Below are 43410 nucleotides of genomic sequence, written 5' to 3' on the forward strand. Positions count from 1 at the left end.
AGCGCAGGCCCTGGCGCGGGATGCTGGGTAAGCAGGGGGTGATTATAGGGCGCGGGCCAGCCGCTCAGGCAAGCCCGCCGGCGCTGCCCGGCGCCGCTGCGGCGGCGCGCCCGGTGAGCCAGACGCGCACGCTCTTCACGCGGTTTTCGCCGGACTGCAGGATTTCCAGGCGGTAGGGGCCGATGCGCAGGCACACCGGGCAGTCGGGAATCTGCTCCAGCGCCTCGGTGACCAGGCCGTTGAGGGTCTTCGGGCCTTCGCTGGGCAGTTGCCAGCCGAGGGCGCGGTTGAGCTCGCGGATGTTCGCCGAGCCGTCGATCACGTAGGTGCCGTCGGCCTGGGGGTGGATGTCCGGGTTGCGCAGGGCGTCGGCGTTGCTGAACTCGCCAACGATCTCCTCGAGGATGTCTTCCAGGGTGATGATGCCGATCACCTCGCCGTATTCGTCGACGACGATGCCGATGCGTCGCTTCTGCTTCTGGAAGTTGATCAGCTGGGTGGCCAGCGGCGTGCTCTCGGGGATGAAGTAGGGCTCCAGGCAGGCCGCGCGCAGGCTGTCCTTGGTCAGCTGGTTGTGCGTCAGCAGGCGGGCGATCTGGCGCATGTGGACGATGCCCTCGACCTGGTTGATGTCGTTGCGGAACACCGGCAGGCGCGTGTGGGTGGTGTTGCGCAGCTGGCCGATGATGCTCTCCACGTCGTCGTCCAGGTCGATGCCCTGCACCTCGTTGCGCGGCACCATGAGGTCGTTCACGGTGATCTTTTCCAGGTCGAGGATGCTCAGCAGCATGTCCTGGCGGTTGGCGCTGAGCTTCTCGCTGGATTCGCTGACCACGCTGCGCAGCTCGTCGTTGTTCAGCGGCCGGCTGCGGCGCTGCGCCGGGTCCAGGCCGCACAGCCGCAGGATGCCGTTGCTCACCCCGTTCATCAGCCACAGCAGCGGGCTGAACAGGCGCTGCAGCCACAGCAGCGGCAGGCTGGCGGGGAAGGCCACGCGCTCCGGGCGCAGGGTGGCGTAGGTCTTGGGGGTGATCTCGCCGAAGATCAGCAGCACCAGGGTCAGCGCCAGGGCGGTGGGCGCCACCGCGAAGTCGCCCCACAGGCGCAGGGCCAGCACGGTGGCCAGGGACGAGGCGATGACGTTGACCAGGTTGTTGCCGATGAGGATGGTGCCCAGCAGGCGGTCGGTGCGCAGCAGCAGCCAGCTGGTGCGCCGCGCCGCGCGGTTGCCCTGCTTGGCCTGGTGGCGCAGGCGGTAGCGGTCGAGGCTGAGCACCCCGGTCTCGACGCTGGAGAAGAATGCCGAGCACAGCAGCAGGACGACCAGCAGGCCGATCAGGTAGCCGGGATGGATGTCGCCCATGCGTCGGGTTCCCTCAGCGTTCCGGGGCGCCCAGGCGCCGCCGGGCTCAGATGTGCAGGATGAATTCCTTGACCAGCTTGCTGCCGAAGTAGGCCAGCATCAACAGGCAGAAGCCGGCCAGGGTCCAGCGGATCGCCTTGTGCCCGCGCCAGCCGAGCTGGTGGCGGCCCCACAGCAGCACGGCGAAGACCACCCAGGCGAAGCAGGAGAGGATGGTCTTGTGCGCCAGGTGCTGGGTGAACAGGTTGTCGAGGAACAGCCAGCCGGAGACCAGCGACAGCGAGAGCAGCACCCAGCCGCCCCAGAGGAAGCCGAACAGCAGGCTTTCCATGGTCTGCAGCGGCGGGAAGTTGCGGATCAGCCCGGCCGGGTGCTTGTGCTTGAGGCGATGGTCCTGCACCAGCAGCAGCAGGGCCTGGAACACCGCGATGGTGAGCAGGCCGTAGGCCAGCACCGAGAGCAGGATGTGCGCGAGGATGCCCGGCTGCTCGTTGATCGGCTCCAGGGTGCCGTGGGGCACCAGCACCGACAGCGCGGCGGTCAGCATGCCCAGGGGGAAGAGGAACAGCAGCAGGTTCTCCACCGGGATGCGCAGGCAGGCCAGCAGGGTCAGGGCGATCACCGCCGCGGCGATCAGGTTGGCGGCGTTGAAGAAGTCCAGCACCAGCCCGGCGTCGGTCAGCAGCTGCGGCGCCAGGCCCAGGCACTGGGCGATCAGCGCGGCCAGGCCGAGCGCCAGCAGCAGGGGTTTGTTCGGCGCGGCGCGGCGCGCCAGGCAGACACCGTGGTAGGCCGTGGCGCCCAGGTAGAGGAGGGCGGCGAGCAGGCTGGGTAGCAGAGGGTGCATAGCTTCTTGGGCGAATCCTTCGAAAGGTGCCGAGTTTGGCACAGAACGGCCGTGCCTAGAAAGCAGCCGGGAACGCTTCGCTTTCTCGCTGCAGCGGGATCATCGGCGGTGTCTGTGGCCTTCGCAGTTGGTTATAATCCCGCGCTTGCTGCCACGCCCACCCCGGCCGGCCACGGCCCGATAGGAACGCGCATGTTCGAAAACCTTACAGACCGCCTCTCGCAAACGCTGCGCCAGGTCACCGGCAAAGCCAAGCTGACCGAGGACAACATCAAGGATACGCTCCGCGAAGTGCGGATGGCCCTGCTCGAGGCCGACGTGGCCCTGCCGGTGGTCAAGGACTTCGTCAACCGCATCAAGGAGCGCGCGGTCGGCACCGAGGTGTCCAAGAGCCTGACCCCGGGCCAGGCCTTCGTGAAGATCGTCCAGGCCGAGCTGGTCGAGCTGATGGGCGCGGCCAACGAGGACCTGGCGCTCAACGCCGCGCCGCCGGCGGTCATCCTGATGGCCGGCCTGCAGGGCGCGGGCAAGACCACCACCGCCGGCAAGCTGGCGCGCTTCCTCAAGGAGCGCAAGAAGAAGTCCGTGCTGGTGGTCTCGGCGGACGTCTACCGCCCGGCGGCGATCAAGCAGCTGGAAACCCTGGCCAGCGACATCGGCGTGACCTTCTTCCCCTCGGATACCAGCCAGAAGCCGGTGGCCATCGCCGAGGCGGCGATCCGCGAGGCGAAGCTGAAGTTCATCGACGTGGTCATCGTCGATACCGCCGGTCGCCTGCATATCGACGCCGATATGATGGACGAGATCAAGCAGGTCCACGCGGCGATCCAGCCGGTGGAAACCCTGTTCGTGGTCGACGCCATGACCGGCCAGGACGCCGCCAACACCGCCAAGGCGTTCAACGACGCCCTGCCGCTGACCGGCGTGGTGCTGACCAAGGTCGACGGCGATGCCCGTGGCGGTGCCGCGCTGTCGGTGCGCGCCATCACCGGCAAGCCGATCAAGTTCCTCGGCATGGGCGAGAAGAGCGAAGCCCTCGACCCCTTCCACCCGGACCGCGTGGCCTCGCGCATCCTCGGCATGGGCGACGTGCTCAGCCTGATCGAGCAGGCCGAGCAGACCCTCGACCGCGAGAAGGCCGAGAAGCTCGCGAAGAAGATCAAGAAGGGCAAGGGCTTCGACCTCGAAGACTTCCGCGACCAGTTGCAGCAGATGAAGAACATGGGCGGCCTGGGCAGCCTGATGGACAAGCTGCCGATGCTCGGCGGCGTCAACCTGGCGCAGATGGGCAACGCCCAGGGCGCGGCCGAGAAGCAGTTCAAGCAGATGGAAGCCATCATCAATTCCATGACTCCGGCCGAGCGCCGCGACCCGGAAGTGATCAGCGGCTCGCGCAAGCGCCGCATCGCCCTGGGTTCGGGCACCCAGGTGCAGGACGTGGGCCGTCTGATCAAGCAGCACAAGCAGATGCAGAAGATGATGAAGAAGGTCACCGCCAAGGGCGGCATGGCCAAGATGATGCGCGGCATGGGGAGCATGTTCCCCGGCGGCATGCCGAAGATGTGAGCCGCAGGCCCGCCTGCCTGGCGGGCCGACGTGCTGCGGCTTGCGGCGCGGGGCTTTAGCTCATAGAATATGCGGCCTTTCGGGCTCCGTGCCCGGGGGCTGCATTTCTTTTTTGCAAGCAAACCATAGGAACAATGTACGCATGGTAACCATTCGTCTGGCTCGTGGCGGCTCCAAGAAGCGCCCGTTCTATCACCTGACCGTGACCAACAGCCGCAACGCTCGCGACGGCCGTTTCGTCGAGCGCGTCGGCTTCTTCAACCCGATCGCCACTGGCGCCGAAGTCAAGCTCTCGGTCAACCAGGAACGTCTGAACTACTGGCTGAGCCAGGGCGCCCAACCGTCCGAGCGCGTAGCCCAGCTGATCAAGGAAGCCGCCAAGGCTGCCTGAAGTCGATGAACACGATGCCTGCGGCCGAGGAAATGATCGTACTCGGCAAGATAGTTTCCGTGCATGGCATTCGTGGCGAGGTGAAGGTGTATTCCTTTACCGACCCGTTGGACAACCTGCTGGACTACCGGCGCTGGACGCTACGGCGTGGCACCGAGGTTCGACAGGCTGAACTGGTCAGTGGCCGCGTGCAGGGCAATGTCCTGGTGGCGAAGCTGAAGGGCCTGGATGATCGCGAAGTCGCCCGCACCTATGCGGATTTCGAGATCCTGGTGCCGCGCAGCGAGCTCCCGGAGCTGGATGACGGTGAGTTCTACTGGAGCCAGTTGGAAGGTCTCAAGGTGATCGATACGAACGGGCAACTGTTCGGGATACTCGACCACATGCTGGAGACCGGCGCCAACGACGTGATGGTGGTCAAGCCCTGTGCGGGCAGCCTGGACGACCGCGAGCGCCTGTTGCCCTATACGGAGCAATGCGTGCAATCGGTGGACCTGGCAGCCGGCGAGATCAGGGTGGACTGGGACGCGGATTTCTGACCCGCAGGGTAGGAGTTTCAACCCATGTGGATCGGGGTCATCAGCATCTTTCCGGAGATGTTCCGCGCCATCAGTGACTACGGCATCACCAGCCGTGCGGTGAAACAGGAGCTGATCCGGCTCGAGTGTTTCAACCCACGCAACAACACTGATGACCGTCACCAGACGGTGGACGACCGGCCCTTCGGCGGTGGTCCGGGCATGGTGATGAAGATCAGGCCGCTGGAAGGCGCACTGGGCGATGCCCGGCAAGCCGCAGGCGGACCGGCGAAGGTGATCTACCTGTCGCCGCAAGGTCGCAAGCTGACGCAGGCGGCCGTGAAGGAACTGGCGAACGAGGAACGACTGATCCTGATCGCCGGGCGTTACGAAGGCATCGACGAGCGCTTCATTGAAGAGCATGTCGATGAGGAATGGTCGATTGGCGATTATGTCCTGTCCGGGGGTGAGCTTCCGGCCATGGTGCTGATCGACGCGGTCACGCGGTTGTTGCCCGGTGCATTGGGCCACGTGGACTCCGCCGAGGAGGACTCCTTCACGGATGGCCTGCTCGACTGTCCGCACTACACCCGCCCCGAGGTGTACGCAGACAAACGTGTTCCCGAGGTGCTGCTCAGCGGCAACCACGAACACATCCGGCGCTGGCGTTTGCAGCAGTCCCTAGGCAGGACCTGGGAACGACGTGCCGATCTTCTGGATTGCCGCTCGCTTTCTGGAGAAGAGAAGAAGCTGCTGGAGGAATACATCCGCCAGCGGGACGATAGTTAACGTATCGATGGCGAGCGCCGAGCGCTTGTCTTAGGAGCACTGAGATGACCAACAAGATCATTCAGCAGATCGAAGCTGAACAGATGAACAAAGAGATTCCGGCGTTCGCCCCCGGCGACACCGTAATCGTCCAGGTGAAAGTGAAGGAAGGCGACCGTCAGCGTCTGCAGGCCTTCGAAGGCGTCGTGATCGGCAAGCGCAACCGCGGCCTGAACAGCGCGTTCACCGTTCGCAAGATCTCCAACGGCGTAGGCGTAGAGCGTACCTTCCAGACCTACAGCCCGCTGGTCGACAGCGTCAGCGTCAAGCGTCGCGGTGACGTGCGCAAGGCCAAGCTGTACTACCTCCGCGAACTGTCCGGCAAGGCAGCGCGCATCAAGGAAAAACTGGTCTGAGTCCACGACTCCCAGTCGATCCGGAAAAAAGCAGCCCTCGGGCTGCTTTTTTCATGCCTGGGATTTGGTGGGAAGGTGATGGCAACCTGTAGGAGCGGGCCCTGCCCGCGATTTCGCGCGCAGGGCGCGCTCCTACAACTGTGCCTCCGGAACCGTGGGGCGCGTGCGTAGGACTCCGTCCGCGATCAGGCCAACAGACGACTCCCGGTTTCCCGGCTTCCCGGCCGCCTCACGGCCGCATGCTGACGCGCAGCGAAGCCTGGGACAGGTCGATGTCCTGCAGGCTCAGGCTGCCCATGCTCTGGCTCTGCGGGGCGCCGGCGACGCGGATGTTGTCGAAGCGCATCTCGCCGATGGAGCTGGGCAGGCGCAGGCTGATGGAGCCGTCGGGGTTGACGTTGGAGGCCAGGTGCTCGGTGTCGTAGACCACGTCCTTCATCGAGGTCTCGGCCTGTAGGCTGTCCACCACCGGCAGCACCAGGCGCGCCAGCTGCTTCATGGTGCCCACGCCGTCGCCGGCCTCGGCGCTGACGAACAGACTCTGCAGCGTCTCGTCGAAGCCCTGGGCGTTGATGCCGCTCATCTCGCTGTCGCTCAGCGGCTTCAGCCCGCGCGGCTGGTGGCTCTGGCCGATCGCCGGGGGCTGGCGCTGGATGTCCGCGCTGGCCAGCTGGAAGGGCCCGAGCAGGGCCGCCACCAGGGTGGCGGCCAGGCGCAGGTTGTTCTGCTTCTTCAGCGCCCGCTTGACCTGGCGCTCGCTGATCCAGCCCTGGGCGATCAGGGTTTCCCCCAGGCGCAGGCCGTTGCGCAACTGCAACTGGATCGCCTGGTCCAGCTGGGCGGCGCTGATCAGGCCCTTGTTGACGAGAATCTGGCCGAGGCGGGAATTCTGGGTATTGGACATGGTGGTGGACCACGTAGGCAAAGAATGATGGCGTGGTGCAATCATTGCTTCCGGCACGCCGCCTGTCACCCATCTTAGGATAGGCTGACGAAGGATTCGCCAGCCGATCCCGGGGCATTCCGACTATCGGTCGCCCTCCTTGCCGGCGGCGTCGGCGCCTTCTTCGATCAGCGCTATCACCAGCCAGCCCTCCCCGGGGGTCAGGGGCCGGGTGCTGCTGGCCACGTGCATCCAGCCCGACGGGTCGCGGGCGAACAGCAGGGTGGCGGCGTTGCCGTACAGCGCCTGGTACCGCTCCCAGCCGAAGCTCTCGCTGAGCAGGGTGCTGCGCACCTCGGCGCCGCGGGACAGCAGGCCGGCGAACTGCGGGTAGCTCAGCTCGCGCGGGCTCAGGTTCTGCCCGCGGTGCTGGTCGCTGGCGCGGTGCTTGTCGCTGCGCCGGCTCTCCTGGCCGCTGGTCAGGCTGTAGAGGCGGGCGCCGAACTCGTGGCGGAAGCGCATGCAGGCCAGGGTGTTCAGCTCGCCCGAGGGCGACAGGGCCAGCAGGTGGCCGAGGCCGACCAGGTCCAGGTGCGCCTCGGCATGCTGCGAGGTGGGATTGCCGAAGTAGGTGGGCAGGTTGTCCATGCGCGCGGCGCGGATGTTCTCCCAGCTGGAGTCGGTGAGCAGCACGCGGCTGCCGGCGTTCTTCAGCGCCGTGCCGATGGCCCGCGCCACCGGGTTGGCGCCGACGATGAGGAAGCCGCTGGGCGCCGGCTCCGCCACCTTCAGCAGGCGCGCCAGGGGCCGCGCGGTGGCGCTCTGCAGGACCACGGTGCCGATGATCACCAGGAAGGTCAGCGGCACCAGCAGCTGGGCCTGTTCATGGCCGGCCTCCTGCAGGCGGATGGCGAAGATCGCCGAGACCGCCGCCGCGACTATCCCGCGCGGGGCTATCCAGGCCAGCAGCGCGCGTTCGCGCCAGTCCAGCGACGAGCCGGCGCTGCTCACCAGCACGTTCAGCGGCCGCGCCACGAACTGGATCAGCGCCAGCACCAGCAGCGCCGCCGGGCCCAGGCCGAGCAGGGCGGACAGGTCCAGGCGCGCGGCGAGGACGATGAACAGGCCGGAGATCAGCAGCACGCTGAGGTTCTCCTTGAAGTGCAGGATCTGCCGCACGTCCACGCCCTTCATGTTGGCCAGGCACATGCCCATCAGCGTCACCGCCAGCAGGCCGGACTCGTGCACCGTCAGGTTGGCGCCGATGAAGATGCCGAGCACCGCCGACAGCGCGGCCAGGTTGTGCAGGTAGTCCGGCAGCCACTGGCGGCGTAGCACCTGGCCGAGGGCCAGGCCGCCGAGGATGCCGAAGGCGCTGCCGCAGGCGATCACCGCGGCGAAGGTCAGCAGGCTGTCGCGCCAGCCGCTGCCGGCGTCGCTGGCGGCGATGAAGCTGTACACCACCACCGCCAGCAGCGCGCCCAGCGGGTCGATGACGATGCCTTCCCAGCGCAGGATGTTGGCGATGGTCGCCTTCGGCCGCACCACGCGCAGCATCGGCACTATCACCGTGGGGCCGGTGACCAGGGTGAGGGTGCCGAACAGCAGCGCCATCTCCCAGCTGAAGTCCAGCAGCCAGTGCGTCGCCAGGGCGATCACGCCCCAGGTCAGCAGCGCGCCCCAGGTGACCATGCGCTGCACCACCTTGCCGATCTCGCGCCATTCGCTGAAGTGCAGGGTGAGGCTGCCCTCGAAGAGGATCAGCGCCACCGACAGCGAGACCAGGGGGAACAGCAGCGGGCCGAACAGCGCCTGCGGGTCGAGCAGGCCGAGCAGGGGGCCGGCGAGGATGCCGGACAGCAGCAGGAAGAGGATCGCCGGCAGGCGCAGGCGCCAGGCCAGCCACTGGCAGAGCAGGGCGCCGGCGCCGATGCCGCCGAGGGAAAGCAGAACGCGGGTTTCATCCATGCATGGGGTTCCTTGACGAGGGTTTGGCTGGCCGCGGACGGCCCGCCTGTGGAAGACTAGCCGCGCCCCGACCGCTTTAGAAACCGCCAGCGCATGACACCCGTTCCCCATCCCCTGATCGACCGTTTTCTCGACGCCCTGTGGCTGGAGAAAGGCCTCTCCGACAACACCCGCCTGGCCTACGGCAGCGACCTGGCGCTGTTCAACGGCTGGCTGGGAGAACAGGGCGTGGGTCTGGAGCGCGCCGGCCGCGAGCTGATCCTCGACCACCTGGCCTGGCGCCTGGCCCAGGGCTACAAGGCCCGCTCCACCGCGCGCTTCCTCTCCGGGGTGCGCGGCTTCTACCGCTACTGCCTGCGCGAGAACCTCATCGCCGAGGACCCGACCCTGCAGGTGGAACTGCCGCAACTGGGCAAGCCGCTGCCCAAGTCGCTGTCCGAGGCCGACGTCGAGGCGCTGCTGGCCGCGCCCGAGACCGAGGACCCGCTGGGCCTGCGCGACCGCGCCATGCTGGAGGTGCTCTACGCCTGTGGCCTGCGCGTCAGCGAACTGGTCGGCCTGACCCTGGAACAGCTCAACCTGCGCCAGGGCGTGGTGCGGGTGTTCGGCAAGGGCAGCAAGGAACGCCTGGTGCCGTTGGGCGAGGAAGCCATCCTGTGGATCGAGCGCTATATGCGCAATGCCCGCGGCGACCTGCTCGGCGGCCGCCCCAGCGACGTGCTCTTCCCCAGCCTGCGCGGCGAGCAGATGACGCGCCAGACCTTCTGGCACCGCATCAAGCACCACGCCAGGGTGGCCGGCATCGGCAAGTCGCTGTCGCCGCACACCCTGCGCCACGCCTTCGCCACCCACCTGCTCAACCACGGCGCCGACCTGCGCGTGGTGCAGATGCTGCTGGGCCACAGCGACCTGTCGACCACCCAGATCTATACCCACATCGCCCGCGCGCGCCTGCAGGAGCTGCACGCCCAGCACCACCCGAGGGGCTAGAGGCGGCTGCAGGCTACAGGCGGCAGGCTGCAGGAAAGAGCCGGGCAAGGTGCAGCGGGACGCCCGCTCTTCGCCTGTAGCCTGCCGCCTGCGGCCTGTAGCCTCGTGCTACAAGCGTGCGGTTCGGTGGAGGGCCGCCCTGTGATAGTCTTCGGGGTTCATCCACAGGAGTTTTCCATGCGTCTGTCCCGATTCCTGGTTGCCGCGGCCCTGGGCCTGGCCAGCACCCTCGTCCTGGCCGCCGAGCCCGACCAGACCATCCGCAAGACCCTGCAGTCGCTGCAGCCCGACCTGCCCATCGAAGCCATCAGCGCCAGCCCGGTGCAGGGCCTGTACCAGGTCCAGCTCAAGGGTGGCCGCGTGCTCTACGCCAGCACCGACGGCAACTTCGTCGTGCAGGGCAGCATCTACCAGGTGAAGGATGGCGCGGCCACCAACATCACCGAGGTCGCCGAGGCGGCCGGCGTGGCCAAGACCATCAATGCCCTGCCCGCCAGCGACATGGTGGTGTTCCCCGCCCAGGGCAAGGCCAAGGCCCACATCACCGTGTTCACCGACACCACCTGCCCCTACTGCCAGAAGCTGCACGCCGAGGTGCCGGAGCTGAACAAGCGCGGCATCGAGGTGCGCTACCTGGCCTTCCCGCGCCAGGGGCCGAAGTCCCCGGGTGACCAGCAGCTGCAGGCGGTGTGGTGCTCCAAGGACCGCGCCGCGGCCATGACCGACATGTTCCACGGCAAGGAAATCAAGGCCGCGCAGTGCCCCAACCCGGTGGACAAGCAGTTCGAGCTGGGGCAGATGGTCGGCGTGCAGGGCACCCCCGCGATCATCCTCGAAAGCGGCCAGATGCTGCCGGGCTACCAGAGCGCCGGCGAAATCGCCAAGCTGGTGCTGGACACCAAGTGAATCGGGCCCTGCGCCTGATTTGACTAATGGGGAGCCGCTTCGTAATGTGCGGTTCCTTTAACCATGAGGCCGGGCGCTCGCCCGGCCTTCGTACGGTACGTCCCCGTCCTCGCCGCCTGCGCGCCGCGTGCCGGGGCGTACCCCGTTTGCCGCGATGATGGGGAGTTTCAGCGTGAAACCGGTGAAAGTGGGAATCTGTGGGTTGGGGACCGTCGGTGGCGGTACCTTCAATGTACTCAAACGCAACGCCGAGGAGATTGCCCGCCGTGCCGGGCGTGGTATCGAGGTTGCGCAGATTGCCGCCCGTCGCCCCAACCCGAAATGCGAAACCGGCAGCACCCCCATCACTGCCGACATTTTCGACGTGGCGAACAACCCGGAAATCGACGTGGTCATCGAACTGATCGGTGGCTACACCCTGGCCCATGAGCTGGTGCTCAAGGCCATCGAGAACGGCAAGCACGTGGTCACCGCGAACAAGGCGCTGATCGCCGTGCACGGCAACGAAATCTTCGCCAAGGCCCGCGAGAAGGGCGTGATCGTCGCCTTCGAGGCCGCGGTGGCCGGCGGCATCCCGGTGATCAAGGCGATTCGCGAAGGCCTGGCGGCCAACCGCATCAACTGGCTGGCCGGCATCATCAACGGCACCGGCAACTTCATCCTCACCGAGATGCGCGAGAAGGGCCGCGCCTTCGCCGACGTGCTCAAGGAAGCCCAGGCGCTGGGCTACGCCGAGGCCGACCCGACCTTCGACGTCGAGGGCATCGACGCCGCGCACAAGCTGACCATCCTGGCGTCCATCGCCTTCGGCATCCCGCTGCAGTTCGACAAGGCCTACACCGAGGGCATCACCAAGCTGACCACCGCCGACGTGAACTACGCCGAGGCCCTGGGCTACCGCATCAAGCACCTGGGCGTGGCGCGCCGCACCGACAAGGGCATCGAACTGCGCGTGCACCCGACGCTGATCCCGGCCGACCGCCTGATCGCCAATGTGAACGGCGTGATGAACGCCGTCATGGTCAACGGCGACGCCGCCGGCTCCACGCTGTTCTACGGCGCCGGCGCCGGCATGGAGCCCACCGCTTCCTCGGTGGTCGCCGACCTGGTCGACGTGGTCCGCGTGCTCACCACCGACCCGGAGAACCGCGTGCCGCACCTGGCGTTCCAGCCGGACGCGCTCTCCGACCACCCGATCCTGCCGATCGACGCCTGCGAAAGCGCCTACTACCTGCGCATCCAGGCCAAGGACCACCCGGGCGTACTGGCCCAGGTGGCGACCATCCTCTCCGAGCGCGGCATCAACATCGAATCGATCATGCAGATGGAAGTCGAAGAGCATGACGGTCTGGTGCCGATGATCCTGGTTACCCACCGCGTGCTCGAGTCCCGCATCATCGAAGCCATCGCCGCGCTGGAAGCGCTGGATGACGTGGTCGGCAATGTCGTACGCATTCGCGTCGAACAGCTCAACTAATCGGGCTGCAGGCTACAGGCTGCAGGCGCCAGGCGGAAAAGCCTGAAGCCTGCCGCCTGAGGCCTGAAGCCAAAACCGAAGGTTTTGAACAAATGCGCTACATCAGTACCCGCGGCCAGGCGCCCGCGCTGAACTTCGAAGACGTGCTGCTGGCGGGCCTGGCCAGCGACGGCGGCCTCTACGTGCCGGAAAACCTGCCGCGCTTCACCGTCGAGGAGATCGCCTCCTGGGCCGGCCTGCCGTACCACGAGCTGGCCTTCCGGGTGATGCGCCCGTTCGTCGCCGGCAGCATCAGCGATGCCGATTTCAAGAAGATCCTCGAAGAGACCTACGGCGTCTTCGCCCACAACGCCGTGGCGCCGCTGCGCCAGCTCAATGGCAACGAATGGGTGCTGGAGCTGTTCCACGGCCCGACCCTGGCCTTCAAGGACTTCGCCCTGCAACTGCTCGGCCGCCTGCTCGACCACGTGCTGACCAAGCGCGGCGAGCGCGTGGTGATCATGGGCGCCACCTCCGGTGATACCGGCTCGGCGGCCATCGAGGGCTGCAAGGCCTGCGAAAACGTCGACATCTTCATCATGCACCCGCACAACCGCGTGTCCGAGGTGCAGCGCCGGCAGATGACCACCATCCTCGGCGAGAACATCCACAACATCGCCATCGAAGGCAACTTCGACGACTGCCAGGAGATGGTCAAGGCCAGCTTCGCCGACCAGGGCTTCCTCAAGGGCACCCGCCTGGTGGCGGTCAACTCGATCAACTGGGCGCGGATCATGGCCCAGATCGTCTACTACTTCCACGCCGCCCTGCAGCTCGGCGCGCCGGCCCGCTCGGTGGCCTTCTCGGTGCCCACCGGCAACTTCGGCGACATCTTCGCCGGCTACCTGGCGCGCAACATGGGCCTGCCGGTCAGCCAGCTGATCGTGGCGACCAACCGAAACGACATCCTGCACCGCTTCATGTCCGGCAACCGCTACGACAAGGACACCCTGCACCCGTCGCTGTCGCCGTCCATGGACATCATGGTCTCGTCCAACTTCGAGCGCCTGCTGTTCGACCTGCACGGCCGCAACGGCAAGGCCATCGCCGAGCTGATGGACGCCTTCAAGGCCACCGGCAAGCTGTCCGTCGAGGACGACCGCTGGACCGAGGCGCGCCGCCTGTTCGATTCCCTGGCGGTGGACGACGAGCAGACCTGCCAGACCATCGCCGAGGTCTACGCCGAGTGCGGCGAACTGCTGGATCCGCACACCGCCATCGGCGTGCGCGCCGCCCGCGAATGCCGCCGCAGCCTGGCCATCCCCATGGTCACCCTGGGCACCGCGCACCCGGTGAAATTCCCGGAAGCGGTGGAGAAGGCCGGCATCGAGGCCGTCCCGGCGCTGCCGGCGCACCTGGCCGACCTGTTCCAGCGCGAAGAGCGCTGCACCGTGCTGCCCAACGAACTGGCCAAGGTCCAGGCCTTCGTCAGCGCCCACGGCAACCGCGGCAAACCGCTCTAAGCCGGTCGAAAGAAAAGCCCGCCAGCTTGGCGGGCTTTTTCGTTTCCGGGGCAAATATCTGAGGTTATTGAACTTTTTCCTGCAGAAAGGGGTCTTTTCCTGACGTATCCGTTGTATCCCAGGAGAACCCCATGGACCGACTCGAGCCCCTGCTCGCAGCCATCTTCAGCCAATACGCCCACGATCTCGGACCCGCGCGTCCGGACGGTGGCCGGGTGCTGAGCCTGAGCACCTCCGAAGGCGAGGTCGTCCTGCGTCGCGTCCTCAGTGGCGACCAACTGGCCGACGAGCGCAATTGCCAGGAAGCGCTGGAGGCCATCAGCCGCGACCTGGCGGTCCAGGAGGGGCGGATCTGCAACGACGTCATCCACGCCCTGCGCCAGCGCGCCGCCCAGGTGCTCAGCTACGACGCCTGAGCCCGCCAGCTCCATCGAGAATGCCGCCGCCCCGGCCCGGGGCGGCGGCATTCGCGTTTCTATAGCCGCCCGCACTGCACCAGGCGGGCGCGGATGGCCCCGGTGGTGCGGCCATGGGCGCGGGCGATGGCGGTGACAGGTTCGCCCTCGTCGAAGCGCTGCAACAGGGCCTGTTCCTCTTCCTCGTTCCAGGGCTTGCCGGCCTGCTCCGGGCTCGGGCGCACCTTGCCCTGGGCTTCGAGGGCCTGGATGGCCTGGAACAGCGCGCGGATCACCTCCGGCGCCTGGCAGGCATCGCCGCCGGGAAGGGCTTGCCCGGTGCGCGGATCGAGGCCGTGGGCCAGCTTGCGCAGCGTGTCCAGGCAATGCGGGTTCGTTTCCATGAAGCCGTCTCCTCTGCGGAGCGTCCGGAATGGACGCCGAAAGGATCAGGTAGTGGATTTCCTGGTGCGGATCAGTCGGCCCGATCGCTTTTCCCTGTAGGAGCGAGCTTGCTCGCGAACCCAAGCCCGGCCCGCACGCCAGCCTAGCCGGCGAGCGACGTGCTGTTCGGCCACTGCGGACAGCGCCCTCTCCCGCTTGCGGGAGAGGGCTGGGGAGAGGGCAACGGACTTCGACGACACACTGGTGCTGGGCTTGGATCCGCTCCCCCTCCCTAACCCTCCCCCGCAAGCGGGAGAGGGGACCGTTGGGTAGAACGAAAGGCCCTGGCGTCAGCCGGAGGCATCCGTGAGCGATTCCGAGCCAACCGGCGAGTGACGATCTGCCAGGCCGCTGCGGACAGCCCCCTCTCCCGCTTGCGGGAGAGGGGACCGTTGGGCAGAACGACAGGCCATGGAGTCAGCCGGTATAGCCCCGTTCGCGAGCAAGCTCGCTCCTACAAGAGCGGGCGGGTGTGCAGGATGACTGCTTGGTTTCGCTTGACGCCGAACGGCTCCCTCTCCCTTCAGGGAGAGGGCTGGGGAGAGGGTTGCGGACGTCGACGACACACCGATGCTGGGCTTGACTCCGCACCCCCTCCCTAACCCTCCCCCACAAGCGGGAGAGGGGGACCGTTGGGCAGAACGAGTGGCCACGCAGTCAGCCGGTAGCCCCGTTCGCGAGCAAGCTCGCTCCTACAGGGGCGCGGCTCAAACTGATCCATCACGCCGCAGCGCGGCGATCTGTTCGGCGTCGTAGCCCAGTTCCGCCAGGATCGCGTCGTTGTGCTCGCCCAGCTTCGGGCCTATCCACTCGGCCGAGCCGGGGGTTTCCGAGAGCTTGGGCACTATGCCGGGCATCTTGAAGGGCTTGCCGTCCGGCAGCTTCGCCGAGAGGAACATCTCGCGGGCGAGGAATTGCGGATCGCTGAACATGTCCTCGGCGGAGTAGATGCGGCTGGCCGGCACCTCGGCCGCGTTCAGCACCTTCAGCACCTCTTCCTGAGGCAGTGAGCGGGCCCAGCGGTCGATCACCCCGTACAGCTCGTCGCGCCGGGCGTCGCGGCCGTCGTTGCCGGCCAGCTGCGGGTCGTCGGCCAGGTCCTGGCGGCCGATGGCGAGCATGAAGCGGCGGAAGATGGCGTCGCCGTTGGCGGCGATCTGCACGTGCCTGCCATCGGCGGTGGTGTGCACCGAGGAGGGGGTGATGCCGGGCATGATGTTGCCGCTGCGCTCGCGGATGAAGCCGAACACGTCGAACTCCGGGACCATGGACTCCATCATGGCGAACACCGCCTCGTACAGCGCCACGTCCACCACCTGGCCCTGGCCGCCGTTGACCTCGCGGTGGCGCAGGGCCATGAGCGCGCCTATGACGCCCCACAGGGCGGCGATGGAGTCGCCGATGGAAATGCCGGTGCGCACCGGCGGGCGGTCCTCGAAGCCGGTGATGTAGCGCAGCCCGCCCATGGATTCGCCCACCGCGCCGAAGCCCGGCTGGTCCTTGCAGGGGCCGCTCTGGCCGAAGCCGGAAAGGCGCACCATCACCAGCCTGGGGTTAAGCGCGTGGAGCACGTCCCAGCCCAGGCCGAGCTTCTCCAGCACGCCGGGGCGGAAGTTCTCGATCAGGATGTCGGCCTCGGCCAGGAGCTTCTTCAGTACCTCGCGGCCGGCTTCCTGCTTGAGATTGAGTGTCAGCGAGCGCTTGTTGCGCGCCTGCACGAACCACCACAGCGAGGTGCCTTCGTAGAGCTTGCGCCACTTGCGCAGCGGGTCGCCGCCGTCGGGCGATTCGATCTTGGTGACTTGCGCGCCGAACTCGGCGCACAGGCGCGCGGCGAAGGGGCCGGCGATCAGGGTGCCGAGCTCCACGACCTTGAGGCCGGCGAGGGGTTTGGCGGTGGCGTTCATCGGGTGTTCCGTCGGTCGGGCAGTGTGGGGCGACTCTAGCGTGGCTCGCGGCCGACGGGTAGCCCGGCGGCGCGGGCAAAGCTGACCGATCGGTTGTGAAGGCGTTCCGCGATCGGCTCCGGGCGCGTAGAGTAGGGAGCATTCCCACACTTTTTTCAGGCCGGCCCGGGTATCCGCTCATGCGTGCCGTTGATCTTCCTCCTTCTGCCGACCCCATGCCGCCTGCGCCCCGGATGCCGAAGGAGGGCGCATGTCGCTGAGCCTGCCCACCCTGCTGCTGGTGGACCTCTACATCCTCGCCCTGGTCGGGGTGCTGATGTTCTTCGCCTGGTACGGCGGGCGCCGCGAGCCGACCCTCGGCTACATGGCCGGCATGCTCCTGCTCGGGGCGCTGTCCACCTTCCTCATCGCCCTGCGCAGCTTCGGCCTGGAGATGCTGGCCATCGTCGCCGGCAACGTGGTGGTGATGCTTTCCTGCGCGCTGCTGTGGACCAGCATGCGCGTGTTCGCCGGGCGCGCGCCCTACTGGCCCGGCGTGGCCGCGGGGGCCGTGCTCTGGTTGCTGCTGTGCCTGTGGCCGGCCTTCCTGCACTCGATGGTCGCGCGCATCCAGGTCCACTCGGCGCTGACCGTGGTCTACTGCCTGCTCGCCGCCGCCGAGCTGTGGCGCAGCCGCCGGCGCCTGGAAGTGCCGCTGCGGCCGACCCTGGCCCTGCTGCTGTTCCACGCGGGCTTCTATACCCTGCGCATCTTCGTCGACCGCGGCGCGGTGCCGGGCGAGCCCTCGGGCACCTACACCACCCTGTTCACCCTGCTGGTGTTCGAGACCATGCTGGTCGCCGTCGGCCTGGCCTTCACCACCCTGACCATGGTCAAGGACCGTGCCGAGCTGAAGTTCCGCTCGGCGGCCCTGAGCGACCCCCTGACCGGCATCGGCAACCGCCGCGCCTTCATGGATTCCGGCGAGCGCCTGCTGCGCCTGTGCGCCGAACGCGGCGAGCCGGTGGCGCTGCTGGTCTGCGACCTGGACAACTTCAAGCGCCTCAACGACGCCTACGGCCACCCGGTGGGCGACCGCGCCCTGCAGGAGTTCAGCCGCATCACCGCCTCGCGCATGCGCCGCCAGGACGTGTTCGGGCGCATCGGCGGCGAGGAGTTCGCCTGCCTGCTGACCGGGGCCGGCACCGAGGCCGCCTGCCAGGTGGCCGAACGCATCCGCCGGGAGTTCGCCGAGGTTCCGTTCGTCGGTGAGGGCCTGCTCAGCGTCAGCATCGGCGTGGCCACCAGCGAGGAGGGCGGCTACGAGCTGGCGCGGCTGCTGTCGCTGGCCGACCAGGCGCTGTACCTGGCCAAGGCCAAGGGCCGCAACCGCATCGAGCTGTCGGCCTCCCGCCCGGGGCACGAAGGCCGCGGCCACCGCTGAGCGCGACGGGGGCGGCAGGGCGGGCGCAATCGGGGTAGACTTGCCGCCTTCGCATCGCTGGGATAGACCATGGCCCTCTCCGCCACCCCCTACAAGGCCGACATCAGCCTCACCGACCTGGACCGCGGCGTCTACGAGACACTGCGCTTCACTGTCGCCCGCCATCCCTCGGAAACCGAGGAGCGCCTGGCGGTCCGCCTGCTTGCCTTCGTGCTCTGGTACAACGAGCAGCTGGCCTTCGGCCGGGGCCTGTCGGACGTCGAGGAGCCGTCGTTGTGGGAGAAGAGCCTGGACGACCGCATCCTGCACTGGATCGAGGTCGGCCAGCCGGACAGCGAGCGCCTGGTGTGGTGCTCGCGGCGTTGCGAAAGACTCTCGCTGCTGGCCTACGGCAACCTGCGCGTATGGACCACCAAGGTCCTCGACGGCGTGCGCCACCTGAAGAACCTCAATGTCGCCGCCGTCCCCCAGGAGCCCCTGGAGGAACTGGCCCGCGACCTGCCGCGTTCGATCAACTGGACCGTGATGATCAGCGAGGGGACGATCTTCGTCACCGACGAGAACGGCCAGCACGAACTGCAACTGGAATGGCTGATGGGCGAGCGATAAAAGCCGCCGGAAAGGACACTGTACGACCGATGCGCATCGACCCCCGCCCGCTGCCGGAAACCCTGCCCGACCTCGGCGACCTGCCGCCGCTGCTCACCCGCCTGTACGCCGCCCGTGGCGTGAAGTCCGCCGAGGAGCTGGACAAGGGCCTGGCGCGGCTGATCCCGTACCGCCAGCTCAAGGGCATCGACGCCGCCGTGGCGCTGCTGGTCGACGCCTTGCAGAAGCGCCAGCGCATCCTCTACGTCGGCGACTTCGACGCCGACGGCGCCACCGCCAGCAGTGTCGGCGTGCTGGCCCTGCGCCTGCTCGGCGCGGCCTGGGTCGACTACCTGGTGCCGAACCGCTTCGAATACGGCTACGGCCTGACCCCGGAAATCGTCGCGGTCGCCCTGGAGAAACGCCCGGAGCTGCTGGTCACCGTGGACAACGGCATCTCCAGCATCGACGGCGTGGCCGCGGCCAAGGCCGCCGGGCTGCGCGTGCTGGTCACCGACCATCACCTGCCGGGCCCGGAACTGCCGGCGGCGGACGCCATCGTGAACCCCAACCAGCCGGGCTGCGAATTCCCCAGCAAGGCGATGGCCGGGGTCGGGGTGATCTTCTACGTGATGCTCGCCCTGCGCGCGCGCCTGCGCGAGCTGGACTGGTTCGCCCGCAGCGGCACGCCGGAGCCGAACCTGGCCGAGCTGCTCGACCTGGTGGCCCTGGGCAGTGTCGCCGACGTGGTGCCGCTGGACGCCAACAACCGCATCCTGGTGCACCAGGGCCTGGCGCGCATCCGCGCCGGCCGCGCCCGCCCGGGCCTGCGTGCGCTGCTGGAAGTGGCCGGGCGCGATGCCCGGCGCATCACCTCCACCGACCTGGGCTTCATCCTCGGCCCGCGGCTCAACGCGGCCGGGCGCCTGGACGACATGTCCCTGGGCATCGAGTGCCTGCTCTGCGAGGACGAGGCCCTGGCCCGCGACATGGCGGTGCAGCTCGACCAGCTCAACCAGGACCGCAAAGCCATCGAGCAGGGCATGCAGCGCGAGGCGCTGGCCCAGCTCAAGGAACTGCCGGTGGAGGAAATGCCCTTCGGCCTGTGCCTGTTCGACCCGGACTGGCACCAGGGGGTGATCGGCATCCTCGCCTCGCGCCTGAAGGAGCGCTACCACCGCCCGACCATCGCCTTCGCCGACGCCGGCGACGGCAGCCTCAAGGGCTCGGCCCGCTCGGTGCCCGGCCTGCATATCCGCGACGCCCTGGACGCAGTGGCCGCGCGCCACCCGGGGCTGATCAGCAAGTTCGGCGGCCATGCCATGGCCGCCGGCCTGTCGCTGCCCCAGGGGCACTTCGGCGCCTTCGCCGCGGCCTTCGACGCCGAGGTGCGCCGCCAGCTCAGCGAGGACGACCTCACCGGGCGCATCCTCTCCGACGGCCAGCTGAGCCTGACCGAGTTCCACCTGGAACTGGCCCGCGCCCTGCGCCAGGCCGGCCCCTGGGGCCAGCACTTCCCCGAGCCGTTGTTCCATGGGGTGTTCCAGATCGTCCAGCAGCGCATCGTCGGCGAACGCCACCTGAAGCTGGTGCTCAAGACCGAGTGCGGCTCGCTGCAACTGGACGGCATCGCCTTTAACGTCGACCGCGAGGTCTGGCCGAACCCGACGGTGCGCTGGGCGGAGATGGCCTATAAGCTGGACGTCAACGAATTCCGCGGCAACGAGAGCGTGCAGCTGATGGTGGTGCACCTGGCGCCGCGCTGACCCGCCAGCGCCTCCCATCGCAGGGTTTACGAGCGCCAGCCGCAGACAAAAAGAGACCCGCGCAAGGCGGGTCTGAAATCGCCGCAGGAGAGAACGCGGCGAGCGTGGTTCTTCTTCCGGGCTCAGGCGCTGGCCGGCTGCGCGCCGCGGCGGGCCAGGCGGCGGCGCCAGGCGCGGTACAGCGGCAGGCAGAGCATCGCCGCCACCAGGGCCCAGGTGCCGATGGCGATGGGGCTGGACCAGAGGATGCCCAGCTCGCCGTTGGAGATCGACAGCGCGCGGCGCAGATTCTGCTCCATCAGCCCGCCGAGGATGAAGCCCAGCAGCAGCGGCGAGAGCGGGAAGTCGAGCTTGCGCAGGATGTAGCCGAGGATGCCGATGGCGACCATCAGGAACAGGTCGAAGGTGGTGGCGTGCACGGCGTACACGCCGATCGCGGTGATGATCGCGATGCCCGGCACCAGTGCCCAGTTCGGCACCGCGAGGATGCGGGTGAACACCCGGACCATGGGCACGTTGAGGATGATCAGCATCAGGTTGGCGATGAACAGCGAGGCGATCAGGCCCCAGACGATGGTCGGCTGCTCCTGGAACAGCAGTGGGCCGGGGGTGATGTTGTACAGGCTGAGCGCGCCGATCATCACCGCCGTGGTGCCCGAGCCGGGCACGCCGAGGGTCAGCATGGGCACCAGGGCGCCGCAGGCGGAGGCGCCGATGGCGGTTTCCGGGGCGGCCAGGCCGCGCATGTCGCCCTGGCCGAACTTGCCCTTCTCGCCGGCGTAGCGTTTCTCGGTCATGTAGGCCACCGCGCTGGCCAGGGTGGCGCCGGCGCCGGGCAGCACGCCCATGACGAAGCCGAGCAGGCCGCAGCGCAGGTTGACCACGAATACCGAGGCGGCTTCCTTGAGGTTGAACAGCATGCGCCCGCTGGCTTCCACGGCCTTGTGCCCGTGGTGGGTCTTCTCCAGCAGCAGGAGGATCTCGCTGACCGAGAACAGGCCCAGCACCAGGACCACGAACTGGATGCCGTCGGCCACGTGGATGCTGTCGAAGGTGAAGCGGTACACGCCGCTGTTGGCGTCGATGCCGACACTGGACAGGAACAGCCCGAGCAGCGCCGCCAGCAGCGTCTTCAGCGGGCGGTCGCCGGCCAGGCCGCCGAGCGCGACTATGGCGAAGACCATCAGCACGAAGTATTCCGCCGGGCCGAAGGCGATCGCCCAGTTCGCCAGCAGCGGGGCGAACAGCACCATGCCGCAGGTGGCGATGAAGGCGCCGATGAACGAGCTCCAGGCCGACAGCGACAGGGCCACGCCGGCCAGGCCCTGGCGCGCCATGGGGTAGCCGTCGAGGGTGGTCATCACGGTGGAGGCCTCGCCGGGGATGTTCAGCAGGATCGAGGAGATCCGCCCGCCGTATTCGCAGCCCAGGTAGACCGCAGCCAGCAGGATCAGCGCCGACTCCGGCGGCAGGCCGAGGGCGAAGGCCACCGGGATCAGCAGGGCCACGCCGTTGATCGGGCCAAGGCCCGGGAGCAGGCCGACCACGGTGCCGATCAGCGTGCCGATCAGCGCGGTGATCAGGTTGTAGGGGCTCAGGGCGACGCCGAAGCCCTGCCCGAGATAGCTCAGGGTATCCATGACGGTGTCCTCAGAAGGGCAGGAAGTCGAGCACGCCCCGCGGCAGCGGGACGTCCAGGGTGCGGTCGAAGAGCAGGTACAGGCCGATGCTCAGCAGCGTGCAGGTGGCCACGCTGACGGCCGGCCTGCCGCCGTAGAGCAGGGCGATGAAGCTGCCCACCAGGGCGCTGGCGAGGATGAAGCCCAGCGGCTCGAAGAGCCCGGCGTAGACCAGCAGCAGGCCGACGCACGCCACCACCTTGCGCAGCAGCGCGCCTTCCAGCGGCTGCTCGTCGTCGTGGCGCACCGGCGTGGGCCGCAGGATCAGCCAGGCCAGGCCGATCGCCATCAGCGCCAGGCACAGCAGCGGGTAGGCGCGCGGGCCCACCGGTTCGTAGGAGAAGGGCGCCTGGTAGTCCCAGGCGATGGCCGCAAGGCCGAGGCAGGCCAGCAGCCAGGCACCGGCGAACAGCCGCTGCGGCAGCGAGTGGGGGGCGTGCATGTCGGGAACCTCGCAGCTTACTGGATCAGGCCGAAGTCATGGGCCATCTGGCGGTAGCGGGCGACCTGCTGCTTGACGTAGCTGTCCAGCTCCGGCCCGGTCATGGCGAAGGGGAACAGCTCGCGCTGGTCGCGCAGCCTGGCGAAGTCCTCCGAGGCCAGCAGCTTGTCGAAGGAGGCCTTCCAGAACTGGTAGTCCTCGTCGCTGACCTTGGGCCCGACGTAGAAGCCGCGCACCACCGGCCAGACGATGTCGAAGCCCTGCTCCTTGGCGGTGGGGATGCCGGCCATGCCCTCGTCCTGCAGGCGCTCCTCGGAGAACACCGCGAGCAGGCGCATCTTGCCGGCGCGGATGTGCGGCATGGAGTCGGAGATGTCGGTGCTGCCCACCTGGATGTGCCCGCCGAGCAGCGCCGTGGCGATCTCGCCGCCGCCTTCCAGGGCGACGTAGCGCAGCCGCTTCGGGTCGATGCCGGCGGCCTTGGCGATCAGCGCGGTCTGCATCCAGTCCTGGCTGCCGACGGTGCCGCCGGAGCCGATCACCACCTTGCCCGGGTCGGCCTTGAGCGCGGCCACCAGGTCGGCGAGGTTCTTGTAGGGCGAATCGTTGCGCACGGCGATGGCGCCGTAGCTGGTGCCGATGGCCGCCAGCCACTTCACCGCGTTCTCGTCGTAGCGGCCGAACTTGCCCTGGGCCAGGTTCAGCAGCGAGCCGCTGGAGAAGGCGGTGATGCTGTTGCCGTCGGCCGGGCGCTGGGCCACCACGGCGTTGTAGGCCACCGCGCCGACGCCGCCGGGCATGTAGGTGACGCGCATCGGGCTGGACAGCAGCTTCTCGTCCAGCAGGGCGCTCTGCGCCAGCTTGCAGGTCAGGTCGAAGCCGCCGCCGGGGGCGGCCGGGGCGATGCATTCCGGGCGCTTGGGCTCGGCCTGGGCGGCGCCGGCGAGGAGCGCGGCGGCGAGGAGCAGGGGAAGGGTATGGAGCTTGGTCATCTTCGGGGCCTCTTCTTGTTGTTGTTTACCAGATCGCCAGGGAATAGGTGAGGTAGACGCGGGTTTCGTCGGCGTTGCGCGCGAAGTTGGAACGGTAGGTGGCGTTGCGCAGGCGCACGCCGAAGTCCTTCAGCGGGCCGCTCTGCACCACGTACTTGAGGTCGGTGTTGCGTTCCCACTCGCGGCCTTCGCCGGCGCGGCCGTTGATCTCGGCGTTGTCGCCCTTGAGGTAGCGGTTCATCAGGGTCAGGCCGGGCAGGCCGAACACGGCGAAATCGAAATCGTGGCGCAGCTGCCAGGAGCGTTCCTTGGCTTCGGCGAAGTCGCCGACCTGGACGAAGTTCACCAGGTAGGGGTTGCTGCCGTCGATGTAGGGGAAGGCGCTGTCGCCATCCATCTGCTGCCAGCCGACGCTGAACTTGTTGGCGCCGATGGCGTAGCCGAGCATGGCGTTGAAGGCGCGGTTGTCGATGCTGCCGCCGCGGGCGGCGCCGTCGTCGTCGCTGATCGCCAGGCGCCAGTCGCTGGTCAGCTTGCCGTCGCCTAGCTTGTGGCTGGTGAGCAGGCCGACGAAGTGCTGGCGGTACACCTCGTCCAGCTCGGCGTAGTGGTAGCGGCCGGTGAAGTGGTCGTCGAACTTGTAGTCGCCGCCGGCCAGGTCGTAGTGCTCGCCGGCCACGGTGCCGGTGAAGCGCTTGTTCTTGTTGTTCAGCGCCAGGTCCTGGGCGTCGGTGGAGTCGCGGTCGATGGCCTTCTCCAGGCGCCCGCCGGTGAAGGCCAGGCCGGGCAGGTCGCGGGACTCCAGCAGGCCGCCCTCGAAGATCTGCGGGAACAGGCGGCTGTCGTTGGGCTGCAGGGTGGGCAGGTCGGGGACCAGGCTGCCGAGCTTGAGTTCGGTCTGCGAGACCTTGAACTTGGCGGTCAGCCCGAGCTTGCTGTACTCGTCGGCGGCGCGGCCGTCGTCGTGGGTGGGCAGCAGGCCGCTGCCGGTGCGGTCGGGGCTGGAGTCGAGCTTCAGGCCGAGCATGCCCAGGGCGTCCAGGCCGACGCCGATGGTGCCGTCGGTGTAGCCGGACTGGAAGTCGAGGATGAAACCCTGCGCCCACTCCTCGCGCTTGGACTGGCCGGCGCCGTCGCGGAAGTCGCGGTTGAAGTAGATGTTCTGCGTCTGCAGCTTCAGGCTGCTGTCTTCGATGAAGCCGGCAGCGTCGGCTTCCCCGGCCAGGCCGCCGAGGGCCAGGGCCGCGCCGAAACCGGCGGGGAAGACACGGGAAAAGACGGGATTGGCCCCACGGGCCGGGTGCTGGACAGTCAGCATCGGTGGACTCCATTTCTTGTTCTTGTCTGGATGGCGCCACGCCGCCAACCGATTTGGGGACGATCTTCGTCGTCTGGGGGCCGATCCTAGCGCCGCTGCCTTTCACCAGGCTTTCAGCCGTTCACAGGTGATCACATGCGGTTACACTGCGCGTTCCAACCCCTGCCGAACGAGGAAGACCGCCGTGCGCATCCTTCTGGTCGAAGACCATCCGCAACTGGGCGACAGCGTGCAGCAGGCGCTCAAGGGCGCGGGCTGGACGGTCGACCTGCTGCGCGACGGGGTGGCTGCCGACCTGGCCCTGGCCAGCGAGGAGTACGCCTTGGCCATTCTCGACGTCGGCCTGCCGCGGCTGGACGGCTTCGAGGTGCTGGCGCGCCTGCGCGGCCGCGGCAAGACCCTGCCGGTGCTGATGCTGACCGCCCGCGGCGAGGTCAAGGACCGCGTCCATGGCCTGAACCTCGGCGCCGACGACTACCTGGCCAAGCCCTTCGAGCTGAGCGAGCTGGAGGCGCGGGTGAAGGCCCTGTTGCGGCGCAGCGTGCTCGGCGGCGAACAGCAGCAGCGCTGCGGCGAGCTGGTCTACGATCTGGGCGCGCGGCGTTTCAGCCTGGCCGGCGAGCCCTTGACCCTGACCTCCCGCGAGCAGGCCGTGCTGGAAGCGCTGATCGCCCGCCCAGGGCGGGTGCTGAGCAAGGAACAGCTGGCCGCCCAGGTGTTCGGCCTGGACCAGGACGCCAGCGCCGACGCCATCGAGATCTACGTGCACCGCCTGCGCAAGAAGCTGGAAGGCGGAGCGGTGCGCATCGTCACCTTCCGTGGCCTGGGCTATCTGCTCGAGGCGGTCGATGCCTGAGGCGCCACGGCGCCTGGCCCTGCCCGGTTCCGGCAGCCTGCGCTGGCGCCTGCTCTGGCGCCTGGGTGGGCTGCTGCTGGTGCTGTTGCTGCTGGGCAGCCTGACCACCTACCAGCGTGCCCGCCACGCCTCGGACATCGCCTACGACCGCACCCTGCTGGCCTCGGCGCGGGACATCGCCGACGGCCTCTACGACAGCGACGGCATGCTGCGCGCCAACGTGCCCTACGTGGCCCTGGACAGCTTCGCCTACGACAGCGCCGGGCGCATCTTCTACCAGGTGATCGACACCCGCGGGCAGTCCATCTCCGGCTACGAGAACCTGCCAGCGCCGCCCTCCGGCACCCCGCGCACCGACGACTACCCGGCGCTGGCGCGCTTCTACGACAGCGAATACCAGGGCCAGGGCGTGCGCGTGGTCAGCCTGCTGCAGCCGGTCAGCCAGCCGACGGTCAACGGCATGGCCGAGATCCGCGTGGCCGAGACCCTCGGCGCGCGCGAGCGCCTGGCCCGCGAGCTGCTCGCCGACACCCTGCTGAACCTGGCGTTGTCGGCGCTGGCCGCGCTGGTCATGGTCTGGTACGCGGTGAGTGCCGGCCTGCGCCCCCTCGACCGCCTGCGCGCGGCCGTGGAGGAGCGCCAGGCGGACGACCTGCGGCCCTTGCCGCAGGTGGCGGTGCAGCGCGAACTGCGCCCGCTGGTGGCGGCGCTGAACCATTTCACCGTGCGCCTGCGTAGCCTGTTCGAGCGCCAGTCGCAGTTCATCGCCGAAGCCTCCCACGAATTGCGCACGCCGCTGGCGGCGCTCAAGGCGCGGCTGGAGCTGGGCCTGCGCGAGCAGGAGCCACGGCGCTGGCGCGAGACCCTGGAAGAGGCGGTGCAGTACACCGACCGCGTCACCGGGCTGGCCAACCAGTTGCTGTCGCTGGCGCGGGTGGAAAGCGGCGCGCGGGCCATCGCCGAGGGCGGTGGCGAGGCCATCGAGCTGGGGAGCCTGGCGCGGGAGCAGGGCATGGTGCTGGCGCCGCTGGCCCACGCGCGCGGCGTGGCCCTGGCCCTGGAGGCCGAGCGGCCGGTGTGGATCAAGGGCGACCCGACGCTGCTCCACGAACTGCTCGACAACCTGGTGGGCAACGCCCTGGCCCATGCCGCCGGCAACGTGGTGATCCGCGTCGGCCCGCCGGGCGTGCTGGAGGTCGAGGACGACGGCCCGGGCATCCCGGCGGAGGAGCGCGACAAGGTCTTCGGCCGCTTCTACCGCAAGCGCCAGGAGGGCACCGGGCTGGGCCTGGCGATCGTCGGCGAGATCTGCGCCGCGCACCGGGCGCGCATCGAACTGGCCCATGGCGAGTTGGGCGGGTTGCTGGTGCGGGTGAGTTTTCCCGCCGAAGAGCAGCAGGCCGTCTAGGCCCCATCGTTGGCTGGAACACCGGAATGGCGGATAACGCTGTAGGCGTTATGCGCCCTACGGGGAGGAATGCCATGCCTCATAGCAATCTGTAGGAGCGGGCCCTGCCCGCGATTTCGCGCGCAGGGCGCGCTCCTACAGGGGGATGGTGCGGTGGGGTGGCGTAGGAGCGGATCTCATCCGCGAATCGCGCCGGAGAGCCCGGCTATCGCGGACAAAGTCCGCTCCTACAGGTCCAGGGAAGCACGGTCGTAGGAGCGGACTCCGTCTGCGATTTCGCGCGCAGGGCGCGCTCCTACAAGGGAAACGCCGTGCCGCGTGGGAAGGCCTCTGCCGGCCCGTTACTGCAACATCCCCATCGCCGCTTCCATGGCCGCCGACAGGTCCTCGTCCTCGTTGAGGTTGGCCTGGGGGTCGATGCCCAGCTTGGCGAAGGACGGGATGCTGCTCCAGTCCAGCTCGGTGAAGGGGTGCTGGCTGCCCAGGTAGCTCTGCAGGGTGGCGACCTGGACGATGTCCACGTAGTCGGCCTTGACGGAGTCGCGGGTGAAGTCCAGGTAGTGGCCGGGCACTTCGGCGATGGGCGCGGGGAATTCCCAGGCCTTGAGGATGCGGTCGCCGATGACCGGGTGGATGCGCTCGATCACATGGTTGAGGCTGATGGAGTCGGCCAGCAACTCGCCATTCTCCTCGGCGTAGGTGAGGATCGGCAGCACGCCGATCTGGTGCACCAGGCCGGCAAGGGTCGCCTGGTCGGGCATCAGCCGGGTGTAGTGGCGGCACAGCGCGTGGCAGATGCCGGCGACCTCGACGCTCTTGTTCCACACCTCGCGCATCTTGCGGTCGACCACGTCGGAGGTGGCCTGGAACATCTGCTCCATGGCCAGGCCCGTGGCCAGGTTGCTGGTGTAGTTGATGCCCAGGCGGCCGATGGCCATCTGCAGGTCGGTGATTTCCTTGTTGGTGCGCAGCAGCGGGCTGTTCACCACCTTGATGATGCGCGCGGTGAGCGCGGCGTCGTTGCCGATCACCCGGGCCAGGTCATGGATGCTGACGTCCGGGTCCTCCGCCGCCTCGCGGACCCGCAGCGCCACCTCGGGCAGGGTGGGCAGCACCAGTTCGTCGTTGTCGATGGCCCGCAGCAGTTCCTGTTGTACTTTTTCGGCAAGCTTGCTCATGGCGTTTCCTTGAGGGACGCCGGGCTCCCCACCCGGCAGGCGATTCGGTCAGCGCTGGATCTCGCGGTCGCTGTCCAGCACGTAGGGCAGCGTCAGCAGGCGCAGGGTCGGGCCGTCCTCGGCCTGGCCAAGGCGCACGCGGCCGTCGGCCACGGCGTCGTCCTGCAGCACCGCCAGCAGCTCGATGCCTTCGGCGGCACGGGCGGCCAGTACCACTTCGCCGACACTGCTGCCGTGCACCGGCGAGAACAGCTCGGCGCCCGGCTCGGGCAGCTCGGCGGCGTCCAGCGCCAGGCGGTGCAGGCGGCGCTTGAGGCGGCCGAGGTACTGCATGCGCGCGACGATTTCCTGGCCGGTGTAGCAGCCTTTCCTGAAGCTCACGCCGCCGACCGCCTGCAGGTTGATCATCTGCGGGATGAACAGCTCGCGGGTGGCGCCGAAGACCTGGCCGACGCCGGCGCGCACCTGGCCCAGCAGCCAGTCGTTGAGGCTGCCTTCGCCCAGGCCGGCGTCCAGTGCCTCGCGCACTTCGCCGGTGCGCGGGGCCGGTACCCAGAGTTCGGCGCGGCCATGGCCAAGGCTGATCGCCAGTAGGTCGCCGTTGCGCGCTACGCGGTCGGCCTCGGCGGGCAGGTCCAGGCCGAGGCCGGCGAGCACGGCTTCGCCGCCGCTAAGGCCGAAGCGGACCCAGTCGGCGCTGGCGTCGCCCAGGCTGGCCTTGGAGAACACGGCGTATTTCTTCAGCTCCGCCAGTTGCCCTTCCAGCAGCTCGGCGGCCAGCGCCAGCAGGTAGCCGTCGCCCTCGGCGACGATGCGGAAGCTGGAAGTCATGCGCCCCTTGGGCGTGCAGCGGCCGCCCAGGCTCGAGGTGCTGGCGTCGAGGTAGTTGAGGTTGCAGGTCAGCTGGCCCTGCAGGAACTTGGCGGCGTCCACGCCACGGACGGCGAGGACTCCTTCGTGGGTCAGGGCGGTGTAGAACGCGGAATCGGCCATTGCGGGTCGCTGGAAGAAAGTTAGGCTTGTCATGATAGAGCCGGGGCCCGCGCTTGTCAGCGGGTGCCGCCGGGCGAGGGCATGCGTATAATGCCGCTCGCTTCACGGAATCCGGCAGGCGCCGCACCGTGGGGTTTCCGATGTAGCGCCGAGGACCCGCAGAATGACCGACGAAATCGAACTGAAACGACTCTTCTGGCACAGCCGCCGCGGCATGCTGGAGCTGGACGTGCTGCTGGTGCCTTTCGTGCAGGAGGTCTACCCGGGCCTGGACGCCGAGAACCAGGCGCGTTTCCGCAAGCTGCTCGAGTGCGAGGACCAGGACATGTTCGGCTGGTTCATGCAGCGCGGCGAGCCGGAAGACGCCGACCTGCGCCACATCGTGCGCATGATCCTGGCCCGTGTCCAACCGGATTGAGGCCTTCGAATGCCGCTGGCGGCCGTCCCGACGGCTGCTGGCGGCCTACCTGGCGAGCCTGGCGCTCGCCGTGGCGGCGCTGAGCCTGGCCGCCCTTTCCGCCTTCTGGCAGGCCCTGGGCCTGCTGCTCTGCCTGGGCCACGCCCTGTGGGTGCTGCCGCGCCAGGTCCTGCTGCGTAGCCGCCATGCCTACCGCGCCCTGCGCCACGACGCCGACGGCTGGCAGTTGTGGAGCCCGGCCGGCGGCTGGCAGGCGGTGCAACTGCGCGCCGACAGCCTCGCGCTGCCGGCGCTGATCGTGCTGCGTTTCCACCTGCCGGGTAGCCGCCTGGGCCGCGGCCTGTGCCTGCCGCCCGACAGCCTGGCGGCGGAGGCCCACCGCCGCCTGCGCGTGCGGCTGCGCTTCAGCCGCGGCCGCTGGGCGCCGCCGCGCTAGCCTCAGCGCGGCCTGTTCGCCAGTTCCGCGCCCTGGCGCAGCGCCTCCAGCAGGCTGCGTTCGTCGGCGAGCCCCTTGCCGGCGATGTCGAAGGCGGTCCCGTGGTCCACCGAGGTGCGCACCACGTCCAGGCCGACCGTGACGTTCACCCCGGCTTCCAGCCCGAGCACCTTCACCGGGCCGTGCCCCTGGTCGTGGTACATGGCCACCACCAGGTCGAAGTCGCCGCGGCCGGCGCGGTAGAACAGGGTGTCGGCCGGCAACGGGCCGGTGACGTCCAGCCCCCGCGCCTGCAGCAGGCTGACGGCGGGAATGATCTTCTCTTCCTCCTCGCCGTAGCCGAACAGGCCGTTTTCCCCGGCGTGGGGGTTGATGCCGCAGACGCCAATGCGCGGCCGGGGGATGCCGGAGCGCACCAGCGTCTCGTGGCCGCGCTCGATGGTACGCTGCACCAGGCCGGGCTCGATGCGGCGTATGGCGTCGATGATGCCGATGTGGGTGGTGACGTGGATGACCCGCAGCTTGGGAGCCACCAGCATCATCGAGACCTCGTCGACATTCGTCAGGTGGGCGAGCAGCTCGGTGTGGCCGGGGAACTTGTGGCCGCCGGCATGCAGGGCTTCCTTGTTCAGCGGGGCGGTGCAGATGGCGTCGATCTTCCCGGCCTTGGCCAGGTCCACGGCGCGGGCGATGAACTGGTAGGCCGCATCCCCCGCCACGGGGGACAGCACGCCGAACGGCAGGTCGTCGGGAATGAGGCCGAGGTCGATGCAGTCGATCACGCCCGGCTCGAAGCGGGCGTCGTCGGCATCCTCGATGCGCCGTACCCGGGCCAGCCCGCCGAGCAGCCGGTCGGCCTTCTCCAGACGCTGCGCATCGCCGATCACCAGGGGGCGGCAGAATCGGTGAAGCCCGGCGCTGGCCAGGCTCTTGACGATGATCTCCGGTCCGACGCCGGCTGCGTCGCCCATGGTGATGCCGATTACGGGAAGATAGTTGTTCATGGGTGGGACACTCTGAATTCAGGAGGGGGACTGTTGCGCGTCGTGCAGGTGGCGCCACGCGCGATAGAGGGCTTCGGGGCTGCCGAAGGCGCCGGCCTTGGTGACGATGCCGGGGCGGTGGCCGCCCGCCGGGGCCAGGGGGTGGCTGAGGACGCTGCCGGCCTCGATCTCGCCGACCAGCTGCAGGCCGTCGATGCCGACCGCGCCGAGCATCGCCCGCGCCGTTTCGCCACCGGTGGCGACCAGGCCGCCGACGCGGTGGAAGTGCGGCTTCAGCAGGGCGGCGAGGTTGGCCGAGAGCAGGGCGCCTTCGGCGGGGTCGGGTTGTTCGTCGCGGCCGATGCGCAGCAGCAGGTCCAGGCCTTGTTCGAGCAGCGCGCCCACCTGCGCCTGCCACTCCGGCCAGGCGGGGTGGTCGCTGCCCTGGCGCAGCACCGCCGGTGGCAGGCTGAGCGGGAGGATGTCGCTGCGCCGTTGCAGCTCCTCGCATTGGCGGTCGGCGACGGTGGAAAGGCTGCCGGCCAGTACCACGGTCGCCAATTGCGAGGGGGCAGGCTCGGTCTTGCTCGGGACCACCGGAGTAGAGGAGGGCGGCGGCACTTCCCTTATCTGCCTTGCCAGGCCCCCGGAGCCGACCCAGAACGCCCGCAGCTCCGGCTGCGCGGTTTCCCGGGCCAGCAGGCGCAGGTCCTCGGGTGTCTCGGCGTCGAAGATCAGGGCCTGGACGCCGCGCTCCTGGGCCGACTGGATGAGCCGGGGCACTTGCCCGGCCGACTGGCGCAACTGCTCCAGGGCGCAGTGTTCCACGCGCAGCCCGGCGTCGCCGAGCATCCTGGCCATGTCGGCCGGCGCATCGGCATGCTCCAGGCGCCAAGTGTCGGTGCTTTCCAGCGGCGCGCCGTGCACCCGCACCTGGCCGTCGCGCACCGTGCGGCCCATTTCCGGAAAGGCCGGGGCGACCAGCGCCAGGCCCGCCAGGGGATGCAGCGCGGCGACTTCCGCGGCCCAGTTGCCGCGCAGGGTCGAGTCGATCTTCTTGTAGAGCCGCTGGCATGGCCTTGCCAGGGCATGGAAGGCCGCGACGCTGCGCTGCGCGGCCTGTGCCGCGTCCAGGCGGCGGCTGTCGGTATCCACGGCGATGACCTGGACCTGCGCCTGCGTCGGCCGGGCATCGAGCATCACCAGGGTCGGCCAGCCCAGGCTGGCGAACCCTACGGCGCAGTCCGCCGCGCCGGACAGGTCGTCGGCGATGATCAGCATGTTCATCGGGGCGACTCCGGCGCCATCGAGGCGCGCTGCCCGGCGCTTTCGGCCCGCTGCCTGACGCGCTTGGCGAGGGTCGAGACGAGAATGGGCGTGAGGATGGCGGTGACCACCACGCAGGAGGCGACGAGCATGGTGGCGCTGGCGGCGGCCGGGGCGTAGACCGGGTTGGCGGCGGCGACCAGGGCCGGCACCGCCGCGGCATTGCCCGCCGTGGTGGCCGCCGCGGCGCCGGCGACGCCGGTGCCACCGGTCAGGCGGTCGGCGAAGTACAGCGGGATGCCGGTCAGCACCACCACCGCCACGCCCATCAGAAGGCCGAGCACGCCGGCCTGCCAGACCTTGTGCAGGTCCAGGCTGGCGCCCAGGGCGAGGGCGAAGAAGGGGATCAGCACCGGTACCGCCTTGCCGAGGAATTCGCGCATCTCGCGGTCCAGGTTGCCAATGAGAATGCCCAGCAGCAGCGGCAGTATCGCCCCCAGCAAGGTCGGCCAGGGGAAGGCCGACAGCCCGGCGACGCCCAGGGTGAGCATGGTCAGGAAAGGGCCGGACTCCAGCGACATCACCGAGTAGGCGCCGACGTCCTCGGGGCGGCCGTACTGCCCCATCAGCGCCATGTACAGGCCGCCGTTGGTGTCGTTCATCGCCGCCACCACGGCCAATGTGGACAGGCCGGCGAAGAACCCGGCCGAGATGGGCTGTTCCCCCAGGAACTGGCCGAGCAGGATGCCCAGGAGCATCGCCGTGCCGACCTTGGTGGCGAAGAGCGCGCCGCCCTTCTTCAGCAGGTAGGGCGTGGTGCGCACGTTGATGCTCGCGCCCATGCAGACGTAGAACACCGCGAGTATGGGCAGCGCGCCGGTGAACAGGGCGTTGGTGAAGGAACCGAAGAATTTCGGCGTGTCCGGCGCGAAGGTGGCCACCAGCGAACCGAGCAGCAGCGGGACGATCATCATGCCGCCGGGGATGCGCTCGATCGTGCGCTTGATCGGGATCTGGATCATGGGCAGGTACCTGTTCGTTCTTGTTCGACTTGTTATGGGAGGGTTTGATCGAAACGCTCATGCATTTGATCGAATCGATCATCAAGATGCGATTTAAAGGACAAGAACTGCGCAAGTCAATCATGAGTTTGCGCATTTCGATCAAGGGAAGAGGGCTGGTGGACTGCGGGGGGCGAAGAGGGAGGGGCCCGCCTCGGCGGGCGGGCTGGTTCAGGCGCCGGTGACGGGGGCCAGTTCGACGGTGGCCGTGGCGAGCAGGCGGAAGGGTTCGAGCGTCCTGTCGTCCGGCGCCGAGGTGATCAGGCGCCATTCCCGCTCCAGCGGCGTCCAGTGCTGCTGGCGCGCGCGCCCCAGCTTCTCGGCGTCGGCCAGTATGTACACCTCGGCGGCCCGCTTGATCACGCATTCCTTGAGGTAGGCCTGCTGGGCGCTGGCTTCGCAGAGGCCCAGCTCGGCGACGACGCCGTCGGCGCCGAGGAAGGCGCGGTCGAAGCTCAGCCGGCTCAGCGACAGTTCCGCCAGCGGGCCGAAGGTGCTCATGCCAGTGCTGCGCAGGTCGCCGCCGATCAGGGTGATCCGCACCCCCGGCGCATTGGCCAGCGCGCTGACCGCCAGCAGGTTGTTGGTGATCACGTGCACGTCCTGCAGCGCGCGCAGGTGCGCCGCCAGCGCCGCGCAGGTGGTGCCGCTGTCGAGGAAGATGCTGTCGCCCTCGCGGATGTGCGCGGCCGCGGCCCGGGCGATCGCCATCTTTTCCTCGCGGTGGCTGGCGTTGCGCTGCTCCAGGGTCGCTTCCGGCTCGTGGGTGCCGATCAGCGCGGTGGCCCCGCCGTGGGTCCGCACCAACCGCCGCTGCCGGGCCAGCAGGCTGAGGTCGCGGCGCACGGTGGCTTCCGAAACGCCCAGGGCGGCGCCCAGTTCTTCCACGCTGGTGTCGCGGTGGCGAACGAGGTCGAGGATGGCGCGCTGGCGGTCGGTCGGTTTCATGGCGGTCTCGCGGGGTTGTCGGGGCTGCCGGCTGGCCGCTGCGAAGGCCGCCCGCGGTGGCGGGCGGGGCGCTCTAGCGGGGGCTGAGGAGGGTGTCGCGCGCCTCGGGAAGCAGCCCCGGGTAGTCCAGGGTGTAGTGCAGGCCGCGGCTTTCGTGGCGCTGCATGGCCGAGCGGATGATCAGGTCGGCGACCACGGCCAGGTTGCGCAGCTCGATCAGGTCGCGGCTGACCTTGTAGTTGCTGTAGAACTCGTCGATCTCGCTGAGCAGCATCTGCACCCGGTGCTGGGCGCGCTGCAGGCGCTTGTTGGTGCGCACGATGCCGACGTAGTCCCACATGAAGCGCCGCAGTTCGTCCCAGTTGTGCGCGATGATCACGTCCTCGTCCGAGTCGGTGACCTGGCTGGCATCCCAGCTCGGCAGCGCCGGGGTGGCCGGCGTGCTTTCCAGGCGCGCCTGGATGTCGGCGGCGGCGGAGCGGGCGTAGACGAAGCATTCCAGCAGCGAGTTGCTGGCCATGCGGTTGGCGCCGTGCAGGCCGGTGAAGCTGGTCTCGCCGATGGCGTAGAGGTGCGGCACGTCGGTGTGGCCGTGCTCGTCCACCAGCACGCCGCCGCAGGTGTAGTGGGCGGCCGGCACCACCGGGATGGGCTCGCGGGTGATGTCGATGCCGAAGGTCAGGCAGCGCTCGTACACCGTGGGGAAGTGTTCCTTGATGAACTCGGCCGGCTTGTGGCTGATGTCCAGGTACACGCAGTCCACGCCCAGGCGCTTCATCTCGTGGTCGATGGCGCGCGCGACTATGTCCCGCGGGGCCAGTTCGGCGCGCGGGTCGAAGCGCTTCATGAAGCGCTCGCCGCTGGGCAGGCGCAGGTAGGCGCCTTCGCCGCGCAGCGCCTCGGTGATGAGGAAGCTCTTGGCCTGCGGGTGGTACAGGCAGGTGGGGTGGAACTGGTTGAACTCCAGGTTGCCGACGCGGCAGCCGGCGCGCCAGGCCATGGCGATGCCGTCGCCGGAGTTGCCGTCCGGGTTGCTGGTATAGAGGTAGACCTTGCTGGCGCCGCCGCAGGCGAGCACGGTGAAGCGCGCCGAGAAGGTGTCCACCTCGCCGCTGTCGCGGTTCAGCACGTAGGCGCCGAGGCAGCGCTGGCCGGGCAGCCCGAGCTTGCGTTCGGTGATCAGGTCGACCGCCACCCGCTGCGCCAGCAGCTCGATGTTCGGGCGCTGCCGGGCCTGTTCCAGCAAGGTGTTGAAGATGGCGGCGCCGGTGGCGTCGGCGGCGTGGATGATGCGCCGGTGGCTGTGGCCGCCCTCGCGGGTGAGATGGAATTCGAAGCCGCTGTCCTCGCGGCCGGCCTCGTTGTCGCGGGTGAAGGGCACGCCCTGGTCGATCAGCCACTGGATGGCCTCGCGGCTGTGCTCGACGGTGAAGCGCACGGCGTCTTCGCGGCAGAGGCCGGCGCCGGCGTCCAGGGTGTCCTGCACGTGGGACTCGACGGTGTCGGTGTCGTCCAGCACCGCGGCGACGCCGCCCTGGGCCCAGAAGGTCGAGCCCTGGGACAGCTCCCCCTTGCTCAGCACGGCGATGCGCAGGTGCTGCGGCAGCGTCAGGGCCAGGCTGAGGCCTGCGGCCCCGCTGCCGATCACTAGGACGTCGTGATGAAAGTGCTCGCTCATGCCCGGATTCCGATTGGTGGCGGCCTAGTATATAGAAGGGGGGATCGGCACAATAGCGGCCCTGTGCCTGCCGCCGTATTTCTGGCGCAAGCCCCGGCGTTCATGCGCCAGGGGCGGCAGGCGGAACTATTTCAGTCTTTCCGGTTCTAACGGTGAATGTCCGAAGCCTTCTTCCAACGGAGTTCCCGAAGGGCGAGAAGGCAGTGGTTGTTCGCCGATTGCAGTGGATTTTCAAGGGCTTGGACAATGGGTCCGGCCGGGTCGCGGCAAAGCGACAAAAAAACTGTGCGGCGTACGCTTGGAGGGGAGAACTTTTGCAAGACATCCGAGTCTATCTTGGCAGAGCGATTCTGCAGGGTGCTCGCAGCTCCTCCGGGCTTGTTGAGGAGTATGCATGCTAACCCAGGAACAGGATCAGCAACTGGTTGAACGGGTACAGCGCGGAGACAAACGGGCTTTCGATCTGCTGGTGCTGAAGTACCAGCACAAGATTCTCGGGCTGATCGTGCGGTTCGTGCACGACGCCCAGGAAGCCCAGGACGTTGCGCAGGAAGCTTTCATCAAGGCCTATCGCGCCTTGGGCAACTTCCGCGGTGACAGTGCCTTCTATACCTGGCTGTACCGGATCGCCATCAATACCGCGAAGAACCACCTGGTGGCGCGCGGTCGGCGGCCTCCGGACAGCGATGTGACAGCCGAGGATGCGGAGTTCTTCGATGGCGACCACGCCCTGAAGGACATCGAATCGCCGGAACGGGCAATGTTGCGGGACGAGATCGAGGAAACGGTCCATCGCACCATCCAGCAACTGCCAGAGGACCTGCGCACGGCATTGACCCTGCGTGAATTCGAGGGATTGAGCTACGAGGATATCGCCACCGTGATGCAATGCCCGGTGGGTACGGTCCGCTCACGGATCTTCCGTGCGCGGGAAGCGATAGACAAAGCCTTGCAGCCGTTGCTGCATGATGAACAGCCCTGAATACGGCGGAACAGCCAAGAGAGGTACGCCATGAGTCGTGAAGCCCTGCAGGAGTCGCTGTCCGCACTGATGGATAACGAAGCGGACGAACTCGAACTGCGCCGGGTACTCGCAGCCTGCGGTGAAGATGCGGAAATGCGTGCCACCTGGTCGCGCTATCAACTGGCCCGGTCGGTGATGCACCGCGAGCCGGTACTGCCCAAGCTGGATATCGCCGCGGCGGTATCGGCGGCGCTGGCCGAGGAGGCCGCCCCGGCCCAGCCGCGGCGCAATCCGTGGCGCAACGTCGGGCGCGTGGCGGTCGCCGCTTCGGTGACACTGGCCGTCCTGGCGGGTGTTCGTCTATACCATCAAAATGATAGCGTTGCTCCGAGCCTGGCCCAGCAAGGCGCCACGCCGCAGATCACCCTGCCGCAGGTGCAGGGCCCGGCGGTACTGGCCGGCTACAACCAGGACGAGGATGCACCGCAGGTCATCACTGGTGGTTCGGGCAGCCCCACCACCTGGCATGAACAGCGTCTTCCGGGGTATCTCCGCCAGCATGCCCAGCAGTCGGCGGTGAACGGTACCGACAGCGCCCTGCCTTACGCGCGAGCCGCCAGCCTGGAAAGTCGCTGAAACCCGTTAAGGAGCGTCATGCGCGCCACTTTCCTGTTGTTTTTCCTGGGCGGTCTGCTGGCAATGCCGGTACAGGCCGCCGACGTCCAGGCGTGGGTCAAGCGGCTGACCGAGGGCCAGCAGCGACAAAGCTTCCAGGGCACCTTCGTCTACGAGCGCAACGGCATCTTCTCCACCCATGAAGTCTGGCGTCTGGTCGAGCCCGACGGCTCGGTGCGCGAGCATTGGCTGCAACTCGATGGCCCGCGCCAGGAAGTGGTCAAGCTCGATGGCGTGACCCAGTGCATCGCCGGCGGCATGGCCGGGCAACTGGGCGCCGGGCAATTGTGGCCGGTGCGCAAGCTGGCCTCGGGCGACCTCGGCTCCTGGTACGACATCCGCGTGGTCGGCCAGTCCCGCATCGCCGGGCGCGAGGCCACGGTGATCGGGCTGATCCCCCGCGACCAGTACCGCTACGGCTTCGAGCTGCACCTGGACCAGGAAACCGGCTTGCCGCTGAAGTCGCTGCTGCTCAACGAGAAGGGCCAGGCGCTGGAGCGCCTGCAGTTCACCCAGTTCAGCACCGCGGCGCCGGACGACGGTGGCCTGCAGCCCTCCGACGCCTGCCAGGCGGTCCCCGCCGGCAAGCCGGACGCCCCGGTGGCCAGCAGCTGGCGCTCGGAATGGGTGCCGCCGGGCTTCACCCTCAACAACACCTACGAGCGCCGCAGCCCGGTATCGGATGATCGGGTCGTCAGCATGGACTACGGCGACGGCCTGGCGCGTTTCTCGATCTTCATCGAGCCGCTGCACGGCGCCAGGATCGACGACGCGCGCACCCAGCTGGGCCCGACCTCGGTGGTGTCCAAGCGCCTCAGTACCGAGGATGGCGGCATGATGGTCACCGTTGTCGGCGAGATCCCCACGGGGACCGCCGAACGCATCGCCATGTCGGTGCGGCCGCAGGCGCCCGCCCAGGGAGCCGCCGCGCAGTGATCGAAGAGCGGGGGCGGGTGATCGGCGTCGAAACCGCAGCGGTGCGGGTCCAGACGCTGCGCCAGAGCACCTGCTCGGCCTGTAGCGCCAAAGCCGGATGCGGCCAGGGGTTGCTGCAGCAATTGGGCTCCACCACGGGGCGCGGCGAAGTCCGCGCCCTTTCTGATTTCCCGCTCGGGGTAGGTGACGAGGTGGTGCTCGGCGTGCGCGAGGACCTCTTGTTGAAATGCGCCCTGATGTTCTATCTATTCCCCCTGCTCGGCCTGTTCGCCGCTACGCTGCTGGCGTGGTGCGCCGGCCTCGCCGAGCCCTGGTTGATCCTGGCCGGCCTCGCGGGTTTCCTGGCGACCTGGCTGTGGGTACGGCGCCACGCCCGGCGCCATTCGGATGACCCGGCGTTGCAGCCGGTTGTGTTGCGTACGCTGGTCACAGGGGCCGAGGGCCCCGCCTAAGTCCACTTCCCTTTGAATACGGGAGCAGTAGTCCATGCAAACCCTGAAACGCAGTATGGCCGCGATGGTCGCCCTGCTGGCCTTGAGCCTGTCGGTGGTCGCCCGCGCCGAATTGCCGGATTTCACCCCGCTGGTGGAGAAGGCTTCGCCGGCCGTAGTGAACATCAGTACCACCCAGAAAGTGCCGGACCAGGTCGCCAGCGGGCAGATGCCCGACCTGGAAGGCCTGCCGCCGATGTTCCGCGACTTCATCGAGCGCAGCATGCCGCGTGGCCAGCGCCCGCCGCGTGGGGCGCAGCGCGAGGCACAGTCCCTGGGTTCGGGGTTCATCATTTCCGATGATGGCTATGTGCTCACCAACAACCACGTGGTCGCCGACGCCGACGAGATCGTCGTGCGCCTGTCCGACCGCAGCGAGCACAAGGCCAAGCTGATCGGCGCCGACCCGCGCAGCGACGTGGCCCTGCTGAAGATCGACGCCAAGGGCCTGCCGACCCTCAAGCTGGGCGATTCGGACAAGCTGAAGGTGGGCGAGTGGGTGCTGGCCATCGGCTCGCCCTTCGGCTTCGACCATTCGGTGACCGCCGGTATCGTCAGCGCCAAGGGCCGCAGCCTGCCCAACGAGAACTACGTGCCCTTCATCCAGACCGACGTGGCCATCAACCCGGGCAACTCCGGCGGCCCGCTGCTGAACCTGCAGGGCGAGGTGGTTGGCATCAACTCGCAGATCTTCACCCGCTCCGGCGGCTTCATGGGCCTGTCCTTCGCCATCCCGATCGACGTCGCCATGAACGTGGCCGACCAGCTGAAGAAAGGCGGCAAGGTCAGCCGCGGCTGGCTGGGCGTGGTGATCCAGGAAGTCAGCAAGGACCTCGCCGAATCCCTCGGCCTGGACAAGCCGGCCGGCGCCCTGGTGGCCCAGCTGGTGCAGGACGGCCCGGCGGCCAAGGGCGGCCTGCAGGTCGGCGACGTGATCCTCAGCCTGAACGGCCAGACCATCAACGAGTCGGCCGACCTGCCGCACCTGGTCGGCGGCATGAAGCCGGGCGACAAGGCGGCCCTGGACGTATTCCGCGATGGCTCGCGCAAGACCCTGAACATGACCATCGGCAACCTGCCGGACGAGGACGAGGAAGTCGCCGCCGTCGAAGGGCAGGGCGCCGAGCGCAGCAGCAACCGCATGGGCGTGACCGTCGCCGACCTCACCGCCGAGCAGCGCAAGTCGCTGGACATCAAGGGCGGCGTGGTGATCAAGGACGTCCAGGACGGTCCGGCGGCGATGATCGGCCTGCGTCCGGGCGACGTCATCACCCACCTGAACAACCGCACGGTGGAATCCGCCAAGGCCTTCTCCGAGATCGCCAAGGCGCTGCCCAAGGGCAAGTCGGTGTCCATGCGCGTTCTGCGCCAGGGCCGTGCCAGCTTCATCACCTTCAAGCTGGACGAATGACCGGCGGGTAGGGGTAGGCAAGGCGGATAACCGTTCGCGGTTATCCGCCGTCGGCCGTGCCGCGGGAGTGTCCGGCGTGGCCGGTGAATCCAATCGCGGACAAGGTCCTCCTACCCCAACCACCGCTGCCCCACCTGTAGGAGCGCGCCCTGCGCGCGATTCGCGGGCAGGGCCCGCTCCTACACCCGTGCTTGCCTGGAACCGTATGTCATTCCCGCGTAGGGCGAATAACCGTTCGCGGTTATCCGCCGTCGGCCGTGCCGCGGGAGTGTCCGGCGTGGTCGGTGAGTCCAATCGCGGACAAAGTCCGCTCCTACGCCCGTGCCTCCCTGTAAGCGTAGGAGCGGACTCTGTCCGCGATTCGGCGGATAGCGCCGGAGCAACATCCGAGCACCCGGAGCGCTACGCCGAGCCAACCTCCCACGAAAACGCCGTTTCCCCATCAGGAAGCGGCGTTCTTTCTTGGGTGCATTCAGCGCGGCTCAGAGGAACGCCCAGCGCACGCCCAGCCAGGCGGTGCGCGGCGCCCCCGGGGCGACGAAGGTTTCACCCACGGAGTTGCTGCGCCTGCCGTTGACCGTGCCGTTGCCGGCGGCGCCGTCAGTGCGCATCACGCCATTGGCGTCGAACGGGTTGGCGCCGAGCATGCCGGCGGTGGCGTACTCGCGGTCGAACAGGTTGTCGACCTGGGCGAAGATGCGCCATGCCGGGGTGAGCTGGTAGGCGCCGTTGAGGTTGAACAGGGTGTAGCCGCCGATCTCGCCACCGCCCTGGTACAGGCCGCCGCTCTGATGGTCATTGTTCTCGTTGCCGCGTACGTAGGAGCCGGAGACGCTGATGGCGTCGGCGCCGATGCTCAGGCGCTCGGTCACCGCGTAGTCGGCCGACAGCTTGAGGATGTTGCGCGGCACCAGCGGAATGCGGTCGCCGGACTTCACGCTGATGTTGCCGTCGTCCGCGCTGCTGTTGGCCTCGCCCAGGAAGGTCTCGCCCGAGCGGTAGGTGGCGTCGACGAAGGTGTAGTTGGCGGCCAGCGCCCAGTCGCCCCAGCTCCCGGAGATACCGGTTTCGATGCCGCGCCGGCGGGTTTCGCCGAAGTTCGCGAAGTAGCCGCTGCCGCTGGTGCTGGAGGACACGAACATGATGTCGTTGCTGTTGCGCGCGCTGAACAGCCCGGCGTTCCATTGCACGTTGTCGCCGATCAGGCCGCGCAGGCCGGCTTCCCAGGTCCGCGTCACCACCTGTTCCAGCGGTGGATCGCCGGCCATGGAGTTGGGCAGGCGGCAGGGCGATTCCGGGTTGGCGCAGCCCAGCTCGATGGTGGTCGGGGCCCGGCTGCCTTCGCTGTAGCCGGCATAGGCGGTCAGGCTGCGGGTCGGGTGGAAGGTCAGGCCGACGGCCGGGTTGAAGCGGTTGAAGCTGTGCTTGCCGCTGAGCGAGGCGTTCTCGTCGACGCTGTCGCCCAGGGCGTCGCCGTCGAGTTCGTAGTGGGAGAGCTGGTCGTGGTTGCGCACCGAGATGGCGTTGTAGCGCCCGGACAGCGTGAGGTCGAGCGTCGGGGCCAGGCTCAGGGTGTCGCTGCCGTAGAGGCTCCAGGTGCGGGTGTTGCCCTTCAGGCGCGCGGCCCGGTCGTCCAGCTCGCCGTCCAGGTTGAAGGCGTTGCCGGCTTCGGCGTACACGCCCGTGCCGACGATGCCGCGGTCGGCGGTGAGCGCGCCGTACTCGGCCGACTGCCGGAAGCGTACCTGGCTGTAGTCGAAGCCGCCGCCCAGGGACAGCAGGTTGTCCTTGCCGAACAGCCGGTTGCGCAGCGAGAACTGCTCGAACAGGCCGATGTTGCTCTGCGTGGTGCGGGTGCGGTTGATCATCCCGGTGCATTTCTCGCCGGGTTCGCCGCCCGGCTCGAACTGCGCGACGCAGGCCGCCAGGTTCGCCGCGGTGGTGTAGCCGCCGGCCGCCGGCAGGATGTTCTGGCCGGGCTCGCCGATGCCCTCGGGCAGGGACTCGTCGTTGATGTCGCCGTTGAAGGTGTCGGTATCGATATGGCGGTAGTAGAGGTTGCCGGAGGCGCTCAGGTCGTCGCTGTAGTCGTGGTTCCACTGCAGGTTGAGGAAGCTGGCGGTGTTCTGCGTGTTGTCCGGGTAGGTGTACACGCTGTCGCGGTCGCGGCGCAGGAAGCTCTCGGGCACCATGCCGTTACCGTTGAGGTCGGTGTCGGCGAAGCTGTAGGTCAGCTTCAGGTCGGTGGCCTCGCCCTGCCAGCCGAGCTTGCCGAAGAGGTTCTGCGCGTCGGAGTCGGAATGCTCGCGCCAGCCGTCCTCCTCGAAGTGGGTGGCGGCGAAGAACCAGTCCCATTGCCCTTCGCTGCCGCCGTACTCGGCTTCGCCGATCTTGCGCCCGTAGGAGCCCAGGGTGGCCTGGACGGCGCCGCCGGGGTTGTCGCGGCCGTTCCTGGTCTGCACCGCGAGCGCGCCGCCCAGGGTGTTCAGGCCGAACAGCGGGTTGCTGCCGGGCATCAGCTGGGCGCTGGCGATGGCGTTGTCGGGGATCAGGTCCCAACTGACGACGTCGCCGAAGGGCTGGTTCATGCGCACGCCATCGAGGTACAGCGACAGCCCCTGGGGCGTGCCGAGCAGCGGCGAGGCGGTGAAGCCGCGGTAGTTGATGTCCGGCTGCAGCGGGTTGTTCTGGATCTCGTTGACGTAGACCCCGGCGCTCCGCCGCTTGAGGTAGTCGGCCAGGTCCAGCGCCTGGCTCTTCTGCAGGTCCGCGCCGGTGAAGGTCTGTACCGGCGCGGCGATCTGGTCGCGGGAAACGCCCTGGGAGGGCAGCGGCAGGCTGCTGATCACCTCGGTCTGCCCCAGCGACAGGGGCTCGGTGCCGTCTGCGGCCCGGGCGGGCAGGGCGAGGCCGGCGGCATGGGCCACGAGCAGGGCGAGGGCGCTCGGGCCGAAGGGGTGGCGTCTGGGCATGGCGGTGCTTCCTGGTTCTTGTTGGCGTTGTGGGGCGGCGCGGCCGAATCGCTCCGCCGCGCCTGGGCCAGGTGCGGAATCGCTCGGTGGGGAGGGTGGCCTTGGTCGGCGTGCGGCTGCACGAAGGACACTAGGGCCGTGGGCGGGGTGGGAAAATCCTACGTTGGAGGCGGACGGCTCGTACCAA

The 43410-nt window shown here is 68.4% G+C and carries 40 protein-coding genes; 22 read left to right on the plus strand and 18 right to left on the minus strand.

Annotated features, from left to right (window positions below):
- Positions 1-64 precede the first annotated feature (64 nt).
- Positions 65-1363, minus strand: coding sequence for an HlyC/CorC family transporter (locus DK254_RS19035; protein WP_109935027.1), 1299 nt, complete (start codon positions 1361-1363; stop codon positions 65-67).
- 46 nt (positions 1364-1409) lie between these two features.
- Positions 1410-2210 (minus strand): inner membrane protein YpjD, encoded by an 801-nt coding sequence (locus DK254_RS19040; protein WP_089391433.1) that lies wholly within the window; start codon positions 2208-2210, stop codon positions 1410-1412.
- Between the two features lie 192 nt (positions 2211-2402).
- Here DK254_RS19040 and ffh point away from each other — a divergent pair, with 192 nt between their 5' ends.
- The 5 genes from ffh to rplS all read left to right on the plus strand — a co-directional run bounded on the left by ffh (position 2403) and on the right by rplS (position 5869).
- Positions 2403-3776 carry a signal recognition particle protein gene (gene ffh, locus DK254_RS19045; RefSeq protein WP_109935028.1) on the plus strand — a complete coding sequence of 458 codons (1374 nt, stop codon included), beginning with the start codon at positions 2403-2405 and terminating at the stop codon, positions 3774-3776.
- Positions 3777-3918: 142 nt separating this feature from the next.
- Positions 3919-4167, plus strand: a complete 249-nt coding sequence (gene rpsP, locus DK254_RS19050) for a 30S ribosomal protein S16 (RefSeq protein WP_089391435.1) — start codon at positions 3919-3921, stop codon at positions 4165-4167.
- Between the two features lie 5 nt (positions 4168-4172).
- Positions 4173-4706, plus strand: coding sequence for a ribosome maturation factor RimM (rimM, locus tag DK254_RS19055; RefSeq protein WP_371921163.1), 534 nt, complete (start codon positions 4173-4175; stop codon positions 4704-4706).
- 24 nt (positions 4707-4730) lie between these two features.
- Positions 4731-5474, plus strand: a complete 744-nt coding sequence (gene trmD, locus DK254_RS19060; protein WP_089391436.1) for a tRNA (guanosine(37)-N1)-methyltransferase TrmD — start codon at positions 4731-4733, stop codon at positions 5472-5474.
- 44 nt (positions 5475-5518) lie between these two features.
- Positions 5519-5869, plus strand: coding sequence for a 50S ribosomal protein L19 (rplS, locus tag DK254_RS19065; protein WP_009616363.1), 351 nt, complete (start codon positions 5519-5521; stop codon positions 5867-5869).
- A 229-nt stretch (positions 5870-6098) separates the two neighbouring features.
- Here the strand turns inward: rplS and DK254_RS19070 are convergent, their stop codons facing one another.
- Both DK254_RS19070 and DK254_RS19075 read right to left on the minus strand, forming a co-directional pair.
- Positions 6099-6773, minus strand: coding sequence for a hypothetical protein (locus DK254_RS19070; protein WP_109935029.1), 675 nt, complete (start codon positions 6771-6773; stop codon positions 6099-6101).
- 123 nt (positions 6774-6896) lie between these two features.
- Positions 6897-8720 carry a sodium:proton antiporter gene (locus DK254_RS19075; RefSeq protein WP_109935030.1) on the minus strand — a complete coding sequence of 608 codons (1824 nt, stop codon included), beginning with the start codon at positions 8718-8720 and terminating at the stop codon, positions 6897-6899.
- A gap of 93 nt (positions 8721-8813) precedes the next feature.
- On the opposite strand from DK254_RS19075, the gene xerD reads away from it, so the two are divergent.
- The 5 genes from xerD (at position 8814) to DK254_RS19100 (ending at position 14011) form a co-directional block, all read left to right on the plus strand.
- Positions 8814-9710 carry a site-specific tyrosine recombinase XerD gene (gene xerD / locus DK254_RS19080; RefSeq protein WP_109935031.1) on the plus strand — a complete coding sequence of 299 codons (897 nt, stop codon included), beginning with the start codon at positions 8814-8816 and terminating at the stop codon, positions 9708-9710.
- A gap of 177 nt (positions 9711-9887) precedes the next feature.
- Complete coding sequence (locus DK254_RS19085) at positions 9888-10616, plus strand: thioredoxin fold domain-containing protein (RefSeq protein ID WP_109935032.1); 729 nt, start codon at positions 9888-9890, stop codon at positions 10614-10616.
- Between the two features lie 172 nt (positions 10617-10788).
- Positions 10789-12093, plus strand: coding sequence for a homoserine dehydrogenase (locus DK254_RS19090; protein WP_089391442.1), 1305 nt, complete (start codon positions 10789-10791; stop codon positions 12091-12093).
- Positions 12094-12185: 92 nt separating this feature from the next.
- Positions 12186-13595 (plus strand): threonine synthase, encoded by a 1410-nt coding sequence (gene thrC / locus DK254_RS19095; protein WP_109935033.1) that lies wholly within the window; start codon positions 12186-12188, stop codon positions 13593-13595.
- Positions 13596-13726: 131 nt separating this feature from the next.
- A complete protein-coding gene (locus DK254_RS19100; protein WP_089391444.1) occupies positions 13727-14011 on the plus strand; it encodes a DUF3509 domain-containing protein in 285 nt (94 codons plus the stop codon).
- Positions 14012-14070: 59 nt separating this feature from the next.
- Here DK254_RS19100 and DK254_RS19105 read toward each other — a convergent pair whose 3' ends face one another.
- Positions 14071-14394 carry a hypothetical protein gene (locus DK254_RS19105; RefSeq protein WP_089391445.1) on the minus strand — a complete coding sequence of 108 codons (324 nt, stop codon included), beginning with the start codon at positions 14392-14394 and terminating at the stop codon, positions 14071-14073.
- 747 nt (positions 14395-15141) lie between these two features.
- Positions 15142-16341 (minus strand): CaiB/BaiF CoA-transferase family protein, encoded by a 1200-nt coding sequence (locus DK254_RS19110; protein WP_109935034.1) that lies wholly within the window; start codon positions 16339-16341, stop codon positions 15142-15144.
- 250 nt (positions 16342-16591) lie between these two features.
- Here DK254_RS19110 and DK254_RS19115 point away from each other — a divergent pair, with 250 nt between their 5' ends.
- From DK254_RS19115 to recJ, 3 genes are all read left to right on the plus strand, one after another.
- On the plus strand, positions 16592-17764 hold the full coding sequence (locus tag DK254_RS19115) for a diguanylate cyclase (protein ID WP_109935035.1): 1173 nt from the start codon (positions 16592-16594) through the stop codon (positions 17762-17764).
- Positions 17765-17833: 69 nt separating this feature from the next.
- Entirely contained in the window at positions 17834-18373 is a 540-nt protein-coding gene (locus DK254_RS19120) for a YaeQ family protein (protein ID WP_109935036.1), read from the plus strand.
- 29 nt (positions 18374-18402) lie between these two features.
- Positions 18403-20118, plus strand: a complete 1716-nt coding sequence (gene recJ, locus DK254_RS19125; RefSeq protein WP_109935037.1) for a single-stranded-DNA-specific exonuclease RecJ — start codon at positions 18403-18405, stop codon at positions 20116-20118.
- Between the two features lie 122 nt (positions 20119-20240).
- Here recJ and DK254_RS19130 read toward each other — a convergent pair whose 3' ends face one another.
- The 4 genes from DK254_RS19130 to DK254_RS19145 are packed head-to-tail and all read right to left on the minus strand — an operon-like array spanning position 20241 to position 24549.
- Complete coding sequence (locus DK254_RS19130) at positions 20241-21758, minus strand: tripartite tricarboxylate transporter permease (RefSeq protein WP_109935038.1); 1518 nt, start codon at positions 21756-21758, stop codon at positions 20241-20243.
- A gap of 10 nt (positions 21759-21768) precedes the next feature.
- Positions 21769-22239, minus strand: coding sequence for a tripartite tricarboxylate transporter TctB family protein (locus DK254_RS19135; protein WP_109935039.1), 471 nt, complete (start codon positions 22237-22239; stop codon positions 21769-21771).
- Positions 22240-22256: 17 nt separating this feature from the next.
- On the minus strand, positions 22257-23231 hold the full coding sequence (locus DK254_RS19140; protein ID WP_109935040.1) for a tripartite tricarboxylate transporter substrate binding protein: 975 nt from the start codon (positions 23229-23231) through the stop codon (positions 22257-22259).
- Between the two features lie 25 nt (positions 23232-23256).
- A complete protein-coding gene (locus DK254_RS19145; RefSeq protein WP_109935041.1) occupies positions 23257-24549 on the minus strand; it encodes an OprD family porin in 1293 nt (430 codons plus the stop codon).
- Positions 24550-24733: 184 nt separating this feature from the next.
- On the opposite strand from DK254_RS19145, the gene DK254_RS19150 reads away from it, so the two are divergent.
- The gene (locus DK254_RS19150; RefSeq protein WP_089391454.1) at positions 24734-25405 is read left to right on the plus strand and encodes a response regulator; all 672 of its coding nucleotides are present in this window, start codon (positions 24734-24736) and stop codon (positions 25403-25405) included.
- Positions 25398-26813: a sensor histidine kinase gene (locus DK254_RS19155; protein ID WP_371921164.1), complete on the plus strand. Its 1416-nt coding sequence runs from the start codon at positions 25398-25400 to the stop codon at positions 26811-26813. The genes DK254_RS19150 and DK254_RS19155 overlap by 8 nt, the downstream gene beginning before the upstream one ends.
- A gap of 341 nt (positions 26814-27154) precedes the next feature.
- On the opposite strand, the gene DK254_RS19160 is transcribed toward DK254_RS19155, so the two are convergent.
- Together DK254_RS19160 and DK254_RS19165 are read right to left on the minus strand one after the other, a co-directional pair.
- On the minus strand, positions 27155-27991 hold the full coding sequence (locus tag DK254_RS19160; protein WP_109935042.1) for an HDOD domain-containing protein: 837 nt from the start codon (positions 27989-27991) through the stop codon (positions 27155-27157).
- A 48-nt stretch (positions 27992-28039) separates the two neighbouring features.
- The gene (locus tag DK254_RS19165) at positions 28040-28984 is read right to left on the minus strand and encodes a folate-binding protein YgfZ (RefSeq protein ID WP_109935043.1); all 945 of its coding nucleotides are present in this window, start codon (positions 28982-28984) and stop codon (positions 28040-28042) included.
- A gap of 163 nt (positions 28985-29147) precedes the next feature.
- Here DK254_RS19165 and DK254_RS19170 point away from each other — a divergent pair, with 163 nt between their 5' ends.
- Both DK254_RS19170 and DK254_RS19175 read left to right on the plus strand, forming a co-directional pair.
- Positions 29148-29402: a succinate dehydrogenase assembly factor 2 gene (locus DK254_RS19170; protein ID WP_089391457.1), complete on the plus strand. Its 255-nt coding sequence runs from the start codon at positions 29148-29150 to the stop codon at positions 29400-29402.
- Positions 29386-29838: a protein YgfX gene (locus tag DK254_RS19175; protein ID WP_089391458.1), complete on the plus strand. Its 453-nt coding sequence runs from the start codon at positions 29386-29388 to the stop codon at positions 29836-29838. The genes DK254_RS19170 and DK254_RS19175 overlap by 17 nt, the downstream gene beginning before the upstream one ends.
- A 2-nt stretch (positions 29839-29840) precedes the next feature.
- On the opposite strand, the gene pdxA is transcribed toward DK254_RS19175, so the two are convergent.
- The 5 genes from pdxA to nadB all read right to left on the minus strand — a co-directional run bounded on the left by pdxA (position 29841) and on the right by nadB (position 35774).
- A complete protein-coding gene (gene pdxA, locus DK254_RS19180; RefSeq protein WP_109935044.1) occupies positions 29841-30842 on the minus strand; it encodes a 4-hydroxythreonine-4-phosphate dehydrogenase PdxA in 1002 nt (333 codons plus the stop codon).
- Positions 30843-30860: 18 nt separating this feature from the next.
- Complete coding sequence (locus DK254_RS19185; RefSeq protein WP_109935045.1) at positions 30861-32108, minus strand: four-carbon acid sugar kinase family protein; 1248 nt, start codon at positions 32106-32108, stop codon at positions 30861-30863.
- Entirely contained in the window at positions 32105-33109 is a 1005-nt protein-coding gene (locus DK254_RS19190) for a 2-keto-3-deoxygluconate permease (protein WP_089391461.1), read from the minus strand. Before DK254_RS19190 ends, DK254_RS19185 begins: the two co-directional genes overlap by 4 nt.
- Before the next feature lie 210 nt (positions 33110-33319).
- Positions 33320-34096 carry a DeoR/GlpR family DNA-binding transcription regulator gene (locus DK254_RS19195; protein ID WP_109935046.1) on the minus strand — a complete coding sequence of 259 codons (777 nt, stop codon included), beginning with the start codon at positions 34094-34096 and terminating at the stop codon, positions 33320-33322.
- Between the two features lie 73 nt (positions 34097-34169).
- Positions 34170-35774, minus strand: a complete 1605-nt coding sequence (gene nadB / locus DK254_RS19200; protein ID WP_089391463.1) for an L-aspartate oxidase — start codon at positions 35772-35774, stop codon at positions 34170-34172.
- Between the two features lie 394 nt (positions 35775-36168).
- Between nadB and rpoE the strand changes: the two genes are divergently transcribed.
- From rpoE to DK254_RS19225, 5 genes are read left to right on the plus strand one after another with little or no spacing between them, the layout of a single operon-like run.
- Positions 36169-36756: an RNA polymerase sigma factor RpoE gene (gene rpoE / locus DK254_RS19205; protein ID WP_009616435.1), complete on the plus strand. Its 588-nt coding sequence runs from the start codon at positions 36169-36171 to the stop codon at positions 36754-36756.
- A 30-nt stretch (positions 36757-36786) separates the two neighbouring features.
- Positions 36787-37374 (plus strand): sigma-E factor negative regulatory protein, encoded by a 588-nt coding sequence (locus DK254_RS19210; RefSeq protein WP_089391464.1) that lies wholly within the window; start codon positions 36787-36789, stop codon positions 37372-37374.
- 18 nt (positions 37375-37392) lie between these two features.
- On the plus strand, positions 37393-38349 hold the full coding sequence (locus DK254_RS19215) for a MucB/RseB C-terminal domain-containing protein (protein WP_109935047.1): 957 nt from the start codon (positions 37393-37395) through the stop codon (positions 38347-38349).
- Positions 38346-38801, plus strand: coding sequence for a SoxR reducing system RseC family protein (locus tag DK254_RS19220; protein WP_109935048.1), 456 nt, complete (start codon positions 38346-38348; stop codon positions 38799-38801). Before DK254_RS19215 ends, DK254_RS19220 begins: the two co-directional genes overlap by 4 nt.
- Positions 38802-38835: 34 nt before the next feature.
- A complete protein-coding gene (locus DK254_RS19225) occupies positions 38836-40251 on the plus strand; it encodes a DegQ family serine endoprotease (RefSeq protein WP_089391467.1) in 1416 nt (471 codons plus the stop codon).
- Between the two features lie 482 nt (positions 40252-40733).
- Here DK254_RS19225 and DK254_RS19230 read toward each other — a convergent pair whose 3' ends face one another.
- Positions 40734-43223, minus strand: a complete 2490-nt coding sequence (locus DK254_RS19230) for a TonB-dependent receptor (RefSeq protein ID WP_109935789.1) — start codon at positions 43221-43223, stop codon at positions 40734-40736.
- Positions 43224-43410 lie beyond the last annotated feature (187 nt).

Source organism: Pseudomonas sp. RW407 (assembly GCF_003176655.1).
In the GTDB taxonomy this organism is placed as follows: Bacteria; Pseudomonadota; Gammaproteobacteria; order Pseudomonadales; family Pseudomonadaceae; genus Pseudomonas; species Pseudomonas delhiensis.

Bases quoted from the DNA above. Each gene is read 5' to 3' on its own strand.
- DK254_RS19035 (WP_109935027.1), bottom strand. From the start codon at position 1,363: ATGGGCGACATCCATCCCGGCTACCTGATCGGCCTGCTGGTCGTCCTG.
- DK254_RS19040 (WP_089391433.1), bottom strand. From the start codon at position 2,210: ATGCACCCTCTGCTACCCAGCCTGCTCGCCGCCCTCCTCTACCTGGGC.
- ffh (WP_109935028.1), top strand. From the start codon at position 2,403: ATGTTCGAAAACCTTACAGACCGCCTCTCGCAAACGCTGCGCCAGGTC.
- rpsP (WP_089391435.1), top strand. From the start codon at position 3,919: ATGGTAACCATTCGTCTGGCTCGTGGCGGCTCCAAGAAGCGCCCGTTC.
- rimM (WP_371921163.1), top strand. From the start codon at position 4,173: ATGAACACGATGCCTGCGGCCGAGGAAATGATCGTACTCGGCAAGATA.
- trmD (WP_089391436.1), top strand. From the start codon at position 4,731: ATGTGGATCGGGGTCATCAGCATCTTTCCGGAGATGTTCCGCGCCATC.
- rplS (WP_009616363.1), top strand. From the start codon at position 5,519: ATGACCAACAAGATCATTCAGCAGATCGAAGCTGAACAGATGAACAAA.
- DK254_RS19070 (WP_109935029.1), bottom strand. From the start codon at position 6,773: ATGTCCAATACCCAGAATTCCCGCCTCGGCCAGATTCTCGTCAACAAG.
- DK254_RS19075 (WP_109935030.1), bottom strand. From the start codon at position 8,720: ATGGATGAAACCCGCGTTCTGCTTTCCCTCGGCGGCATCGGCGCCGGC.
- xerD (WP_109935031.1), top strand. From the start codon at position 8,814: ATGACACCCGTTCCCCATCCCCTGATCGACCGTTTTCTCGACGCCCTG.
- DK254_RS19085 (WP_109935032.1), top strand. From the start codon at position 9,888: ATGCGTCTGTCCCGATTCCTGGTTGCCGCGGCCCTGGGCCTGGCCAGC.
- thrC (WP_109935033.1), top strand. From the start codon at position 12,186: ATGCGCTACATCAGTACCCGCGGCCAGGCGCCCGCGCTGAACTTCGAA.
- DK254_RS19100 (WP_089391444.1), top strand. From the start codon at position 13,727: ATGGACCGACTCGAGCCCCTGCTCGCAGCCATCTTCAGCCAATACGCC.
- DK254_RS19105 (WP_089391445.1), bottom strand. From the start codon at position 14,394: ATGGAAACGAACCCGCATTGCCTGGACACGCTGCGCAAGCTGGCCCAC.
- DK254_RS19110 (WP_109935034.1), bottom strand. From the start codon at position 16,341: ATGAACGCCACCGCCAAACCCCTCGCCGGCCTCAAGGTCGTGGAGCTC.
- DK254_RS19115 (WP_109935035.1), top strand. From the start codon at position 16,592: ATGTCGCTGAGCCTGCCCACCCTGCTGCTGGTGGACCTCTACATCCTC.
- DK254_RS19120 (WP_109935036.1), top strand. From the start codon at position 17,834: ATGGCCCTCTCCGCCACCCCCTACAAGGCCGACATCAGCCTCACCGAC.
- recJ (WP_109935037.1), top strand. From the start codon at position 18,403: ATGCGCATCGACCCCCGCCCGCTGCCGGAAACCCTGCCCGACCTCGGC.
- DK254_RS19130 (WP_109935038.1), bottom strand. From the start codon at position 21,758: ATGGATACCCTGAGCTATCTCGGGCAGGGCTTCGGCGTCGCCCTGAGC.
- DK254_RS19135 (WP_109935039.1), bottom strand. From the start codon at position 22,239: ATGCACGCCCCCCACTCGCTGCCGCAGCGGCTGTTCGCCGGTGCCTGG.
- DK254_RS19140 (WP_109935040.1), bottom strand. From the start codon at position 23,231: ATGACCAAGCTCCATACCCTTCCCCTGCTCCTCGCCGCCGCGCTCCTC.
- DK254_RS19145 (WP_109935041.1), bottom strand. From the start codon at position 24,549: ATGCTGACTGTCCAGCACCCGGCCCGTGGGGCCAATCCCGTCTTTTCC.
- DK254_RS19155 (WP_371921164.1), top strand. From the start codon at position 25,398: ATGCCTGAGGCGCCACGGCGCCTGGCCCTGCCCGGTTCCGGCAGCCTG.
- DK254_RS19160 (WP_109935042.1), bottom strand. From the start codon at position 27,991: ATGAGCAAGCTTGCCGAAAAAGTACAACAGGAACTGCTGCGGGCCATC.
- DK254_RS19165 (WP_109935043.1), bottom strand. From the start codon at position 28,984: ATGGCCGATTCCGCGTTCTACACCGCCCTGACCCACGAAGGAGTCCTC.
- DK254_RS19170 (WP_089391457.1), top strand. From the start codon at position 29,148: ATGACCGACGAAATCGAACTGAAACGACTCTTCTGGCACAGCCGCCGC.
- pdxA (WP_109935044.1), bottom strand. From the start codon at position 30,842: ATGAACAACTATCTTCCCGTAATCGGCATCACCATGGGCGACGCAGCC.
- DK254_RS19185 (WP_109935045.1), bottom strand. From the start codon at position 32,108: ATGAACATGCTGATCATCGCCGACGACCTGTCCGGCGCGGCGGACTGC.
- DK254_RS19190 (WP_089391461.1), bottom strand. From the start codon at position 33,109: ATGATCCAGATCCCGATCAAGCGCACGATCGAGCGCATCCCCGGCGGC.
- DK254_RS19195 (WP_109935046.1), bottom strand. From the start codon at position 34,096: ATGAAACCGACCGACCGCCAGCGCGCCATCCTCGACCTCGTTCGCCAC.
- nadB (WP_089391463.1), bottom strand. From the start codon at position 35,774: ATGAGCGAGCACTTTCATCACGACGTCCTAGTGATCGGCAGCGGGGCC.
- rpoE (WP_009616435.1), top strand. From the start codon at position 36,169: ATGCTAACCCAGGAACAGGATCAGCAACTGGTTGAACGGGTACAGCGC.
- DK254_RS19210 (WP_089391464.1), top strand. From the start codon at position 36,787: ATGAGTCGTGAAGCCCTGCAGGAGTCGCTGTCCGCACTGATGGATAAC.
- DK254_RS19215 (WP_109935047.1), top strand. From the start codon at position 37,393: ATGCGCGCCACTTTCCTGTTGTTTTTCCTGGGCGGTCTGCTGGCAATG.
- DK254_RS19225 (WP_089391467.1), top strand. From the start codon at position 38,836: ATGCAAACCCTGAAACGCAGTATGGCCGCGATGGTCGCCCTGCTGGCC.
- DK254_RS19230 (WP_109935789.1), bottom strand. From the start codon at position 43,223: ATGCCCAGACGCCACCCCTTCGGCCCGAGCGCCCTCGCCCTGCTCGTG.